We start from the raw sequence: 56,130 nt of genomic DNA, 5'->3' as shown, positions 1-56,130 counted from the left end.
GCCATTACCACTCCTCCTTCCAGCCCGATGCCGGACTCTCGGATGACTCATTGCGGGGTTTGATATCCACTGACAATTCGAGTGCTGCGAGGATCTTGAACAGGGTTTCCAGCTTGGTGGACTCAGGATTGAGCTCGAAGCTGGAGACTGTGTCTTGCCTAATCCCCACTTTCTCGGCCACTTTGCCTTGAGAGAGCTTTTGAGAAAGCCTGGCATCCTTGATACAGGCGCTCAGCTGCTTGGCGCTGGTTACTTTCATGATTCGACAACCTGGTAGCGTGCCTTCTTCCAATTTACACGCTGTGGCAGGTATATCAATGTTTACCTGTTATAGGAGGTATAATATAACTCACACGCTATAGCCGGTATTAAACATTTATCCCCCATAGCGGGTAAGAGAACGGTAAGCGGAGATATGACGTCGAAGTTTCAATCAATGTGGGCAGCCAACCAGTCGAGACCTTGATCTGCAAACGTGAACAGCTGGTCGCTATAGCCTTGAGCAATGACGCTACGGATGATCTCGGGGTCAATATTCAGATAGTCGTGCACCAGCGCATTGCGAAGGCCAATAATCTTGCGCCAGCCGATTAAGGTGTCGGGGGATAGCTCACCACGCTGGGCCAGGATTTCGAATGCCTGATAGGCATCCTGTGGGGTATGACTTGCCAATGCTTTAGCCCAGTGCTTTGCCACGCCAATACACGCTTCGATAGACACTTGTAGAGTTCGCTCAGCTGCGCGGTACTCCAGATTGGAAAGTGCACGCAGCGCCAGAATAGCCCGTATCTCTGACAACTCGGCCTTATAGCGCGACAGGCTGATGCGTAAAGCTCCTATATAGGCGTTATCACTCATCTTTACTCCACTCCTCAGAATGATGTTTGCTGATATAGGCTTGGCGATGGTGATAACCAAGTTCCATCTGCGACATTATCCGCGCCTCCTCTTGCAAACGCCGCCCCTCATCACGGCTATAGAGAGGACGATTTGCATCTACTACCGCAAAAGCCAACGGAATCGGGGCCTGATTGATATCGACGACCGAAAGTTTCCCCTCTGCCAACCCCATGGCACGTTGCCACTCCAGCGCGAGCAGTTCAGGGCGCAAGCGGTTTTCCAGTGCAGTACCCAGTGGTCCATTCTGTTTGATTGGATCAAAGGCCACCGCCAGATCCCAGTCGCTGGCAGGACCTGCAGTCCCCTTGGCACGGGAGCCGTAAAGCCAAAGCACCTGCACCTGGGGGTTGCTGTTGGCTAGGGTAATCAGCTGGTGAATAACATCGCTGTCGGGTTTCATATTGGTACGGCCATTTGGTCGCTTGAGACAGAGTTCTGGTTAGTATGGTGCCACATGGTTGGGCTTTTGTACGTAACTTCCAGTAGCCTGCCGCGCTGCGCTTGGCTGCTGGCTTGTTCGGTGAGTCGAAAAAATGACTCACCTCAAAGCCCAGCTTCTGTAGATTTCCTCCTTTGGCATCCCATTCAGCAGATCAGGAATGGTGAGCAACGTCGCTTAAATACCCAAATACAACTCAAAAGCGACTTTGTGATGACGGATCACACTTAAAGTTTGTGCTGTCAGATCAAAAGGCTATCGAAAGGTTGTGTTTCGATCGTCATGTGGTGGTTCTAAAAAGGTATACCCCATAAAAACCACTCAATACCCTCTCGAAAACCATATTGAAACCACTTATATTGATGTCGTTTTCAGAAGGCGACTGCACGAAATATCAGGAGTCGGCTGCACTGCCAGAACTGGCCGCCTGCAAGGCAGCGTAGAGAGCGGTTTTTCCTACCTTGAGGCGTGCGGCGGCCTCGCGGACATTCAAGCCGTTGGCGACAAGCTCCCGCGCTCGTTGCAACTTGTCGGCAGTGACAACCGGCTTGCGTCCGCCTTTGCGCCCGCGTGCGGCGGCAGCGGTCAACCCGGCCTTGGTGCGCTCGCGGATCAGGTCGCGCTCGAACTGGCCCAGCGCACCGAACACATGGAAGATGAGCCGTCCGCCCGGCGTGGTGGTGTCGATGTTTTCAGTCAACGAGCGGAAGCCGACGCCCCGTGCTTCCAGCTTGCCGACCGTCTCAATCAGGTGCGGCAGGGAGCGGCCAAGCCGATCCAGCCGCCAGACGACCAGCACATCGCCATCGCGCAGATAAGCCAGCGCATCGGCCAAGCCGGGCCGGTCTGCCTTGGCCCCGGATGCCGTGTCCTCGAAAACCCGTTCGCAGCCTGCATTGCGCAGCGCATCCGTCTGCAAGGCGGTGTCCTGTTCCGCCGTCGATACCCGCGCATAGCCGATGAGTGCCATTTCCGCCCATTTGTCCGTTATACCGTCCGCCTATCTTATTGTCCGTCATCCCGTTGCGCAAGATGTTTTCGGACAGGCGTCCGGTTTGGCCGCCTAATGATCGTTTGGCGGACAAGGCGACTGGCATCAGCCGAACAGCTCGCTATGGGAGCCAAGCCGCGCCAGTCGCAGGGTGTCGGCGTCGGACTTGCGGTAGATCAGCAGCAGGTCGGGCTTGATGTGGCATTCGCGGTAGCCCGCCCAATCGCCGGAAAGATCGTGGTCGCGGTATCGCACATCCAGGGGCTGATCGGTCGCCAGCGCGACCAGAACCGGCTTGAGGTCATCATTCGTGCAGCGGACTCCTGATACTGTTCGTTCAATAGACGACTGCACAACAGCCTTCAAACCGCGTTGTCTGGTGCAGTCGTCTTCTGAAAATGACAATTGAACCAATAATTTGGAACCAGTGTAAACAGACTGATAGGGGGTTCAATGTTCATACGGGCGTATTTACGTGCATCGACAGTGGAACAGGATGCTGAGCGGGCAAGAGAGCTGCTGATTGGCTTTGCTGCGGAGCATGGCCATCAGATTGCCAGTTTCTATGTAGAGAATGAGTCGGGGGCGACGCTGGATAGGCCTGAACTTATGCGGCTGATCCGTGACGCTGCAGATCGTGACATTGTGCTGGTAGAACAGATTGATCGTCTGGCTCGTCTCAATCAGACGGATTGGCAAACATTGAAGCAGTTGCTGGCGCAGAAACAGCTCTCCATCGTTTCTCCGGAGCTTCCGACTTCCTGGGTGGCGTTACAGGGGGACAGCCGCTCCGAGTTCACCAGCGCCATCTTGCAGGCTGTAAATGGCATGCTGCTGGATATGCTCGCAGCCGTCGCTCGCAAGGACTATGAAGATCGCCGTCGCAGGCAGCAGCAGGGTATTGCCAAGGCCAGGGATGAGGGGAAATATCGCGGTCGCCAGAAAGATGAAAAGAAGCGTCAGCACATCGCACAGTTGTTGAGCACCGGACACAGCTACTCGGTGATCCAGGAGATGTTGGGTTGCTCCCGCCATCTGATTTCGTGCGTGGCAAAAGAGGTACGTTCAGCAAAATAGCGGGTCATTTATCCGAAGCACCCATACGACGCTTTTCGATATACAGCCATGCAGCAAAGGCGCCAAAGCCTATCAGGAATGCAAACAAGATGCTCAGGATGACGATGCTGTTCATGGTGATGACCTCGCAATCAGGTGATCGTGTGACAAAAATCCATATCACCATGGACTCTGCTCAGGAAAAAATCAACAACGCACTGAAAGTATTGAAGTTTGTTCACTCATGACAAGCATGATTGCGTGGAATCACGCAGGATGTGGGGCCATGAAATGAGCCTTGTCATCCCCAGCCAGTTCCCGTCCAGTTTCTTTCCACATAACTATCTATCTGGAAAAGTGGTGCGAATTTTCCACATAGTGGAATGCCTGTTCAGAGTTATGTGGAATTCTGCTCGAAGACTTCCTATCTATCTGGAAACTTCGTGCCGTTTTTCTCTCTGGAATATTGGTCATCTTGTTTGAAGGGATGATGGACCTTGGTGTGCTGGAATTGATGGGGGCGGATTCCTATCTATCTGGAATCTTGGCCTTTGCGTTCAGCGAGAGCTAAACCTGCTGACTGGCGATGGGGCTAACTCAAGCTATGCCCTTCAAAAAGCATTCAGCGCAACATGGTGATGCCATTGCCAGACGTTTCCTTGACCAGAAGGCTCGCCATCAAGAGCTGCTCTCCTTGTTGCTTTATGAGTCTGAAATCAACAAAACCCGGCTGATTTTATGAGAGAATCTTGAGCAATATTGTCCCCCGACCGGAAGAGTGCTCATGGCCGAGATCAACAAAGCAACCCTCACCGAAGCCGACATCATCTCCAAATATCTTCTGCCTGCCATCAAGGCGGCAGGGTGGGATGACCTGACCCAGGTCCGCCAAGAGGTGAAGCTGCGAGATGGCAAAGTGGTGGTGCGCGGTCAGATGGCAGCACGCAAGAAGGTCAAATCGGCCGATATCGTGCTCTACCACAAGATGGGCTTGCCACTGGCGGTGATCGAGGCCAAAGCCAACAAGCATGAGATTGGCAAGGGGATGCAGCAAGGGCTCGATTATGCCCGTCTGCTGGATGTGCCGTTCGTATTTGCCAGCAACGGCGATGGCTTCGTATTTCATGACAAGACCAATCCGGCCAAGCTGGAATCCGAAATTGCGCTGGAGGACTTTCCCAGCCCGGGCCAGCTTTGGGACAAACTCTGCACCTGGAAGGGTTACACCCAGGCACAGTTGCCTGTCATCAGTCAGGACTATTACTCGGATGGCAGCGGCAAATCTCCCCGCTATTACCAGCTGCAGGCCATCAACAAGACCGTAGCAGCCATATCGAAAGGTGAGGATCGGGTATTGCTGGTGATGGCCACCGGCACCGGCAAGACCTACACCGCGTTCCAGATCATCTGGCGTTTGTGGAAGGCGGGCGCCAAGAAGCGCATCCTGTTTCTGGCCGACCGCAACATTCTGGTGGATCAGACCAAGATCAATGACTTTCAGCCCTTTGGCCCGGCCATGACCAAGGTCACCGGGCGCACTATCGATCCCGCCTACGAGATCCACCTTGCCCTCTATCAGGCGCTCACCGGGCCGGAAGAGTCACAGAAAGCCTTCAAGCAGGTATCTCCTGACTTCTTCGACCTGATCGTGGTGGATGAGTGCCATCGGGGCAGCGCCGCCGAAGACAGCGCCTGGCGCGAGATCCTCGAATACTTTTCATCGGCCACCCAGATTGGCCTCACCGCTACACCCAAAGAGACGGAAACCGTCTCCAACACCGATTACTTCGGTGACCCTGTCTATACCTACTCATTGAAAGAGGGGATCGAAGATGGTTTTCTTGCCCCCTACAAGGTGGTGCGGGTCGATATCGATGTGGATCTACAGGGGTGGCGTCCCACCAAAGGGCAGCTGGACAAACAGGGTAACCTGATTGAAGACCGCATCTATAACCAGAAGGATTTCGACCGTACCCTGGTGATCGACGAGCGCACCCAGCTGGTGGCCGAGACCATCACTAACTACCTCAAGAAAACCGACCCGATGGCCAAGACCATCGTGTTCTGCAACGACATTGATCATGCCGACCGGATGCGACGGGCGCTGGTCAACCTCAACCCGGAACAGATGGCCAAGGATGAGCGCTATGTGATGAAAATCACCGGCGATGATGACCTTGGCAAGGCCCAGCTCGACAACTTCATCAACCCGAAAAAGCCCTATCCGGTCATTGCTACCACCTCAGAGTTGATGACCACCGGCGTCGATGCCAAGACCTGCAAGCTGGTGGTGCTGGACCAAAACATCCAGTCCATGACCAAGTTCAAGCAGATCATCGGCCGTGGCACCCGTATCGACGACAAGTACGGCAAGCTCTGGTTCACCATTCTCGACTTCAAGAAGGCCACTGAGCTGTTTGCCGATCCTCGTTTCGACGGCGAGCCGGAGCGCGTCATGGTGGTCAAACCGGCAGACATCAACAACCCGGATGAAGGCCTGGGCGATATCATCGACGGCGCCGATCCACTGCCAACCGATGAACCCGGCGATAATGACGATCCGTTTGCCCCTGGGGTCGATGAACAACCCGGCACTTACACAACCGGTAGTGATGGTGGTCAGAGTGGCGTTGGGGGCCAAGGCACAGGCCCGCTGGGTGGCCCCGAGCCCGGGGTCAGCAAGTATTATGTCAACGGCGTGGCGGTCAGCGTCATTGCCGAGCGGGTGCAGTACTACGATGCCGATGGCAAGCTGGTGACCGAATCCTTCAAGGACTACACCAAAAAGACCCTGCTCAAGGAGTTTGCCACCCTCGATGCCTTCACCAAGCGCTGGCAAGCCGCCGAACGCAAGCAAGCCATCATGGATGAGCTAGCACAGGCGGGTGTGCTGTGGGAGGTGCTGCAAGAAGAGGTGGGCAAGGATCTCGACCCGTTCGACCTTATCTGCCATGTGGTATACGATCAGCCGCCACTGACCCGCCGCGAGCGGGCGAACAACGTCAAAAAGCGCAACTACTTCACCAAGTACAACGACACCGCCCAGCAGGTGCTCACCAGTCTGCTCGACAAGTATGCCGATCAGGGCGTGACCGAGATTGAGACCAAGGATGCGCTAAAAGTCGCCCCCTTTACCGAGTTGGGTCGTCCGCTGGAGTTGGCCAAGAAGGGTTTTGGTGGCCCCAAACAGTTCGAGCAGGCCATCACCGAACTGGAACAAGAAATTTACCGTGAGCAGCAGAGCGCCTGACGCCAAGCCTGCAACAGCACCACAGTGCGGCCATGGCAATCATGGCCGCTTGTTTTATCGATCTTCCTGACGCATTCGCCCCTGTATTCGTCACCATTTTTGTAAAAAGCAGAGAACCCCATGTCATCCATCAGCTCAGTCATCAAATCCATTCAGGACATCATGCGCAAGGACGCTGGTATCGACGGCGATGCCCAGCGCCTCGGCCAGCTCTCCTGGCTGCTGTTTTTGAAAGTGTTCGACGCACAGGAAGAGGAGCTGGAGTTTGAGCAGGATAACTACCGCTGCCCCATCCCCGAGCGCTTCCTGTGGCGCAACTGGGCGGCCGATAGTGAAGGGCTGACCGGTGATGCCCTGCTCGATTTCGTCAACAACGATCTGTTCGACTCCTTAAAAAACCAGCCTGCCAATATCGATCTCAATCCCCGTGGCTATGTGGTGAAAGAGGCGTTCTCTGATGCCTTCAACTACATGAAAAACGGTACCCTGCTCAAGCAGGTGATCAACAAGCTCAACGAGATCGACTTTACCGACAGTAGCGAGCGCCACCTGTTTGGTGACATCTACGAGCAGATCCTGCGCGACCTGCAAAGCGCCGGTAACGCGGGCGAGTTCTACACCCCGCGCGCCGTCACCCGCTTTATGGTCAACCGCATCGACCCCAAGCTTGGCGAGCGGATCATGGACCCGGCCTGCGGCACTGGCGGCTTTCTCGCCTGCGCCTTCGACCATGTCAAAGAGCACTATGTCGAGACATCAAACGACCATCAGACCTTGCAGCAGCAGATCCTCGGGGTCGAGAAGAAGCAGTTGCCGCACCTCCTTTGCACCACCAATATGCTGCTCCACGGCATCGAGGTGCCGGTGCAGATCCGCCACGGCAACACCCTCGACAAACCGCTGTCGAGCTGGGATAGCGATATCGATGTGATCCTCACCAACCCGCCTTTTGGCGGCACCGAAGAGGATGGCATCGAGCAGAACTTCCCTGCCGACCTGCGCACCCGCGAAACCGCCGACCTGTTCCTGCAGCTCATCATCGAAGTCCTGAAAAGTGGTGGTCGCGCCGCCGTGGTGCTGCCCGATGGCACCCTGTTTGGCGAAGGGGTCAAAACCAAGATCAAGCAACTGCTCACTGCTGAGTGCAACCTGCACACCATAGTGCGGCTGCCCAACGGCGTGTTTGCCCCCTATACCGGCATCAAGACCAATATCCTCTTCTTCACCAAGGGCCAGCCCACCAAGGATGTCTGGTTCTACGAGCACCCCTATCCGGCTGGGGTGAAGAACTACAGCAAGACCAAGCCGATGAAGTTTGAGGAGTTCGAGGCAGAGATTGCCTGGTGGGGTGATGAGGCGGACGGCTTTGCCGCTCGGGTAGAGAACGAGCAAGCGTGGAAGGTCAGCATCGAGACCATTATCGAGCGTAACTTCAACCTCGATATCAAAAACCCCCACGTGGGTGAGCAGATAAGCCATGACCCTGACGAGCTGCTGGCGCGCTATGCCACAGAGCAGGCTGAAATCCAGAGCCTGCGTGACCAGCTAAAAGTCATTCTGGGCGACGCTTTGGGCAAAGGTGCGGCCAAGCAAGGGGGGCAGGCATAATGGCGATCGAGAATCTGATTACCGACCACCTGGATCTATGGACCGCGGCGGTGCGCCCCAAAAGCAGTGCCGGGCGAGGCAGCAATAGCAAGCTGGAACTCACCGGTATCAAAAAGCTGCGCGAGCTGATCCTGGAGTTGGCGGTGCGCGGTAAGCTGGTACCGCAAGACCCAAGCGATGAACCCACTTCTGTGCTGCTGGAGCGGATTGCGGTCGAAAAGGCACGGTTGGTCAAAGAGAAGAAGATCAAACAAGAGAAACCTCTGCCAGGAATAACGGAGGAAGAGAAATTATATGGAGTGCCTGACTCCTGGTGTTTCTGCCGATTAGGTGACATATGTCATGGAATTACGTCGGGCTCTACACCGCCAAAGGATAAATTTTCAGAGTCTGATGGTGTGCCATATCTTAAGGTATATAACATTAGGAATCAGCAGATTGATTTTGATTATCAACCACAGTTTATTGAAAAAGATTACAATGAATCTAAGCTAAAACGGTCCATGCTATATCCAGGTGATGTTGTAATGAACATTGTTGGTCCACCACTTGGCAAGGTAGCAATAATTCCAGATACTTATCCCGTCTGGAACTGTAACCAAGCTATAGTGTTTTTTAGACCTATAGATAGTCGCATTAACACCTATATATATACCTATTTGGTTACAGGACTCTTTCTACGCTCAATAGAACTGATCGGTACAGCAGGGCAAGATAATATTTCGGTCACAAAGAGCCGCCTTGTTGTATTGCCTGTGCCGCCACTAGCAGAACAGTATCGCATTGTTGCCAAAGTTGATGAACTGATGGCCCTCTGCGACCAGTTGGAGCAGCAAAGCGAGGCGCAACTGGCGGCGCACCAGACTCTGGTGGAAGCCCTGCTGGCGACCCTGACCGACAGCACCGACGCCGATGAGCTGGCCCAAAACTGGACGCGGCTAAGCACTCACTTCGATACCCTCTTTACCACCGAGGCCAGCATCGACGCCTTGAAACAGACCATCCTGCAACTGGCAGTGATGGGCAAGCTGGTACCGCAAGACCCCAGTGATGAGCCCGCCTCCGCTCTGCTGGAGCGTATCGCTGCCGAAAAGGCGCTGCTGGTCAAAGAGAAGAAAATCAAAAAAGAGAAACCTCAGCCTGTTATCAATGAAGATGAAAAGCCATTTGAGTTACCGCAGGGGTGGGTGTGGTGCCGACTAAATGACTTAGCATTGTCTTCAGAGGCAGGTTGGAGCCCACAATGCGAACCGACATCCCGAGAATACAACAAATGGGGGGTGTTAAAAGTTAGCGCGGTTACATGGGGGATATTTAAACCGGAAGAGAATAAAGAGCTGCCTGAATCTCTTGAGCCTAGACCTGAGTATGAAGTGAAACCTGGTGACTTTCTCATTTCCCGTGCAAATACAGCGGAGTTAGTTGCGAGAGCTGTTATTGTTCCTAATGATGCGCCGATTCATCTGATGATGAGTGATAAGATTATTAGATTTAAATTTTCTAAATTAGTAGAGCCTCATTTCGTTAACATGGTTAACAACAGTGTGTTTTCTAGAATTTACTATGCAAAGGTCGCTGGTGGAACAAGTAGTTCTATGAAGAATGTCTCTAGGAGCCAGATTCAAAATCTAGTTGTTGCACTTCCACCTAGATCTGAAGAACTAAAAATTATCGATAAAGTGAATGGATTGATGACTATCTGCGATCGACTTCAATCCCGCCTGCAAAGCAGTCAGCAGACTCAGCTAAAATTGACTGAGACTATTATTGAAAATTCAATGCGATAATGACTTGATTAAATTTTAAACTAGCAGGGTGGTTTTCAATTTTTTATGAGTAAACCACTCGCTTTTGTTGAATTGAAGTGAAGTGAAGTGAAGCTATATGAAATTAACTCAACTTTATGTAAGTGATTACAAGAACCTAAATGAATTCACATTAGACTTTTCAACACAGTCCTTCCTAGAAATGCTTGTGGGTAAAAATGGTTCTGGAAAATCAAATTTTATTGAGGCTCTTCTGGAGGTATTTCGTCATATATACCAGTATGACTGGGGAGAAAAGAGATATGAAGTGTATTTCTCATATAGAATTTGTTACGAGATTGATGGTGAAGGACAGGTTATAGAATATGATTTTCTAAATGAACAATTAAAAATCAATGGACGTGAAAGAGCAACGGTGGGAGGAACAAGAGTTCCTGAGCATATTTTAATCTACTATGCTGGGCATAACTCTGTTATTACAGAGCACTTAACCTCATTCGAAAAAAGATTCTCTGAGCGTCTTATTCGTGCAGATCAAGAGGATAGTAGGCCTTTTATTAACATAAACAAATCCTATAATGAATTATTGCTTACAGTCATGGCTATTCAGCCAGATATTTCAGAAGCAAAGCAGTATGTATTTGATAAGCTTTCGATTGAACAAGTTGATGATGCTATTAAATTAGAACTCAGTCGCCCTTATTATGCTAAAACAGCACATTATGATGTGCTGTCAGGTGATGATGAGGATGAAACAAAGTATTGGAGGTTAGCAGGGACAGCAAGAGATTTTCTCAATGAGCTAGATCTTCACTGTAAACATATACTTGTTGCGGGTGCTGGAATTCGAACAGAAGGATATTTGAATGAAAAAGAAACATATCAAAGATATTATTCGTTAAGTAATATCCGCGAACATTTTTCAGCACTTTCATCACATGATTTATTTCGTGCGTTTGACAATTTGAAAATGTTGGGGATGCTCAAGTCAATTTCATTGAAAATTAGACTGCGTGATAGAAGTGAAATGACTTCTAGGGGATTTAGTGATGGTCAATTTCAAGCCGTTTATTTATATTCGATTAGTGAGTTATTTAAAGATACAAATAGTATTACAGTAATGGATGAGCCAGACTCTTTCCTTCATCCTGAATGGCAGGCACAATGTTCATCCCAAATTCAGGATATTTCAACCCAAGCAGCAGCAAAAAATCACGTTCTTATGACCACGCATAGTGCGGTGACATTAATTAATGCCCCACAAGCAAGAATTAGATACTTCGAAGGAGGCGAAGGTCCGGTCAGAACATATACATTGCCAAAAAGGGAGTCAGTCCGGCGTCTTTGTCAAGGTGTGATAACATACACAGAGCAAGAGCAGATTCTGAGCATTTTAAATGCAATAAAAATCGAAAAGAAACCCGTATTATTCACAGAAGGAAACACAGACCAAGTTATAATTAAAACCGCTTGGTACAAGTTATATCCAGATACTGAGATGCCATTTATTCCATTTTATGCATTCAGTTGTTCCTATATCAATCAGTTGATAACTGACCTGCGTGTCCATACTGAGATGGATGGGCGAAAAATATTTGCGCTTTTTGATTTTGATGAAGCATACAATCAGTGGCATGGCTTAAATGGGAACGTTATATGCAATAACATATCTGCAGGGCTCGTAAAAAAATGGGATGGCGGTGAGTCATACGCAATAATGTTGCCTATTCCTAATCATGCTGATATTCAGAAGCAAGTATTTAAAGACGGGTCTTTAACTCAACATTATGAGGGGCTCTCATATTGTATGGTTGAGCATATTTTTTACGGCAGACCTGGTACTGAGGATTATTTTCTCCTTGAGAATGTACCTGGTGGGAAGTTGATTAAATTTCAAGGTAGTAAAACAAAATTTGCCGAAGATGTCATCCCCACCTTACCTGAAGAGAGCTTTGAAACCTTTCGGCCTATGTTCGATTGGATTCGCGCACAGTGCGCATAGTTACGATAGAGAAAAACAATGACCCTCTTTCATATCGCCAATCAACAACTGACCCCATTAACCCAAACCACCTTTGCCGCCGAAGGGCTGCAAGAGCGCCAGGATCTACAAGAGGCGTTAAAGCGCAATATCGCTGCCATCGCCCCCGATTGCCTGGTGATCGCCGACGAGTTCTCCGACTGGGAAGATAGCCGCCGCCGTATCGATCTGCTGGCCATCGACCGTAATGCCAATCTGGTGGTGATCGAGCTAAAGCGTGATGAAGTCGGCGCACATATGGAGCTGCAGGCACTGCGCTATGCCGCCATGATCGCCAACATGACCTTTGATAAAGCCTGTGAATACTTTGCGGCCTATATCGAGCAGGAAGAGTTACAAATTGATGCCCGCCAAACCCTGTTGGAATTCGTCGATCTGGATGAGAGCCAGCTCGATGATTTCGGCAACGAGGTGCGCATCGTGCTGGCGTCGGCTGACTTTGGCAAGGAGCTGACTACCTCGGTGCTGTGGCTTCGTGAAAAGGGCATCGATATCAGTTGCGTGCGGCTGACCCCGTTCAACTATCAGGGGGAGGTGCTGATCAATGCCGCGCAGATCATTCCGTTAGAAGAGGCGGAGGCCTACCAGATCCAGTTTCGTGAAAAGCGCGCCGAGCAACGGGCCAGCCAGCAAGGCACCAAAGACTACAGCAAGTACCGCTTCAACGGCGAAGTTTACAACAAACGCCATTTGGCATTGGCGGTCATCGCCCATTGGATTAAGGATTGCCAGCCTACTAGCCTTGCCAAAATCACCGAATATCTGTCGAAGTCGAAGCTGGCAAGAAAAGTAAAGCTGGTTGACCAGATCCCGGAAAACAACCGTGCCCGTTGGCATCGGGCTCATATTCAGCTTCCATCGGGTGAGCTGATCGCTATCTCTAATCAGTGGGGGAACGGAAATCTACCCAACTTGCTACAAGCCATGGAGCAACTGGGGTATCAGGTTGAAAAGATATAGCGATGCAAGGGGGCGTTGGGAGTTAGCGGGTCGTCCATCTTAAGATGACCAGGCATTCACATCTTCGACGAACAACCAACGCTGGCAGGCAAAAAACCATCAAACAACAACCCCGGCGTAAGTTGTAACCGTCATTCCGCACCTGATTTTGCTATTTTCAGTGCTTGACGGCGATCGGCCGTTCTGATCTATTACTCTCTTTTGCAGGTAGATCATCATGGCCGCACCCGCTATCTCGATCCGTAACCTCGATCACCTTGGTTTGGTCGCCGCACTCTGCCAGGAACTGGGCATTGCCCGCATGATCGATGCCTTGCTCCCCAAAACCCCGCCTTTCAAGGTCTCACATGGTGAAGCCTTGGTCGCCATGATAGTGAACGGCCTCGGCTTTCACAGCAGCACCCTGCACATGTTCCCGCAATTCTTCGCTAACAAGCCGGTTGAGCGCCTGATTGGCCCCGGGATCTGTGCTGATGACCTCAATGATGATGTGCTCGGTCGCTGTCTCGATGCCCTCTTTGAGGCCGATGTCAGCGCCTTGTATCAGGTGATGGCGGCGCAAGTTGTCGAGCGGCTGGGGCTCAAAAGCACCGCAGTGCACCTCGATATTACCAGCTTCCACGTCGATGGCGCCTATGACTGCGCCGATGGGGATCTGGTCGGTAAGCTGCAACTGGTGCGTGGTTATAGTCGTGATCACCGGCCAGAGCTGAATCAAGTGATCCTTGAGCTCATCTGTGAAAATCAGGCCGGCCTACCTGTCTATATGCAGGCCCTGAGCGGCAATAGTAATGACACCAAAGCCTTTGCCCAGACCGTTCGTCGCCATTTGAGCAGTCTCAAGGCCGCGCAGGAGTGCCGTTATCTGGTCGGCGATGCCGCACTGTACTGCGCCGATACCTTGCAATTACTGGCGCAACAGGGGGACGATAGAGAATTCGGAAAAAATCGTACGCTAAGCTTCGCGAGTTCTTGTAACCAATTCATTGTTTTTTCAATGGATGAAAGAAAATGGCGAAAGCTATTTGGGGCGAATAGGGAAAACGGAATCTATGGTCACTCCCGTTTTTGCAACACCGATTTTGACGACAAGTTGGCTTGCTTGAATCTATCCGGCGTCTGAATGGGATTTTATTCCCGCGCCTTGATGAGTTCCGCGCCTGATGAACCTCCAGAAAATATACGGCTTCAATGAGCCTTTCCGTTTTACAGGTTCCTCAACAGGCCGGTGGGCCGTTAGTATCATCAATATCAGTATTCGCAAAACCAGATCAGTAATTCTTTAAACCGGTGTATTTCTGCCGTTATGCTACATAAGTTTGCTGTCGTGCCGTTAGGGCCCAGGCTATTCTGGCCAGCTTGTTTGCCAGAGCACAAGTGACGACAAAGTTGCTTTTCCGGCACAGTAAATCCCTGACCCAATCGGCCAATTTTCCAGACTGGTGTTCCAGTTTTTGTATGAATACCCTGGCACATTGAACCAACAAAGTTCGGATCTTTTTATTACCTCGCTTACTAATTCCCAGCAATGTCGTCCTACCTCCCGTGCTGTACTGCCGAGGTACAAGCCCTGTTGCCGCCGCAAAGTCACGGCTGCTGGCGTACTGCTTCCCGTCGCCAATCTCAGTTGAAATAGTACTCGCTGTCAGTGTTCCGACGCAGGGAATGCTCAGCAAGCGCTGTCCAACCGACATTCCGCACCTGATTTAGGAATAAATTTGCCGATAGCGCTCACCCAATACCTCCAAAATGATCTGCTGGTCTCCTGTTAGCTCCGTTACTTGTGGCGGAGCTTCTCCCAGTCGATATTCATGGATGCCACCAAAGCGCAAAAAGATCCAACGGGCCGTCGGCTGCTGGGTCGGTTTCTTTTTCATATCCGCCACACTGCGATTCTGCTCCACTAATCCCTGCCGGATCCGGTGCTCCAACGCTGCGTAAATCATCAGGCTACAGGTCATCACCATGAGCAACGCTTCAATCCGCTCCGGCTTTTTCAGGTACAGTGAGGAGGTTAAAAACTCCGGGCTCTTGAGAAAACGAAAGCCCCGTTCGACATTCTGCTGCGCTTTATAGGTGGCCAAAAGTTCGGCCATGGTCAGCGTATCGCTGTGGTCATTGGTCGCCAGGATGAACACCCCGGTCTGGTTGCGGGCCTCTTCAACGCAAGCCAGGCTAGTTGCCGCCAACCCAGTGATTTGAAACTGATGGCCAATTGGCTCTTCGCCACGCTTGGGTCTGCCACGTCCTGTATAAACGGGTTCACCTACCACTTCGGCATCCAGTTGCAGCAGCATCAAGCTGGCGGTAAAACAGCTCAACTCAGCTTGGGCATCCGCCTCACAAGCAAAGCGTCGGGCACACAATTTGGCGAAGGCTTTGAGCTCGCGGGTACTGTCTTTGAGCAGGTTTTTGGCCAATGTCTGCTGCTCGCGGTGGCTGGCTTGTTCGCTGCGCACCAGCAACCAACGTTGCGCGACCCCGGCATAATTCGCGTGTTGCCAACGGCCATGATAGCCATTGCCCAGAGCGGTCAGCGGTTGTGCACCTATGGTTGCCACGGCCTGCTTTGCCTCATTGAGAGTGACGGGCACCCGGGTCACAAATAGTTGCTGCTGTTGCGCCAGTAATTGCAAGGTATCGGCGCAGTACAGTGCGGCATCGCCGACCAGATAACGGCACTCCTGCGCGGCCTTGAGACTGCTCAAATGGCGACGAACGGTCTGGGCAAAGGCTTTGGTGTCATTACTATTGCCGCTCAGGGCCTGCATATAGACAGGTAGGCCGGCCTGATTTTCACAGATGAGCTCAAGGATCACTTGATTCAGCTCTGGCCGGTGATCACGACTATAACCACGCACCAGTTGCAGCTTACCGACCAGATCCCCATCGGCACAGTCATAGGCGCCATCGACGTGGAAGCTGGTAATATCGAGGTGCACTGCGGTGCTTTTGAGCCCCAGCCGCTCGACAACTTGCGCCGCCATCACCTGATACAAGGCGCTGACATCGGCCTCAAAGAGGGCATCGAGACAGCGACCGAGCACATCATCATTGAGGTCATCAGCACAGATCCCGGGGCCAATCAGGCGCTCAACCGGCTTGTTAGCGAAGAATTGCGGGAACATGTGCAGGGTGCTGCTGTGAAAGCCGAGGCCGTTCACTATCATGGCGACCAAGGCTTCACCATGTGAGACCTTGAAAGGCGGGGTTTTGGGGAGCAAGGCATCGATCATGCGGGCAATGCCCAGTTCCTGGCAGAGTGCGGCGACCAAACCAAGGTGATCGAGGTTACGGATCGAGATAGCGGGTGCGGCCATGATGATCTACCTGCAAAAGAGAGTAATAGATCAGAACGGCCGATCGCCGTCAAGCACTGAAAATAGCAAAATCAGGTGCGGAATGACGGGTCCAACCTCATCTTCGTCCAACTTTCGTTTCAACTGGGATTCCAAATCTTTAATCTGCTCAACAAGATAGTGATAATGCTGTTGTAATTTCAGCAATAACTGGCTGAGGTAAAGAGGCAAACTATTGTCCTCAAGAATGGTACTCAGTCGGCTAATAACGGCAGCTCCTCGGGGAACGCTAATGCCAAATTCCAGCAGAAAAGCATGCATTTGATTGGTTGTTTTTACCTTATCCTGAACCAGGGATTCACGGACACGATGCAGAGCCCGCATTGCCTGCTGAGATTCCGTTCTGGGCTGCACAAAACGCATAGACGGACGCGATGCAGCTTCACAAATAGCTTCGGCGTCGACAAAGTCGTTTTTATTGCTTTTAACGAACGGGCGGACAAATTGTGGTGATATCAGCTTTGGGGAATGCCCCAACTCTTCCAACTTGCGTGCCATAAAGTGAGAACCGCCACAGGCTTCCATTGCGATGGTTGTAGCGGGGCATGTCGCCAAAAATTCGATCAACTTTGGCCGGGTAAATTTTTTACGGTAAACAGCCTTCCCGCGACGATCCTGGCAATGAATATGGAAAGAGTTTTTACCCAGATCGATACCAATGAGCGCAATGTTTTCCATGATAGTTCTCCGAATGAAAGCCTGTCCTCAGCATAGTACCGGGAAGGAGGGAGTGACCATCTCATTAAAAATCGGGCGCTAAGGCGATTTGGCCGACCATATCGCCCGCAAACCATTCCGCGCGGCCGACTTGCAAACGCCCTGAGTCCATGCTGTATAGTCGTCATTTATGACCGGGGGCGGTCTTTGCTTGGAAAGATAAAAGATGTCGAACGCGCAGCTGATGGCAGTAGTCGAGGTAGACAAAGAAGATCGGATAATTTGTCAGCGCGACGGCTGTGGCCACAGCGTGTACAAACGCATCCACATCGTGCGGGAGAACGGGCGCTTCACCGTTCTCGGCTCCGAGTGCTTCAAGCTCCTATACGGCTCCGATGACACCGGGGCGGTGCCCCTTTATGGATCAAGCGCTGGCCAGCTTCTTACCGACGCCGAGCGTCAGGTGCTAATCGATAATACTGACCGCTTCATTGCAATGCTTGAAGCGCAGCGGCTTCAACTGGAACATGCCCGAGCCCTGGATTTACGCGCTAGACAAGAAGAACAGCGCGAGCGCGAGGAAGCTGCCCGAATTATCAGAGGCGCGTCGGATGCGCTGCGTGACGAAGAACGCAATGCTCAGTCGCTTGCCCTGGAAAACTGCCGCCGGCAATACCCAGGGCTCAATCTGGCCACACCAGGCTGGCAGGGCTTGGTTTATTTAGAGAAGCTAAGAATCTTGCGTGAGGGTCGTGGGAATCGATTCACGCAGCCGCGAACTGAATCCTCCCTCTTCTAGATTATTTCCTACTCTTGGGGCTTACGCAGCTCCCTGAACCCGCCTTCGGCTATACGCTGCTGGCGCCACACATAGTCCCCGGTCAGGTTGATGTGCTCCCAGCCCAGCGGCGACAAAAATTGCAGCATGCCGTCGTCGGGCAACTTGCCTTTCTCACGCAAGGCCTGCGTCGCCCGCTCCAGGTAGACCGTATTCCACAGTACGATTGCGGCCGTCACCAAATTGAGGCCGCTGGCGCGGTACCGCTGCAGCTCGAACGACCTGTCGCGGATCTCGCCCAGCCGGTGGATGAATACCGCCCTGGCCAGCGCATTGCGCGCCTCCCCCTTGTTCAATCCGGCGTGCACGCGCCGGCGCAGCTCGACGTTCTGAAGCCAGTCCAGGATAAACAGCGTGCGCTCGATCCGCCCCAGCTCGCGCAGCGCGATCGCCAGGCCGTTCTGGCGCGGGTAGCTGCCTAGCTTGCGCAGCATGAGCGACGCGGTGACGGTGCCGTGCTTGATCGAGGCGGCCAATCGCAGCACGTCGTCCCAGTGTGCGCGCAGGTGCTTGATGTTCAAGCTGCCGCCGATCATCGAGCGCAAGGCCGGGTGATCGCCCACCTTGCCCGGCACGTACAGCTTGGTGTCGCCCAGATCGCGGATGCGCGGCGCGAAGCGGAAACCCAGCAGGTGCATCAGCGCGAACACGTGGTCGGTGAAGCCGGCGGTGTCGGTGTAGTGCTCCTCGATGCGAAGGTCCGATTCGTGGTACAGCAGGCCGTCGAGCACATAGGTCGAGTCGCGCACGCCGACGTTGACCACCTTGGTGCTGAACGGCGCGTACTGGTCGGAAATATGGGTGTAGAACAGCTTGCCGGGCTCGGCGCCGTACTTGGGGTTGATGTGGCCCGTGCTCTCGGCCCGGCCGCCCGCGCGGAAGCGCTGGCCGTCCGACGACGACGTTGTGCCGTCGCCCCAGTGCGCAGCGAAGGTGTGCTTGAACTGGGCGTTGATCAGTTCAGCCAGGCCGGCCGAATAGGTTTCGTCCCGGATGTGCCAGGCCTGCAACCAGGACAGTTTCGCGTAAGTGGCGCCGGGACTCGATTCCGCCATCTTGGTCAGGCCGAGGTTGATGGCGTCGGCCAGGATCGCGGACATGAGGAACGTCCGGTCCTTGGCCTGCTCCCCGCTCTTGAGATGGACAAAGTGGCGCGTGAAACCGGTCCAGTCGTCCACGTCCATCAGCAGTTCGGTGATCTTGATCCGAGGAAGCATGCCGCTGGCGAAGTCAATCAGCGCCTGGGCCTCGTCCGGCACCACCGCGTCCTGTGGGCTGATCCTCAGTCCTGTCTCAGTAATGATCGCATCGGGCAGTTCGTTCGTCAGCGCGAGCCGGTTGACGGTGACCAGCTGCTGTTCGAGCAAGAGCAAGCGGTCGTGCAGGTACTGGTCGCAGTCCTGGTTGACCGCGATCGGCAGCTCGCGCGCTGATTTCATCGCCCCGAACTTTTCCGTGGGTAGCAGGTATTCCTCGAAGTCGCGGAACTGGCGCGAACCCTGCACCCAGATGTCCCCCGACCGCAGCGAATTCTTCAGCTCCGACAAGACGCAAATCTCGTAGAAACGGCGGTCAAGACCTTCGTCGGTGATGACCAGCGGCTTCCACCGCGCCTTCACGAATGCGATCGGCGCGTCGTCCGGCACCTTGCGCGTCCCGGTCATGTTCATCTCGCGCAGGACGTCGATCGCGTCCAGAACCGCTTGCGCCGCCGGCGCAGCTTTAAGCCGAAGCACGTCCAGAAACTCGGGCGAATAGCGCCGCAGGGTGCTGTACTGCTCGCCCACCAGGTGCAGGTGGTCGAACGTTTCGGGCTGGGCCAGTTCTGCCGCCTCGGTCACGCTTTGAGTGAAGTCTGTCCACGGCAGCACGGCCTCGATCGCGGCATACGGGTCCCTGCCGGATTCCTTGGCCTCGACCAGCGCGCGCCCGATTCGGCTGTACAGGCGCACCTTGTCGTTTATGGCCTTGCCCTGCTTCTGGAAGTCCTGCTGATGCTTGTTCTTGGCTGCGCTGAACAGCTTGATCATAATGCGGTCATGTAGATCGACCAGTTCGTCCGTCACGGTGGCCATGCCCTCGATGGCCAGCGCCGCCAGCGTGGCATAGCGCCGCTCGTCCTCGAACTTGGTCAGGTCGCGCGGCGTCATCTGCGCGCCCTCGCGGGCCATCTTCAGCAGCCGGTTCTGGTGGATCTGGTGGCCAAGCCCTTCCGGCAGGGCCAGCGACTGGAACACCTTGAGCCGTTCGATGTGTTCGCGCATGTAGCGGGAATTGGGTTTGAGCGGCGACTGGCGCAGCCATACCAGCCAGGTAATGCTCATGTCGGGCGCCACATTGAGCAGGTTGTCCAGGGAGCGCCTGTGGTGACGTTCCAACGGCTCAATCAGCGTGCGATAAATTCGCCGGTTCGCCCTCGTCACAGCCTCGGCGCAGGCCCGTTCGATGACGGTCAGCGTCGGCAGGATGATGCGCTTCTGGCGCAGTGTTTCGAGGGAATGCGCGGCGAGGATCATTGCCTTGTCGGTCTGCATGGCGAGGTCGGCCAGGCAGTGCACCAGCTTGCGGAAATCCGGCAAGCCGAACACGGACAGCCCCAGGTAGGCGCGTAACTCATGCAGGTGCTCGTTGCGCGTTTTTTCGCGCTCGCCATATTCCGGCCAGGCGCCGGCGTCGCTGCGCACCTGCTTGGCAATCCAATGGATCACCGGATCTGGCAGCCTAGTGTCGCTGGCCAGCGCCTGGCCAGGGTAGCGCAGCAAGCACATCTGAACCGCGAAGCCGAGGCGATTGGCGGCGCCCCGGCGCTGCCGGATCAACGCCAGGTCGGCATCCGTGAAACTGTATTGCTGGATTAGGTCATCCTGACTTTCTGGCAACACCAGCAGGCTGTCGCGTTCGGTATCAGAGAGGAGTGAGCGGCGCGGCATTCGATCGGACCCTTCGAGGATAAGCCGGGATAAAGCCAGTAATGGGACGAAGCGAAAAAGTAATTAAGGAACGTACTTTTCTTACTTTCTAACTAAGAAGCTTCTTTGTGCTATGCCAAGACAAAACCAGAACGGCACGACGAAGGTCAGCTCCAGCAGACTCAGGCATTCCCCCTAGAACACCAGCCACCCGACCAGTCCAGCCGCGAGGATCACGACGACTACGTTGAGTTTGTTCTTCCAAGCATAAAGGAATGCCAAGGCCGCGGCGAAGATCGATATACCCGCCGTCAACGACGGCACACGCTCGGCGGTGACATGCGCCAGGTCGACGGTGGTGGCGCCAATCAGGCCGACGACCCCGGCCGCGACACCATCCAAAAAGGCGTGCAGCTGCTTGTTCTCCACAACCGCCTCCAGCCGGTCATAGAAGATCAGCGAGAACGCAAAGGCCGGCAGAAAGACACCGACCGTCATGGCCATCGCTCCAACCGGACCGCCCGCCACATAGCCGACGAACGTTGCGAAGATGATGAGCGGCGCCGGTAATACACCGGAAAGCGCCAGCCCATCCAGGAACTGCCCATCCGTCATCCACCCGCGCCCGACAGCGTCGTTGCGAACGAACGGAATCGCGGTATAGGCGCCGCCGAATGTGAGTAAGCCGGCTTTTAGTCCAGCCACGAAAATGAGGAGCACGGAGGCTTGGCCTTGAATGACCGTTTCCACAAGCTTCGCGGTGGGCGCGGCCGACATAGCAACGGCCGTAGCCAACGCCATCGCCCCAAGTGTCACCAGAAGCGCAAACGCCCGACGATTCAACACGAGCAAAGCGTACACAAGGCCACTCGCCGGCAGGGTGATCCAAAAGTCGACCCCGCCACTGGCTGCCAGCGCGCAAACGATGGCAATGACCCACAGCCAGCGACTAAGTAGGATGTGCTCTCCGATGCGGTGCACGGCGCGCACGATCAGCGCGATTACGGCCGCTTGTACACCAAGGAATGCGGCACCCAGCGAAGTGCCGACAATGTCGATCTCGAAGTACAGCCAGGACAGCGCAAACATCAGCAAGAATCCCGGGAGCATGAACCCAAGTCCCGCCAGCAAGCCGCCCAGCCGCCCCTTTGCTCGGATACCCAGATGAACGCAGATCTCGTGCGCTTCAGGACCGGGCAGCACCTGCATCACCGCAAGCAGTTTGTTGAAGCGTTTGCTCGAGATCCAGCGTTCCTCATCCACGAGTTCGCGGCGCAGCATAGCGATCTGAGCCACAGGACCGCCCCAAGCGAGCAGGCCGAACTTGAGGAATCGCACGAAAAGCTGGAAGTAGCTCATGGCTGGAGGAACGGCTTCAATCGCGGCATCTGGCGCCTCGTTCGGGCGGTACGATGCATCATTCGGGACGTTCAAAGGTGTTCTCCTTGCAGTTCAGTATAAGTAGGTCGAATACGCTGGATGTCCTCCTCGGCAGTCAGGCGCACAATATTTGAGCTCCGACGTCTTGGCGATCAGTACATTCAGGTCGTGGCGGTTCCGTTGCCAAAGCTGGCCATCAAACCGTCGAACACGGTCGAGGCCGCGTCCAGCAGTGCGTCGTCCTGGACAAGGCTTTCGCGCATCCCGGCCAGCACGCTTTCGATGCCGGCGGCCTCTGGCGGCTGCACACCCCCGACATCGAGGTAATGCACCAACTGGCCGATCCGCCGGATGGCAGGTTGATCCAGTCCAAAGCTTTCGGCCAGCACCTCGAAGGTGACGCGGTTGCCGATATGGCTGAATGCCGCCCCATCGAAATCGAAGCCGATGGCGTCCGATGGGCAGTCTCCAGGGCTGGCCAGCCATTGGAAGTAGGCGCGGCGGTCGATGAAGCGCCGGATCAGCCAGGCGCTAGCTAGGCGATCCACCCACGGCCGCTGCCGCGTCGCCCAGATGCGCCCTTGGTAGTCCTCACACCGCAGTCGGCCGATCTCTCCTTCAGCCGACTGCGGTTCATCCGGCGACAGGGTTCGGGCACAGGCGAGTTCAAGCTCGCGTAGTGCGCAATCGACCTGTCGCTGTGGCTCGTCGGGAAAGAAATCGATCGCGACCAGAGCTGCAAAGGACTTGCGCAGCTTGCGCGTCTGCTTGAGCGTCTCCTGCACGTTAGCGGAGTCCAGCTCGCTTCGCCTCTGTGTGATCTCGGGTAACAAGGCGGCGTAATCCTGGCTACGGTCAAACAGCCGAGCGTAGTCCGTGTCATCGGCGGCTTCGGCATTCAATACATATGCCGAACCTCCACCGGAGACCACCTCGGCAGCCACTGCCGCCAGCGTCGAATGGCAGGCTTGGCAGTGCGGCATCAAGTACACGCCGTCACGTAGCACGGTGGCGCCGGCCGCTTTGAGTGCCCGCCAGGCACGCTGGCGGACAGTGGCATTCTCGGTGGGTAGGGAGAGAATTAAGGCAATTAGTTGCATGACGTAGAGTATAAATCAATAAAGACTTATACTCTACAAACTTTATGACGATGGCTGATACGAGGGTTGCCAGGATTACGATTTTTCGCAAAAACATGCCCAACCCATTGTTCCAAAATGGGAAAGTTTTCAATCTCGGGAGTGCCGCTTTGCACAGCGCACCCGGCTCAGGTCAAAATGTCCGGTTGCTGGCGAAGGTGATACCGCCCTGCGCTCGATCGGCCGGTCCTGACGCCCGCCATTTTCGACACCAAATTATTCCCAAAAATATTCAAGCCGGCCCGGCGCTACGGCTTCTTGCGCCTGCCGCCGGCGTTCTTGCCCGCAGAGCCTTCGATTTGCTTCCGTAGCTGGGCGTTTTCGTCTTCCAGCTCGGTGACACGCGTGTCGAGGCGCACGTTCTCGTGCTCGGCCTTGTCCAGCAGATCGGCCCCCATCGCGGCGTCCATGTGCTCGCGGCTGGCCATCTCACGCGCGGCGCCCAGCTGCTCGCGCAAGGTGTAGACCTCGCCCAGGTGCTCCTTCGCCTCGCCATTGGTGCGCTCGACCTGAATCTGCAATCCCTGCTTCTCCGCGCGTAGGACGGCCACCGCCTGCTGGTGCTCCTGCAGGTAGGTGCGCAGCTGCTGGGCGTCGTGCTCCAGCGTGCCGATGCGCGCTTCGAAGCCCTGCCGGTCACTCTGCCGCTGCGCGGCCGCCTTCTCCTGGAAGTGATCGAACTGGTGCCGGGCCTGCGCCAGCTGGTCGGTCAGCAGCCGGACCTCGGCCGCCCGGTCCGCCAGGCGCTGGGTGAGGCCGTCGTTCTCTGCCCGCAGGGCCGCGATCGCTACAGCGCCGTGCTGCCGCTCGTCGCGCTCGTGCGCGAGCGCCGCCTTCACCTCGGCCACTTCGGCAAGGAGCGTGTCCCGCTCGGCGCGCAGCTGGCGGCCGCCGGCGCGTTCCATCTCCAGCTGCTGACCGTCTTCTTGACGGGCCTTGTCGTGCGCGGCGCGCAACTGCTCAACCTGCGCCTGCGCGCCGGCCTCCAGACGCTGATACACACCCTTGACGGCTTCCAGCAGGTCGGCGGGCAGGCCGGCGCCGGCGGCGGCCGTCTCGCCTTGGTGCTGCGCTTTCCACTGCTTGAGCATGGGCGCGATGGTGCCCTTGCTGCCGGTGTCGCCAAGCGCGGCGCGGACGGTGTCCACGGTGGGGTTGGTGCCGGCGGCCGCCAGCTGGGTGGCGGCCTTGACCACCTGGGAGAAAAGAATGCCTGCGCGCGCCATGGTGGGCCTTTCGCGAAATTAAGTAACGTATTCCATAATACGTAATATCACGATATATTACGCTGTGTGTTTTTCGCCGTCACGCGCCAATTTACGCTTCGATAATGTTCGTTACAGCAGGCTCATGTACAGAACCTTAAGCGGCAAGCGAATTAATAATACCGTCTAACGTGTTGTTTTGCTTGGATTTTCTCTGCCTACTCTTTTTGCCGTTTTTGGATAAATACACCATTGCCCACTCCAACTTCTCTGTTATTTCCTGCCACGCACCATGGATGATGCTCGCCAATATCGGCATTAACCAAAGCGCGCTGTTTTTGGCAATCTTCAGCATCGATAACTCCGCGCTGCCAATCAGCGTCAGCGCCAGCCGACGTTTGACCAGCAAGGCCAGCAAACTAGCCCAGATCAAGCCTTCCGCTATCGCTTTTTGTCGTGTCGCGAACGCCTTCAACCGGTTATGTGATTTCAGCTCTTTGAACAACAGTTCGATCTGCCAACGGCAACGATACAATGCCATCACCTTCTCGGCTGGCCATCGCTCACGCGGAAGATTGGTCATCCATATACAGAACCGTTTTTCCTCTGCAAACCAACGTCTTATGAGTCGATATTTATACTTTCCCGAACTCACATCCAGATCCAGAACCTCGGCTCTGCAGCTTCTCCGATCGATATCCTTGAGCTTTTTTCCGAGTAACTTGGGCATTTCCCTGCCGTCCTGTCGGTAAGCTGCCTGTACTTTGGGATTGAGATTTTGACTCCCTCTGACCAGATAGCTTCCTTTGGCTTTGGTCACATCAGCAAAGTACTCGCGGCTGATGTAACCGGCATCCGCCAATAACAGTTTGTTATTTAACGAATTTGCGGCCGGAAGATGCTTGCGCTCCGATTCGGTATCCGCCGTGATACTCATCGATATCGGCGACTGGTCCAGCAAGGACATGGTCATATGACACTCTACCGCAGCGGGGCTGTGCTTATTGAATCGGCCCGGGAAATGTTCTGCCAATTGCGGATGTAACGCGAATGACGACCCGTCCTGCAGCAGTACCTGCTCAAAGCCTGCCAGTCCGTGGGCGTCCGGTAGACACTCCTTGAGGCGTAAGGCGATGGCTCGTTCAACCAGTGCGCGCATGAACAAGGGAAAACCCTGCTTGCGTAACTGGTTGTGAAAGGGTTTATACGCTATTTGGTCAGTATCATGGAGCTGCAACGCATTGAAATGGCGATGCAAACCAGCAATACCATCCACCTTGTCGCAACCAAGCCCTGAGAGCAGAGCCGGGAGTAGTCTCGCAGGCTGGATATCCCGGAGTCGCTGACAAAAACCGGTAAATTTACCGATCCGGTTGAGTTCAGAAGAGCTAAGAAGTTGCTTGAGGTACTGGGTTGCATTGATAATAGTCATGGCTTCGGGCGTGTCGGTTTTTTTTGCGATTAAATCAGATCACAAACGAAGCCTTTTTTCTATCTATTTCAATTGGTTGTAGCTAAAGATCCTGTACATGACAGGTCACTGCAGCGGCCAAACTGTTGCCACATCTCAGTTCAGGAGGAAACGCAATGACTCAGGAAAGGATCCAGACCCGCTACCCACTCGGCGGCCCCTTCGCCACCCAGGCTGAGCTGGAGCAGGCCATCACCCAGGCCATAACGACCCACAGACAAGATTTCTTCCCTCTGCTGGAACGGCTGGTGGACGTGGGGGACACCCGGGTCAACCTCAGTCAGGAGAACCCGCTGCGGGTGCTCAGCATCGAACTCGCTGACGGCCGTGAAGGAGTGGCCCATATCAACTACGAGTCCAACTTCGCCGAGAGCTGCCTGATTATCAACGAATACGACCAGCACCAGACCAGCCTGGCCTTTCGCCTCGACGGGGATGCACTTATCTTCGACGTCGAACTGCCGATCGCGTGGAATTTCAATAACTGAAGATTCAGCGGTGTAATGCCGCCTGGTTGCTACACCCGGTCAGCCAGCTCCCCTCACCCTAACCCTCTCCCAAAGGGAGAGGGGATCAGCCCGTGCCAACCTCCAGCCGTGGTAGTCACTCCATACTCTGCTGTTATTTCAGGCGCCTGTAATCTTCCCCATATGGCTGTCATCTGAATAGCAATATCCAGCATATAGCCACCATAACCCTCACTCATGTACAGGATCTTTAGCGGCAACCAATTGAAATAGATATAAAAAAGGCTTCGTTTGTGATCTGATTTTATCGCCAAACAAAATCAACACGCGCGAAGCCTATGACTATTATCAACGCTAATTACTATCTGGAGCAACTCTTGGCTCCCGCCGCACTCGAGCGCATTGCTCGGCTCTGCAAGTTTTGTCTGCGTCAGCGTGCCATTACCCCAGCCATGCTCGTACCTGCACTGCTGCGGGCCATGGGAGGCGACCAGGTCAATGACATTGCCGGTTTACACCGCCATTTCAATGCCTTGCAACTGGTAAACACCCATCAGGTTTCTTACAAACCGTTTCACAATCAGCTGCGCAAAGAGAGCTTTGCCCTGTTTATGAAAGCCCTGGTCGAGCGGGCCATCGCCTTGCGTATCGACCATCAACTCAAAGCAGCCTCCCTCGGCGCGTTCAAGCAGGTGTTACTGCACGATGGCACCTCCTTTGCGGTGCATCGGCGCCTTGCTGCTGATTTTCCCGGCCGGTTCAAGACCATCAGTCCGGCAGCTATCGAGTGCCATATGACCATGTCACTGTCGGAGCAGAGCCCGTTGTGCATGAGTGTGTCTGCCGATACCGCAGGGGAACGGCAATTTCTGCCTGAAGCCCACACGCTGACCAACTGCCTGCTGCTGGCTGACGCAGGTTACATTGACAGGGCTTGGTTTGAGCAGGTGAACGACGCTGGCGGATTTTATCTGGTGCGCGGCACGAAAAGCCTGAACCCCAAGATAATCCAAGCCTGGCGCGGTGATGGACGGGAAGTACCCAAGCTGGCGGGACTATCTCTGAGAGAGGCCGGACGGCGACGCTGTCGGGCCGAGGTACTGGATATGGTGGTGAAGTCCGGCCAGGTCGAGTACCGGTTGATCCGGCGCTGGTTTGCTGAGGAAAAGCGGTTCTGTCTGTGGATGACGAACCTACCGCGAGCAGCATGGTCAGCAGAGCAGGTGATGAGCCTGTATCGCTGCCGTTGGCAGGTGGAGTTGTTATTTAAAGAGTGGAAATCGCACAACCGGCTCAAGGGGTTTGTGACGGGCGAGAAAGCGATTGCCGAGGGGTTGGTGTGGACGAGCCTGCTGTCGCTGGTGATGAAGAGACGGGTCGCGCAGAGTGTGATGAGTGGGGCGCTATCGATGCTGAAAGCGTCGAAGAACAGTGCGACGTGGTGGCTACCGCTATTGGAAGCAGTGGCCCATAGGGCGCTGACAGAAATAAGGGAAAGATTGGAATGGGCTGCCGATTATTTGGCCAAGAACGCCTGCCGAACCAAGCAGAGAAAGTCGATACAGAACAGGACCTTGGAAGGCGTTTTAAATGGACTCGCCGCTTAAGGTCCTGTACATGACAGCAGGCTATACCACCGGCGGCGTGCTATGCTGGCCGTAATCCCGTTATGAGCGCGCAATTGCGCGACGCCCGCCATGGCCACCACGCCCGCCGTCACCGATATGCCCGATACCGGGTCGGCACCGGCTATCCGTACCGCTGTTACGCCGCAGGACGACCACAACCACGCCGCGCGGCACCGCGTCTTTCTGGCTGCCGCCACGTCCGACAACACGCGCCAGGCGTACCGCTCCGCAGTTAAGCACTACCTGGACTGGGGCGGCGTGCTGCCGGCAAACGAGCCAGCCGTTATCCGCTATCTGGTGCGCTACGCCGACACGCTCAACCCACGCACCCTGGCGCTGCGCCTGACGGCGCTCTCGCAATGGCACGTCCACCAGGGCTTCGCCGATCCGGCCGCCACGCCGACTGTGCGCAAGACCTTGGCCGGGATCGCGCGCACCAATGGCCGCCCGAAGAAGAAGGCCAAGGCGCTGCCGATCGAAGATCTGGAGCTGATCGTGGCGAACCTGGCCAGCCTGGGCACGCTGAAGGCGGCGCGCGATAACGCGCTGCTGCAGGTGGGCTTCTTCGGGGGATTCCGGCGCAGCGAGCTGGTGGGCATCAAGGTCGACCACATCACCTGGGAAGCGCAGGGGATCACGCTCACGCTGCCACGCTCGAAGACGGATCAGACCGGCGAGGGCGTGGCCAAGGCGATCCCCTACAGCGCTGGGCCGTGCTGCCCAGCGACGGCGTTGCGGACATGGCTGGACGCTGCCGGCGTGGCCAGCGGCCCGGTCTTCCGGTCGATCAGCAAGTGGGGCGTGGTGGGCGCCGATCGCCTGAATCCGGCCAGCGTCAACACCATCTTGGCCGGCGCCGCCCAGCTGGCCAAGCTCGGCTACGTGCCGGAACTGTCCAGCCACAGCCTGCGGCGCGGCATGGCCACCAGCGCGCATCGCGCCGGCGCCGAGTTTCGCGACATAAAGAAGCAAGGTGGTTGGCGCCACGACGGCACGGTTCAGGGCTATATTGAAGAAGCGGGGTTGTTCGAGGAGAATGCGGCGGGTAGTTTGTTGCGTTCGCGCACCAGGACCAGCGGCTGAACTGGCTGCGCGCCGGCGGCTGATCTCCGCTGGGATGCGTAAACTTACTATACAGGTATCGTAACTTTACCCATGCCGGCCTCTGGCCACCGGCTGACAGCGTCACACCCCAAGGGGAATGGCCGCATTTGAAATCAACGGCTTACGCGGTTCGACGGTAGCCAGAAGGGCTTAGCGCCCGATTTCGTTTTCCCTATTCGCCCCTAAATGAGCTGGGCTTTAACAGCGACTGGATCGAAAAGTGCCTGGCGCACGAGGACGGGCGTTCGTCGCGCGGCGTCTATAACAAGGCCGAGTATGAGGTGCAGCGTCGGCATATGATGCAGCAGTGGGCGGATACCGTTGACGCCTGGATCGATGGCCGGAAGTATGCCCCCGCGCTTTTGCCGCAAGCTATGCCCTTGATGGAACTGGATCCCGCCCTTTGACCGGGCGGGATTTACGCTTGGAAACATCAGGATGTTGGGCACGCCGGATCGGCGCAGCCCGCCGTGCCGTGAGCCAAGCCTCGACCTCGGCCAGGTCCCATACGATACAACGTGGCGAGAGCGCGAACCGGCGGGGAAACTCGCCACGCTGCTCCATTTCATAAATTGTGCTGTCGGCCATCGGTACCATCTCTCGCAACTGTTGCCGCCGGATTGTTCTCCGAATTTGTGTAGTTTCGATCTTTGCCATTCTCAATCTCCTTCATTGCTGAGGCGATTGAGAATGATAGATGGTGATAGTGAAAGCCCCTTCGAAACGCATTGCGGTGTTTTCGGGCTATAGCGTACACATCGGCGGGTTCTTCCTGACTGCTAGGAGCAGCATAGGGGCGAACAGGCGCTGATGGACAAGCTCGAAACGTGTGGGGCCTGCAACAACGCCGACGCCTGCGGTAGACACGACTCCCTTCAAAAAGTGGTTTGTCTACCAATCCACAGAAAAACACGACGAGTTGAAAGCGGCGTGTTTTCAGGGGGTTGAGAAGGAAGGAAAAGAGGCTGGCGATATTCGGTTTTTCGCTCTAGGTGCAGTATAGGTGCAGAGAGCGTCGGCTAGAATCGGCGGCAAATGTGCGGGTGTGGTGGAACTGGTAGACGCGCCGGATTCAAAATCCGGTTCCGAGAGGAGTGTCGGTTCGATTCCGACCACCCGCACCACCTTTAATCTCAAGGTAAACCGACGGCCAAAAAGTTCGAATCTCACCCGGCTCGCCAGGCACTCCCTCGTGAACTCATCGATCACATTCAGCATGCGGAACCTCCGCCCGTTATGGGTGCGGTCCTCGACGAAGTCGTAGGACCAGACGTGGTTGGGATATTCCGGCCGCAGCCGAATGCAGGACCCATCGTTCAGCCACAAGCGGCCCTTCTTCGGCTGCCTGTACGGCACCTTGAGCCCCTCCCGCCGCCAGATCCGCTCGACGCGCTTCATATTCACCACCCAGCCCGCCCGGTGCAGCAAGGCCGTGATCCGACGATAACCATAGCGCCCATAGCGGGTGGCGAGTTCGACGATGTCGGCGGTCAGGGCCGCCTCCTCGGCTCGCGCCATCGGCATCTTGCGCTGTGTGGATCGATGTTGCCCCAGAACCCGGCACACCAGCCGCTCCGATACGCCGAGCTTGGCTCTGACGTGCTCGACACAGCGCCGGCGCCGGGCGGGGCTCAGAAGTTTCCCGACGCAGCTTCCTTCAGGATCAGCTTCTCCAGTGTCAGGTCAGACACCGCCTTGCGCAGCCGCTCGTTCTCCTTCTCGAGATCCTTCAGCCGCTTAACCTGGTCGCTCTTCAGGCCGCCAAATTCCTTGCGCCAGCGATAATAGGTGAATGCCGTCACCCCGATCGCCCGGATCGCCTCGGCTACCGGCCGTCCCTGCGACACCAAAACGTCGACCTGCCGAAGCTTCGAGACAATCTCTTCAGGCTTGTGCTTCTTCTGCGCCATCGCTCAATCCTCCAAAGGCTCGAAAGCCTAATTCAGGGAGGACCACTTTTCAGGGGGCAGACCAGTCGATGTCGCGCAGGTGAGCTTCATCGCGCCTATCATCGTGGATACGGCGCTCGGCGCGATCGACCGTCACATCGGCGAGTTCAAAGTGCTGGTTCACTGCAACCAGGGCCTCTCGCGGTCGCCCTCGATTGCGTTGCTTTATCTACTGAAACACACGGACGCGCTGGGGTCGCAAGATCCCGCTGCCGCACTGTTGGCGTTTCGGAGGCTCTACCCGCCGTACGCACCTGCTCAGGGCATGGCGGACTATGTGCGGCTGAATTGGGCGAAGTATTTGCAGGATGGCTAGCTCACTTTCGGAGCTGTTCCAAAGATGACCTTTCGGGAGCGGGAGCCGCGAGCCTACTTGTGACCGACTCGCGTGGAGTGTCCGCTTCCGGCACTGAACCCAAGTTCCGCTAGTGACTCGTTTCGGACCTTCAGCATGTCAGCTTCGCGTCCGCACGATAAGCTGACATGCCCGGGAGCTTCAGTCTTTTCTGGCGGAGTGCGCATTGCCCATCGGCCATATCCAGGTGTCCAACTCCGATGGCACGCAAACGCTGAAGCGGCAGCGCGACGCGGTGTTCGCGACCAACCTTTCCGGTCGATAACGTCCTGGTCATTTTGCCGAGCTTGCGGATTAGCCGCGAACCACCTGCTCAAGACCAGCCCCGGCGAGCCGGGCGGCGGCGAGCAGGCGATCGAGATCGTGCCCGTTGCGAGCGCTGGCGGACAGGCCGGCCATGACGGTGCTCATATAGTCGGTCACGCGCTCGGCCTGTTCGGGATGGCGCGCGGCGACGAAGCGATGGATCGCCTCCTCCGCCGCCGCAAGGAACGTTCCGGCCGCCTCGCGTGCCTCGCGGTCGGTGCAGCGCACACCCTCGATAACGAGGCACCCCGCCGCGTCCGGATCGGCGGCATAGCGCCGCGCCGCCGCTTCCAGCACCGCGACGAGGCATTCCGCGACCGGGCGATCGGCGTTCAGCAGATCGAACAGCGGGATCGCGCCGGTACCGGCATAGCGATCGAGAATGCGGCTGTAGAGCTCGGCCTTGCTGCCGAAGGCGGCATAGAAGCTGGGCGGGTTTATCCCGATCGCCTGAGTCAGGTGCGCGATGCTGACGGCATCATAGCCACGCGAATGGAACAGCCGCTGGGCGGTCGCGACCGCTTCGTCCGGGTCGAACAGGCGCGGTCTGCCGCGTGCGCGGGATAATTTTGTATGAACCACTACAAATACCTTGACGGGTGTTTCAAGTCGTTTATGTAGCGAGTCGTAAGTTATTGATCAAGGAAAGTCCGATGGGTGTGTTTGAGGCGAAATCCGTTCTCGTGCTGGGTGGCAGTCGGGGGATCGGCGCGGCGATCGTTCGGCGTTTTGTGGCAGATGGTGCGAAGGTGACCTTTACCTATTCCGGTTCGCCTGACGCGGCCCACGCGCTGGCGGCCGAAACGGGCAGCACCGCTGTCGAGACGGACAGCGCGGATCGCGACGCGGTGATCGCGCGCGTGAAGGACAGTGGCGCGCTCGACGTGCTGGTCGTCAATGCCGGAATCGGTGTTTTCGGCGATTCTCTGGAGCAGGATCCGGACGCAATCGACCGGCTGTTCCGGATCAATATCCACGCGCCCTATCATGCCTCGGTCGAGGCCGCGCGCCAGATGCCCCAGGGTGGCCGGATCATCGTCATCGGATCGGTGAACGGCGACCGGATGCCCGTTCCAGGCATGTCCTCCTACGCGCTCAGCAAGTCTGCGCTGCAAGGGATGGCGCGCGGGCTGGCACGCGACTTCGGGTCCCGCGGGATCACGATTAATGTGGTGCAGCCCGGCCCGATCGACACCGACGCCAATCCGGCGGACGGACCGATGAAGGAGCTGCTGCACAGCTTCATGGCGATCAAGCGCCACGGCCGGCCAGAGGAAGTCGCGGGCATGGTGGCGTACCTCGCCGGCCCGGAGGCGGGGTTCGTTACGGGCGCCATGCACACCATCGACGGCGCGTTCGGTGCCTGATCCGACCTCGCCCGCGCCGATGACCACCATCGGCATCATCGGCGCGGGCGAGGTCGGCAGCCAGATTGCCCGCGCCGCCATCGCCAACGGCTATCGGGTTGTCATCGCCAACTCGCGGGGGCCCGAAACCCTGGCCGGGCTGGTCGCGGAGCTCGGGCCGCCTGCCCGCGCCGCGACCGCTGCCGGTGCGGCGGAGGCGGGAGAATTCGTCGTGATCGCGGTCCCGCTCAAGCTGGTCAACGACATGCCCGTGGCGCAACTGGCGAACAAGATCGTGCTCGACACCAACAACTATATGCCGTGGCGCGACGGGCGCTATGCCCTCGTCGATACCGGCGCGAAGACCGAGCACGAACTGCGGCAGGACCAGCTGCCAACGTCCAAGGTCGCGAGGGCGTTCACGCATATCCAGGCACCGCGCCTGTTGCTGTCGGCGCGGCCCGCTGGCACGCCGGGGCGGCACGCGCTGTCGGTGTCGAGCGACTATCCCGAAGCGGTGGCGCTGGTCACGCGACTGTACGACCAGTTCGGCTTCGACACGGCGGACAACAGCCCGCTTAGCGAGTCCTGGCGGAGCGCTCCGGGTCAGCCCGCATGGCACGCGCACGACCATCAAACGCGTCCCGCGCTGATTGCGAACCTTGCCAAGGCGACACCGCTCCCACCGAGATAGGGCAGACTGCCTCTGCCCGACCACACCGCCCATGCCTACGAGGTCTTCGCCGTTCTCTCGCCCGCGCCGGCATCACGTTCATGTCGGCCTGCGCCTGCCGCGGTCGGTATCGCTGAGAGGGCAGCAGCGATCCGCGATCCCGCCGACAAGGTCTACGGTGTTCGACTGAAAGCGGGAGTCTGTGTGAAGAGCGGAATGTCGCCTTTCAGCCAAGTCGGTAATGACCGCTGCTGGCGCGAAGCCGAAATGCGCCGCCGATCGCCTGTCTTTCCACGCCATGGCCACCGATTATGCGACGGGCGCGCTGAAGGGGTGGGCGAGCTCGGTACGTAACGCTATTCTACGCCTGCCTTCGATCGCTCTTGCGGCCCTGCGCTGGCCAAGCCAACAGGATCGCACCGGATCGTAGCGTAGGGAAACATCGCACGCCAGCGCACAGTATCGCGCCATGGCGTAGGAAAAAGCGTGGCTCGCCGGAGTCGGTGAAAATGCGAACTTCGATCTGCCGATTCCCCTCAATCATATCCAAAGGCCCGCCGTCAAGATGCGCAAGCGTGATCGACTGAGAGCAGAAAGGATTGTCGCTGCCGGCGGGCCGATGCCGAATCTCCGAGAGCGCGCAGTGATGTTGGCGGAGAAGCTAGGCGAAGTCCGCACCCGTGATTTGACGGAGGTCGGCATTCCTCGGTGCTACTTAACAAGGATGTGCGAGGAAGGACTGTTGATCAAGGTTGGCTACGGGCGTTACCGCGCTGTTCCGCGGCGAGCCGCTTAACCGGAACGCTGCCGACCGTCAGTCCGAAGATGGGCCGAATAGGCGCACCGCGCTGTCGATGATCAGTTGGGGTCGCGGTTGGTGTAGTTGAGAGCAACCCAGGCGTATCCGACAGGGTTGCGGCGGACATGGCCGATTCCGGGGAACGCCGTATGGAGCATGGCAATCAAGGTCTCATTGCGCGCGAACTCGTCGAATGCTTCAGCGCGGAGCCGCATTAGAACTACGAACCATCACCGCTATCGATGACTTGCCGGACAGTCGGGTTCGCTTCAGGGAGCGCCAGTTCCGAAAAGTGCCGTCGGATATGATCCAGCTTGGGATCGATGTAGCGGCGGCAGAAGGGCCTGCTCGGGTCGGTTCGATAGTAGTTTTGGTAACGCTCGTCCGACGCTCTGAAACCTTTAAACGGGAGGACCAGGGTGTGCACCGCCTTGGCAGACGCGCCGGCGAAGCGGACGATCGCCTGTTCGGCCTCCGGCCGCTGGCTCTCTTCAAAGATGTAGATCGCGCTGCGGTACTTGCTGCGAGGCGAGCGGGCCCTGGCAGCGGAATGCGTTCTGAGATGCACCTCGGACAGCGTCGCCAACGGAATAACCGATGGATCGAAGGTGACGATCACCCCTTCTGACCAGGTATCTGCCGGCGCGTCCGACCGGACAAAGCCCTGGTCGACCTGGGCGACGCCGCGCAACGCCTGGAACACTCCCTCTGTGCACCAATGGCATCCCCCTCCAAAGCCGGCCTTCGCCATCATCACCTCCCACGCCGAGGCGTGAATCCTGACGTAGGTTTGCCCGGCAAAGCGCTAGCGGCTGATTTCGAAGAGGAACCACGCACGGCGCTCAGCCTCGTCCGTCCAGGCATCGATCAGGCCGGACGTCGCATTATCCTTCGCCTTGTCCGCGACGTCCTTTGCGCGGCGAAACGACTCGACCATGTGGAGATTGTCGGCGCGGAGCTCGCCCAGCATGTCCTGCGGTGTCACGAACTCAGCATCATTGTCCTTGATCGTCTGGTGGCGCGCGATATCGCCGATCGATCGAATGGTGGTGTTGCCCGTCTTTCGGGCGCGCTCGGCGATCGCATCGGTGACGGCGAGGATCTCTGCGGCCTGCTCATCAAGAAGCAGGTGATAGTCCCTGAAGTAGGGTCCGGAGACGTGCCAGTGGAAATTTTTTGTCTTCAGGTAAATCGCGTAGCTGTTCGCCAGAATGATCTTCAGAGCGTCGGCGACAGTCATCGCCGCGCATTCGTCAAGATCAGAAGGTGTCGGAAGGGCGGAGGCATTGTTGTTCGTCATCGCTTAGACTTTCTCAATCTGGCTACACGGGATCCAGCACCGATTCCCCCACGGATGGCGATGTATAGAAGATGAATTCATTGCCAGACGAAGTCCAATGGCCGGTGGCTATAGTTTCGATACCTTTGAGCGACATGCGCAGTCTTGGGGGGCCGGGCGTCGCAGGCGGACCGGTCGGCCGGGACCTCCACCTGCCCGTCAGGGGGCCGGTCGGAAATCCAGCACGAACGCGACGACCTTTTCGGCGGACATCTCGCACGGCTTCAGCAATGTTCTATCTGATGTAACGCGATAGAGGTTGAAGCTGACAATGTCGGTCCCGGCCAACTCCCTGGCGAACAGGCTGTTGCGACGTCCGTCACCGGATCGCCGGACAGTCACGCCGAAACGCCGGCCTTCGTAGGCGCCTTCGCTGTATCCCTCGGGAAGCTCCGCGAAGGCGGCATCGAACTCGGCATGCTCCATCTCAATCCAGTCGTCTTGATTCGACAGAAGCCCAAGGGTCCGAGGCCCTCGGCGCCAGTCCGCGGAGAAGGTCCGGGGCGGAGCCCTGTAGCCGACGCGGCCTGGGATGGGCGGAAAAGCCGTCCCGCGGGCGCTTGCACATGGCGCTGAGGCCGCCACCTGTCCGCCTGCTACGCAACCTCCACGCCTTTCCAGAAGGCGATATGATCCCGGATGCCCTCGGCGCCTGGCGTCGGATCTGGATAGGTCCAGGCTGCGTTCACGTTGAGCGCGTCTCCCACACGCACATGGAAGTAGCGCGCGGTGCCCTTGATCGGGCAGACGGACGTGTGCGGGCTCATCTCAAGCAGGCCAAAATCGACTGCCGACGGTGGGAAGTAGTGGTTTCCCTCGACGACGACCGTCTCGTTGCTTGTGGCGATGGTGGCGTCATTCCAGATAGCTGAGACCAACGGACTCTCCTTTCGTATTCATCAACCGGCACGGGGCTTGCGGGCTGTCTGCCCCAAGGCCGCACCCCCTCAGATGGCGGGCGGCGTGCGCCCCAGGAGTTTGTCGAGTTCGCCTCTGACATCGAGCTCGAAAAGCTCGTCGGAGCCACCGACATGCGTGCCGTTGATGAAGATCTGCGGCACGGTGTTTCGACCCGACGCTTCCGTCATGGCCTGCCGGTGAACCGGATCCGCCTCGATATCGAGTTCCTTCCATTGCACGCCCTTCTCCTCGAGGAGCATCTTCGCCCGGCGGCAGAACGGGCATCAGTTCGTGATGTACAGCAGCACATCAGTTGTCATATCGCGTCTCCGACAGTTGGAAGCGGATCGCTGTCATGGCGTTGATCTACCGTCAGCCGCGTTCGAGGAGGGCGACTGTGCCTTGACCGCCGTCGGCGCAGATGCTGACGATTGCGCGCGATCCGGGCGGCATGGCCCAAAGTTCCTTTACCGCCTGGCTGAGGTCGCGCGCGCCTGTAGCGCCGAACGGATGACCCAGGGCGACCGAGCCTCCATTGGGATTGACGCGGTCCCAGTCAAAATCGCCCATAGCCGCCTGGACACCGGCTGTCGCGCGCACCCACTCCCGATCGGTGATGGCCGCGACGTTCGCCAGGACCTGGGCTGCAAAGGCTTCGTGGATTTCCCAGAGTGCGATGTCGGAGAAGCTGAGTTGATGCCGCGCGAGCAGGCGCGGAATGCCATAGGAGGGCGCCATCAGCAGGCCCTCGGTGTGGAGATCGACGGCAGAGATCTCGTAGTCGACGAGCCGCGCGTAGGGGGTGCCCGCCGGGAGTCTCGCCACACCGGCTTCGGTAGCGACCCAACACCCGGCGGCTCCATCCGTAATCGGTGAGCTGTTGCCGGCGGTCAGGGTTCCCCTCCCGCTGTCGCGATCGAAGGCGGGCTTGAGTGCGGCCAGCCGTTCGGGCGACGTATCGGCGCGCGGGTTCGCATCGCGCGCCAGCTCAGGCAGCGAAATCACGAGATCGTCGAAGAAGCCACGTTCCCAACCAGCGACTGCCCGCTGGTGGCTCTTGAGCGCCCAATCATCCTGCGCGACGCGCGAGACCCGCCAAGCCTTGGCGGTCTCCTCCATATGATCACCCATCGTCCTTCCGGTGATCCGGTTTGCCCAGCCCTTTGTGGGGAGCACGTAGTCTCGTGGAGTCAGAGACTGGAGGGCGGCAAGCGCGGCGGTCGCATCCTGCGCAAAGAGGTCGGTGAGCCGCTTCGATGCATCGGCCGTCAGGGCGATTGACGGCCGGCTCATGACTTCGGACCCGCCGACCATGGTGAGGTCGGTTCCTCCGCCCAGCATCCCTGCCGCAGCGAAGGTCGCCGTCATGCTGGTCGAGCATGCCAGGACGACGGAGAACGCCGGAACAGTCGGATTGAGCTTGGCATCAAGCCAGGTTTCGCGAGCAATATTGCTCCAGCCCAAATTCGGGATCACGGTTCCCCAGACGAGGAGATCAGGCTCCGCCTGCGCCGCCATCGCCTGCACGACAGGCACGGACAGAGAGATGGCATCGTAGGCAGCCAACGCGCCTCCGCCGCGGCCGAAAGGCGTCCGAAGGCCAGCGGCAATGAAGACGGGTTCGGCAAAGCGGCTCATGATGATCTCCAAAATTAATCCGTGGGCTGCACGTCCACGATCGGCGGGACGCGAAGTAGCTTGCGCCGCTAGCCGCCGTATGTCAATGGCCATTAACACCGTAGCGCTCGGTTTTGACAATGGAGGGGTCCAGGCCGGCCAGCAGCGCGCCCTCGGTCGCGATGTTGACGAAACCGTTGGACCCGCAAACGAATACTTGTGTGGGCTTTCGGTGAAGCCGGGCCAGAACTTCTTGGACCATCACGCCGTCGATCCGTCGCGCAAAGTCCGATGCGCGGATCGGGTTCTCGCGCGTAATTGCCAGCGCCAAGGCGAATGCCGGATCGCTGCATTCGATGGAATGAAGCTCTTTTGAGAAGAGAACGTCTTCAGCGGTTCGTGCGGACAGGAGCAGCGCTGTCGGCACGACCTGGGCTAGTGCGCGGCGCTGCCGGATCATCGCCATCAACGGCACGAGGCCGGAGCCTGCCCCGATCAACAGCACTGGGTCTATGGCAGGTTCAGGCCATAGGAAATGGCCGCCGAGCGGACCACGAAGCTCGATTTCGTCTCCGATCGCCGCGACATCGTGGAAGAACGGCGAAACTTCGCCATCCGGCAGGCGCTCGATAGCGAGCTCGACCGTCGGGAACGAGATTGCCGAAGACGCAATCGAGTAACTCCGCATCGCACTGTAGCCACCGGGCGCGGTCAGCCGGACATCGACGTGCTGCCCTGCGATGTGCGCGAACGGTTTGCTCAACCGAAGGAAGAAGCTCTTGATACTCGGGGTTTGCTGGACGATTTCGTCGATCACGCATGACTGCCACGCGATTTGCGCGCCGTTTTCAGTCATTGGTGTAGCGCTGCTCGCGCCACGGATCGCCATAGATGTGATAGCCGCGCAGCTCCCAGAAGCCCGCCTCGTCACGCGTTGTGAATTGCAGCGCGTTCACCCATTTGGCGGACTTCCAGAAGTAAAGGTGCGGAACCAGAAGACGCGCCGGCCCTCCATGATCGCGGGGAAGCGGCTTGCCCGCATAGTTGAGGGCGACCATCGCTTTCCCGGAGAGCAGATCCGCCAGCGGGACGTTTGTCGAGTAATTATCGTAGCAGTGCGCCAAGACGAAATCGGTGGGCCGATCGAGCCCTGCATCTGCAAGGATGTCTTCGATGAGTACGCCCTCCCAGGCGGTATCCAGCTTGGACCAGGACGTGACGCAGTGAATGTCTCGGGTCATCTTGGTCTTCGGTAGGGCGTTGAACTCGCTCCAGTTCCACACTTTGACGGGCTTCGGACCGATCTTGACGGTGAATTTCCAATCGGAGGGCTCCACGCTCGGCGTTGGCCCGGCCGTCAGAACAGGGAAATTCTCCACGAGATGCTGACCCGGCGGTATCCGATCGGACTGGTCGCCGCCTGGACCGCGGCCTGTGAAACCTCTGGTGACCATAGCGAAACCCCCTTGCTTGTCACGACAGACCAGAACCTGATTCAGTTCAGAATTCTGTAAAAGATCTTTGCGCGCACAACCGCCGAACGAGCCAATTCACTGAAAATCAGAATACCGGATTCTCTATTAGCGTAGAGAAAAGTGTTGGACCATTTTGAGTCGTGGTTATGCGTGAAGACTATAGCGTCAGTCCAGTATGATTTCCCAATACCCTGTAGCTATAGTTTCGATAGCTTCGAATCGGCATTGCAGGCGTATCCCCGTCAGCGGATTTCGAGCGGACGCCGTCGCTTGCCAACGTTGGTGTGAGACCGGCGGGCGAGATCGCCCCTGCCAACGCGACCGCTGAGAGGTCGACTCCTCAACCGCTTGGGCGCTTATCGCCTCCATCCGGATGCTCACCCGCCGAACAGCAATAAACCGCTATTTTCGATAAACTTCTGAATCCGGCTCCGAGGTATGGAAACTATGTCGTACCGCTATTGGATATGTTGCGCGCATACCTTCATAGTCTGACACGCGAAATCTTTAAATCCTGAGTATATTTCGGAAGAAATTTCGATCTGATCGATAAGACTTCAGGATACAGCAAGCTGGAGACACCGATGAAAGCCGTTGGTTACAAGGTTCCGGGACCCATCGCCGAGGACGCCTCTCTGGTCGACATTGATCTGCCTCGGCCTGTCGCTGAAGGAGGCGATATCCTGGTTGAGGTGAAGGCTGTCTCGGTCAACCCGGTCGACTACAAAATCCGCAGCAGCACGCCGCCCGCTGATGGCGATTGGAAAGTGCTGGGATGGGATGCGGCCGGGATCGTGCAAGAGGTCGGCCCCGACGTGACGCAGTTCGCGGTAGGCGACGAGGTCTATTATGCCGGATCGCTCATAAGGCCTGGCACCAATGCGGAGTTCCATCTCGTCGACGCCCGGATCGTCGGTCGTAAACCCGCGTCGCTCGACTGGGCGGAAGCGGCGGCGCTGCCACTCACGACGTTGACGGCCTGGGAAGCCATGTTCGATCGCCTGGACGTGACGAAGCCCGTTCCCGGGGCGGCGGCGATCCTCATCATCGGTGGTGCGGGTGGGGTCGGGTCGATCGCCATCCAGATCGCTCGACAGCGCACGGATCTCATCGTCATCTCCACCGCCTCTCGGCCGGAAACCCAGGAGTGGGTTAAAGGGCTTGGGGCTCATCATGTCATCGACCACTCTCGGCCGCTCGCGCCACAGATTGCCGAGCTCAACATCGGCGCTCCCGCTTTCGTGTTCTCGACCACGCATACCGAGCAGCATGCATCCGACATCGCCGAACTGATCGCCCCGCAAGGACGGTTCGGATTCATCGACGATCCCAAGGCGCTCGACGTCATGCTGTTCAAGCGCAAGGCAGTGTCGATCCACCACGAGCTGATGTTCACACGGTCGCTCTACGGCACGCCCGACATGGATGAGCAGGGCAAGATCCTCAATTCGCTGGCGGTGCTGGTGGACGACGGCAAAATTCGCACGACGCTAACCGAAAAATTGTCGCCAATTAATGCCGCCAATCTGAAGACGGTGCACGCACTGATCGAAAGTGGCGCGGCAAGAGGCAAGATTGTCCTCGAAGGCTTCTGATGACTGCCACCGCCGAACGTCTTTTCTAACCTCAAGAACGCCGGACGGATTACGCCACGGCGAAGGAAATTTCATGACGAAATCCATTGCCACCGCCTCGATCAACCGCGAAACCGCCGTCGCCCTCATCGACGCGGCGATCGCCGCGGCACGTACAATCGGCATCCCGGCTGCGGTCGCCGTCGTCGACGCCACCGGTAACCTGCGCGCGTTCGAGCGCACTGATGACGCGCCGTTTCTCACCGTCGATGTTGCCATCGACAAGGCTTGGAGTTCCGCCTCGTTTGGGTACCCCACCCATGTCTGGAACGACTATGTTTCGAACGATCCAAAAGTGGCGCCGCTGGCCTATCGCCCCCGGATGGTCGCTGTCGGCGGAGGCTATCCGATCCTGGAAGACGGGAAGTTGATCGGCGGGATCGGCATCTCCGGAGGCAACTATCAGCAGGATCAGGATGCGTGCGTCGAGGCACTCACGAAAATCGGGTTCGAGCTGCCAGCCTGACGACTTTAAGGCCATCGCCAGCGGCGGTGGCCTGCAGATGCGACCTTATGAAAGACTTTAAGATGGAAGCGTTCGTCGTCTTCACCCGCGAAGAAACCACCGATCCGGAAGAACTCGCAACCTATTCTGCAGGCGTCGGCCCATCGTTCGATGGCCACGACGTAACCTTTCTCGCCGCTTATGGCGCGATGGAGCATTTGGAGGGGCCGCCCGTCGAAGGGGCCGTAATTTTGCGGTTCCCGACGATGCAGGCCGCCCGTGATTGGTATCATAGCCCCGCCTACCAAACCATCGCTGCGCACCGTTTTGCCGGTTCCCGCTATCGCGCCTTTGTCATTGAGGGGCGGCGGTGACACACCGACGGAAGAACGGCGGGGCTGGCCACGAGGTATCGGTCGGCGAACTCGCATCCTACAACCTGTAGGGGATCAAGGCGGTGAGGTTCGCGTGCCATCGCCACACGCGACCACTCATCGGACTTCTGCATCGGAATTGGAGGATCAGATGAGCGTCGACGAACGACAAGCCCCCGAGCTGCGGGTGCAGAGATGGATTGGCGCGGATGGAGAAAGCATCGCGCCGCTCAAGCTGTCGGATCTCGGCACCGGCCCGAAAGTCCTCTTCGCCTTCCAGCACTGGTGCCGTGGCTGCCATTTGCATGGATTTCCGACGCTACAAAGGTTGCATGGTGCATTGAGCGCCAAGGGCGTGGGCTTCGCGGTGATCCAGACCGTCTTCGAAGGAGCGGATGAGAACACCTTCGAGAAGCTGCGCGTGAACCAGCTCAAGTATGCGCTTCCTGTCGCGTTCGGTCAGGACGAGCCACCTGCCGGCGCGACGCTTCCCACCTTCATGGAGGACTACCGCACGCGGGGAACGCCCTGGTTCTCCGTGATGGACGCTGGCGGCCGCATCGTATTCTCGGACTTCCATCTCGACGCCGATCAGCTCGTGAAGGGACTGGAGCTGGTGTAACCGATGCGGCGCTGGGTCATCCTGATTGCCACCCATCTCGCGATGCTCGCCATGGGCTTCGCGGGCGGTGTCTACACGCTGCCGATCCTGACCGCCCCCCAGGCCCCGGACGCGGCGGCCTTGCGGACCATCTCAGCCGAGACGCTCTACGCAGGGCGTCTGGCCCGCGATCTCAAAGGCAGCGACCTGCTTCACTGGGGGGAAGGCGAGATCCGGGTCTCGCGCGACCGTATCGCCCATATCGGGCGCCTCGCCCCTGGTCCCGACTACAAGCTCTACCTCGCACCACGTTTCGTCGACACGAAGGAGGCCTTTCTCCTAATCAAGGACAGATCAGTCCGCGTGGGCGATGTGAAGACGTTCAACGGCTTCATCGTCGAGGTGCCTGCCGGCATCGATGTCCGTGACTACAACACGGTCGTCATCTGGTGCGAAGCATTCGACCAGTTCATCAGTGCGGCAGAGTATCAACCCTCAAGTCAGGCCCGAGAACGAGCCCGGCGATGGATACCATGAGGTCGGCGGGCAAGCGCGGCCTCGTTCTCGCGCCGGTGGCGGCGCTGCTGCTGAGCGTCGCCGCTCTGCTGCTGGGCAATGGCCTGCTGAGCACGCTCCTGATCGTGAGAGCCGGCCATAAGGGGTTCTCGACCGGCGCGATCAGCGCGATGATGTCCTTCTATTTCGCGGGTTTCACGATCGGCGCGCTCGTGTTGCCACCGATCATCGTCTCCGTGGGACATGTCAGAACCTTCGCCGGCTTCGCGGCCATTGCCTCGATGACCGCCCTTCTCCATGTGGCGTTCGTGGAGCCGATCGCCTGGATGCCGCTTCGCCTGATTACCGGCTTCGCCTACGCGGGCATGATCCTCGCAACGGAGAGTTGGCTCAACGCCCACGCATTGCCATCCACACGCGGGCAGCTCCTGTCGATATTCGGAGTTGTCTCTATGGGCTCATGGGCAATCGGGCAGGCGTTACTCAACATCGCACCGCCCGCCGACGTGACATTGTTCCTCATCGTGTCGCTGCTGATATCAGCGGCGGTGGTTCCGATCACCTTGCTGCCCAGTCATCCGCCGGCCCAGGTGGAACAGGAATGGGTCGCGTTCAGGGACCTCGTCCTCGTATCACCTCTCGCTGCGGCTGGCGCTTTCCTGGCCGGCCTGGCTATCGGTGGTTTCTGGGGCATGGGCGCGAACTTCGCCCAGAGCATCGGCCTCGATGTGGGCGGTATCTCCGCCTTCATGGCTGCGGTTCTTGGTGGAACGCTCGCCTTCCATTGGCCACTCGGTTGGCTTTCGGATCGAGTGCCCCGGAATCTTGTCATCGCCGGTGCGGCGCTGGCGTCCGCAGCGTCTGCCATCGGCGTAGCGTTGGCGGTGGAAGCGCCTCTGCCGCTGCTCCTTGCGGCAGGTGCGCTGTTCGGCGGCTTTGGCATCCCGATTTATTCGTTGTGTCTCGCCGTCGCAAACGACGATCTTCCGGCCGGTCGGCTACTCGGCACCGCGCGCGGGCTTCTGTTGCTCAACGGGATCGGGACAGCCGCTGGCCCCCTAATAGGAGCAGCTGCAATGAATATCGTCGGCCCTGGCGGCCTGTTCCTTTATGCGGCGGCGTTGCTCACGCTCCTGGCAGTGCTGGCCATCGCCCGCAGGCAGCCGAGGCGCGCCAACCAGGCCAAGGCGGCCCCCCGTTCTCCGAGCACGCCGATGATAACCGGATCTCTCGATACGATGATATGCATGGAGAAGCGGGCGCAGGGCGTGCGGGATTAGCGCGGCACGGCGCCTGCACGAACCGCGGGGTCAGGCGATGATAGCTGTTACGCGAATTTCGATACGCATGGTTGGAAGCCCCAGCGCTTCGATTCCCAACTGCGTCCAGATTGGAGCGCGGTCGGGCATGTAGTGGCGATACAGCTTGGCCATTGTTTCGTTGATCACGGGAGGGAATCCACCGACGTGATAGGAATTGACGTGGACCACATGCGGCCAGCGTGCTCCGGCGGTCGCGAGCGTCCGTTCCACGTTCTTGAACGCCTGCTCGATCTCTTCCTCAATCGACTCCGGAATGACGAGATCGTCGTTCCATCCGCCCTGTCCGGAGATCTCCACGCGGTCACCAATGCGCATTGCCTGAGAATAATGAAGCGCGTCATGCAGGCGCGTCCCGTATCCGGGGGTGATGAAGAATGAAGGTGTTGTCATGAGTTTGCCTTTGATGAGCCAGGTCAACGCGGCTGCAAGTGACCGTATGCATGCAGAAAGAGATGCAGGGCGTTCGGCACTAGCGCGCCGGCTGCGGTGGAGGGCTTTATTCCACGTCTTCTACGGTGAGGTCCCGGCCGTTGAACTGCACGGTCTCCCCGGCTCGGGCACCCTCGATCGCTTCGAAGATCGGCGCCATCGTGGAAATGCCCATGAGCTCACGCCCCTGACAGGTAAACTTGCTCGTTGACACCGCGATCACAAAGTGGCGGCCGGACAGCTTGACGACAGCGCCTTCGTTGACGGCCAACTTGGGGCCGAAATCGATCGTCCTGAGCTTTTCGAGTTTATTGGCGTAGTCATGGAGCGTGTCATCGAGCGCTTCAGCGAAGTCGCTCGCGACCTCGGCCTGAGCTAGTTCGTCGTTTTCGATCGGTTCGCTCCGATCGAGCCGAGCGGTAGAGACATAGTCCAGGTAGTTTTCGCGAGCGCTGTGCAACGCTGCTGTCTCCAGCAAGAGCATAGTTTCTCGTATGTGGTCCTTGTTCCAGTCCATAATCACCTCCTAATTTTCGATGTTCTTAAAGTTCAGCCTGCAGATGTGTGGGCCAGGAAGGCCAGCCTTTCCGGCTAAGCGACACCGCTATTCGTCGCTGATGACGTCTTCGCCCTGGTATGGAACCCTGATCAGCCGAGGATCTCGAATGATGCTCGTGACGAGCCAGACATATTCCTGCTCGGCGGTATCGAAGCCGAGGATGCTGAAGGATTGGCCGAAAGGGCATGGCGGGAAGTCTGGAAAGCCCTCGCGCAGAACGTAACGCTCGGGATCGCTGTGAAACTCGCTCTTGTAGACTTTCCGTAGTCCGTGCTTGCTCGGCGCGTCCTGGTCACCTGCCGGTGCTGTTTCCCGATGCGCCACAAGGCGCTCGGACAAGTCGCGGGGGCAGATTTCGTGGAACACGTCGAAGGCGTCGATCAACAGGCCTTTATGCTCTGTCGCCGGATCGGTGATCGCGTAGATGTTGGAGGCATCTTCGCCGTCGTCCCCGCTCTCGAGGCGCAACGCCGCATCGACGCGAATGCTGCATGCATCGAGGGTTGACCCTAGTTCGAGATCGACGAGATTGCCGTCCTTGACGCGGTATTCGCGGTCATAGCCTTTGGCGATGAATGACTGGACTGCTTCTAGAACGTCGGTCACCTGGGAGGTCATGGAAGCACCTTCATCTTGAACTGGATTGGACACGCTCGCGCACAAAGCGCGCTGTGACTCGGCGGACGGAGAAGCTCGCGAAGTGCGTTACTCATAGCCACTTGGCCTTCTTGAAGCGCATGAATAGGAGAAGGCAGAACACCGCTATCACTCCGAGCACGACGAAGTAGCCATATGGCGTGTCCAGTTCCGGCATGTGCTTGAAGTTCATGCCATATATTCCGGCGATCGCCGTCGGGACCGCCAAGATCGCCGCCCAGGCCGCGAGCTGGCGAGTGACCACACCGATCCTTTGCGCTTCCAGAAGGCTGCTGGCCTCGAAGACCGTGGACAGGACAAGCAGGAGGCCGTCGACCATGGACTGCACGCGGTGGACATGGTCCGCGACGTCGTGGAAATATGGTGTCATTTCGGCGCTGAGGCAGGGAAAGTGGCCGCGAACGAGCTTTCGCACCAGCTCGGCCATAGCCCCGAGCGTGCGCTTGAACCGCGTGAGTTCGGACCTTAGTTCGAAGATTCGCGCCACCTCTTCTGGCCCGAGGAAATCGTGCAGCGACCGTCGCTCCATCGCCAGGACGTCGTCCTCGATCATTTCGAAGATGGGCAGATACTGGTCGACCACTCGGTGCAAGATCGCGTGCAGCACATAGTCGACACCCTTGCCGAACTGCGTCGGCGATGCCTCGAGTTGCTCCCGAAGTTTGCCCAGCGCTCCGGCATTGCCGTGCCGCACGGTGATAAGGTGATTGTGACCGGTGAAGATCGCCATCTTGCCGTAGCTGATCCGGTCGCCGACCAGCTCGGCGGTCTGGGCGACGACGTACAACTCATCGTTGTAGACCTCGAGCTTGGGCGGGCACAGCGGGTGCATGGCGTTGTCGATCGCCAAAGGATGGAGGTTATACGTCGTCTGGATCGCGCTGAGTTCGTCTGCGGTGGGCTCGCTAAGCGCGATCCAGCAGAAGCCCGAGCGATTCTCGTTTAGTTCGACGTGCTCATCGAGCCTGATTTCACGGACTCGCTTACCTTCGTTGTAATAATATGCGGCGATAATGGTCATGCAGGCCTCGCAGGAATTCGCAGGCCACGCTGTACAGCCGGTCGCGCCAGCCCGCGTTCGAGCCATGCCTGCACGTTCGAATAGCTGCTTAGGCCGAGGATGTCGCCCGCTGCGTAGAATTCGACCAGCGCATTCACCCAGCCAAACGTCGCAATGTCCGCGATCGAGTAATCATCGACAATCCATTCGCGGCCCTCCAGCCGGTGATCCAGGACCCCGAGAAGACGCCTGGATTCATCAACAAAGCGCTGCCGAGGTCGCTTGTCCTCATAGTCCTTGCCGGCAAATCGCAGGAAAAAGCCTAGCTGTCCGAACATCGGCCCGATGGCCGACATCTGAAAGAACACCCACGCTAGGGTCTCGTAACGCTGGCCTGGTTCGGTGGAGATGAACTGACCCGTCTTGTCGGCCAGATAGAGGAGGATCGCACCGGATTCCCATAAGGCGATGGGTCTACCGTCAGGGCCAGCCGGATCGATGATCGCCGGTATGCGTCCGTTCGGGTTCAGCGACACGAACGCCGGATCCTTCGACTCGTTGTTCGAGATGTCGATCAGGTGGGGCTCGTACGCCAGGCCAGTCTCCTCAAGCATGATCGAGACCTTGACGCCATTGGGCGTAGGGGCTGCGTAGAGTTGCAGGCGATCGGGATGAGATGCCGGCCAGCGCTGCGTGATCGGAAAGGACGAGAGGTCTGGCATAAATCTGCGATCCTGGTGTTGCGATGGCGACTGACTGGAACGAGCCGTCACTCTGAAGTAGGGTTCGATGACCGCGTCGCTGAACGACGCGGTCACGAAGATTGCGGACCGGACCGGCGCAGTGGCAACGGCAGTGAAGCCTATTCCGCCGCGGTCCCGGCCGCTGGCTGTACGTCGTCAACCTTTTGGCGCTTCGGAAGCACCCAGCCGGGACGGACGAAGTGGCAGGTGTAGCCGCCCGGGTGCTTCTCCAGATAATCCTGGTGATCGGGCTCGGCCTCCCAGAACTCGCCGACCGGCTGGACCTCGGTCACCACTTTGCCATCCCACAGCCCCGAGGCATCCACATCGGCGATCGTATCCTCGGCGACGCGCTTCTGCTCCTCGTCGACATAATAGATGCCCGACCGGTAGGAGAGCCCACGATCATTGCCCTGGCGGTTCAGCGTCGTCGGATCGTGGATCTGGAAGAAGAATTCCAGGATGTTCCGGTAGCTCGTCACTGTCGGGTCGAAGACAATCTCGATCCCCTCGGCATGCGTGCCGTGATTACGATACGTGGCGTTCGGAATATCGCCGCCCGTGTAACCCACACGGGTCGAGATGATGCCGGGCCGCTTGCGGATCAGATCCTGCATGCCCCAGAAACATCCTCCTGCGAGAACAGCGCGCTGATGCATGTTAAGCCTCCTCTACTTGATCGAGATATTCACCGTATCCCTCGGACTCCATCTCGTCGCGCGGGATGAAGCGAAGGGACGCTGAGTTGATGCAGTACCGCAGACCGCCGCGGTCGGAAGGACCATCGGGGAACACATGGCCGAGATGACTGTCTGCGTGTACTGACCTGACCTCCGTCCGGACCATGCCGTGTGCGCTGTCCCGCACCTCCTTCACGTTTGCCGAAACGATCGGCTTGGTGAAGCTGGGCCAGCCAGTACCCGAATCGAACTTGTCCGTCGAAGCGAACAGTGGCTCTCCCGACACTATGTCGACGTAGATGCCAGGCTCCTTGTTGTCGTTGTACTCGCCCGTGAAGGGCCTTTCGGTCCCCGAATCCTGGGTAATCCGGCGTTGCTCGGGGGTCAGGCGGTCAACTGCTGCCTGTGACTTCTCAAACTTCATGATAGTCTCCAATAATTAATCTAGAGAGCTCGACACACTGTCATTTATCTTTGCAGTCATTGCGCCGACTATAGCAGTGCGCCCCAGATTTATCCAATACGCTGCGCGTATAGTTTCCATAGCGCCGAAGCTCTTCACGTCGTGATTCAGTTCCACTCATACCGGGCTGCCAGCTGCGCGATGTTCCGTATCTCGACCGTTGCCGTGGAGCCGGATACTGTCGCGATCACGACTTCGCGCTCCAAGACAAATCCGTCGATCGGCCGAGTGACGAGGCCTTGCACGGTCGGCGATCGTTCCGGAAGAATGCATATGGCGTGGCCGTCAGCGACGACCCGTTGCACCCAGTCCTCGCGATCTGATCGAAAGCGAGGTCGCATGAGCAAGTCCCGTCGCGCGAAGTGATCGAGGATCCGATCGCGAAACTCGCATTTCAGGCGATCGACGAAAGGAAACTCGAGCAGGTCTTCGCCGCGCACGATCTCGTTGGCAGCCAAGGGATGGTTTGCAGAACAGCCGAGCACGAAGCGCTCCCGAAATAGAGGATGCACATCCAGCTTGCGTTCCGGTCTTGTTTCACGCGGCATGATGCACGCGTGGTATTTTCCTGAAAGCACCTCCGATGTGTCCTCGTTCGACTGGAGCGAGTGCAGCTTGATTTCGATGGATGGCATCTCCGCCAATGCGCTCTCGAAGAATGCCGTAAATTCCTTTGGTCCGACGGTGGGCGCGACGGCGACATCCAGCACGCGGTGCCCCCCCATCGCCCAGTGCTCCGAGTGATTGCGAACGCTCTTCATCGCGACCACCATGCGCCGGAATTCTGCCTCGACGTCATGGCCAAGGCCAGTCAGGCGGCTGTTCTTCCCGTCGCGATAGATCAGCGGCCCGCCAAGCTCATCTTCCAAGCGGCGGATCGCGCGGGTCAGACTTGGCTGTGACACACCGCTCAAGCGAGCGGCCGCTGTGAAATTCAGCGTCTCGGCCAAGTTGATGAAATAGCTGACTTGATTGAGTTCCATAGTCCTTTGGCCCACGCGCCTGACTGATACCTCTTCCGTGAGACCGCCTTTGGAAAGCAGGTCGCAGAAGTATGCTTGGCGCATATAATCATGGTATAGGGGCTTGTCTATATGATGCGCCAGACATATAAATGATAGCCTGAGATGACGATTACCGGTTGGCGGTGCGCTCCGCTCAGCTCCGTCGAAGGTTCTGAGAGCGCAACCGCCAAGCCGCGAGCTGGAGGTTTGATGGACATGGCAGAAACAACATTCACGTTTGCGAGTGGAGCTGGCTCTCAGCTTTCCGGGCACCTCGAACCGCCAGAGGGAACGCCGCGGGGCTGGGCGATCTTCGCCCACTGCTTCACCTGCGGGAAAGACAGTCGCGCCGCCGTTTACATCTCGCGCGCGCTGTCGCGTGCGGGCATCGGGGTCTTGAGGTTCGATTTCGCCGGAACCGGGATCAGCGGTGGGTCGGGGGAACCTGTGAGTTTCGCGTCGGACGTCGAGGACCTTAGGGCTGCCGCAAAGGCGATGGCGGCGGCGGGTATGTCACCCTCCCTCCTTGTCGGGCACAGCCTGGGTGGCACCGCTGCGATCGTAGCCGCGGCCGAGTTGCCTGATATTGCGGCGGTGGCGACGATTGGTGCGCCGGCCGACCTTCAGCATATCTTGCGGCTCTTCGGACCGAATGATCTGGACACCATCGCGAGCGAGGGCGAGGCCTCGGTGGAGATCGCCGGTAGGCCCTTCCTCATTCGCCGAGGGTTCCTTGAGGCGGTTGAGGGGATCGACGTCGAGAAGGCCATTGCCTCCCTGCGACGGCCGGTGCTGGTCATGCACTCTCCGCTGGATCAGGTGGTCGGCATCGACCACGCGTCGCGCATCTTCGTCGCGTCCAGGCACCCTAAAAGCTTCATCTCGCTCGACAACGCGGATCACCTTCTCACCGACGTCGCGGACGCGAACTACGCTGCGGCCATGGTGGCGGTTTGGGCGAGCCGCTTTCTCCCACCACTCACGGCGGATCTTCCGCAGGTCGAGGTTGCGGAGGGCGTCGTCGCCACCGAAACTCTTGCAGGGACGTTCCAGCTCAAGGTCCGCAGCGGCGAGCACACTCTGTTCGCCGACGAGCCAGCATCGGTCGGTGGCCTCGGGACCGGACTATCTCCCTACGAGCTCGTATCTGCCGGCCTCGCAGCCTGCACGGTGATGACGATGCGTCTCTATGCGAACCGCAAGGGCTTTCCGCTCGAACGGGCGAGCACGACCGTGCAGCACGAGAAGGTGCCGGACATGATGCCACCCGACCGGTTCACCCGCACCATTGTCCTCGATGGGCCGCTGAGTGATGATCAGCGCGCTCGGATCCTCGCGATCGCTGATCGGTGTCCCGTCGATCTGAGTCTCATCCGGGGTTCGGACGTGCAGACCGAGCTCTTGAGCGCCAGTCAGGCTGCGGATCCCGCGAGGCTGGCTTGACCGTGGCGCACACGGAGGAGGGCGAACGGACTGTGAGCCAATCGCCTACCGGCAATAGGGCGGCCGCGACAGAGCGAGCAATTCTCGCAGGCGGCTGCTTCTGGGGCATGGAGGATTTGCTGCGCCGAGCCAGGGGAGTCATTTCGACGCGTGTCGGTTACACAGGCGGAGAAATGCCTGATCCGACCTACGCGAGACATTACGGCCATGCGGAAGCAGTGGAAGTGACCTTCGACCCTTCCGTTCTCGCCTATCGCTCGCTCTTGGAACTCTTCTTCCAGATACATGACCCCACGACCTACGAGCAACAAGGCAGCGATGTCGGTCCGAGCTATCGATCGGCGATTTTCTACACCACCGAAGTGCAGAAGGAAGTCGCCCTCACAACCATCGCGGAAATCGAGGCATCAGGAAGCTGGCCAGGCCCGGTCGTGTCGGAGATCAACCCAGAAGAACCCTTTTGGGAGGCGGAGCCAGAGCACCAAGAATACCTGGTGCGCTATCCTGGGGGCTATAGCTGCCACTTCGTGCGCCCGACCTGGCGGTTGGACCGCTCAGACGAACGCCCAGCTGTAATACTTGACAGAAAGAGTTGATGATGACCGAAACCGTGACTAATCAGGCCGCCTGGCAGAAAGCGCCGGGGCAGCCACTGAGGATCGGTGTCACCGCTCTGCCGCATCTGGCGGCGAACGAGATATTGATCCGCAACGCGGCCATCGCGATCAACCCACTCGACTGGATTCTGCAGGACGTCGCGCTTTTGCCATGGCTCGACTATCCCGCGATTCTCGGCAGCGACGTCTCCGGTGAGGTCGCGGCGGTCGGTGGCGCGGTCGAGCGGTTCAAGGTCGGCGATCGAGTCATCGGACAGGCGGTCGGGACAACCGTAAATCAACCTGCGCAGGGTGCGTTCCAGCACCACACGATCGTGCTGGACCACATGGCGGCGCCGATCCCCAACAACATTGCCTTCGCTGATGCGGCAGTCCTCCCGCTTGGCCTTGGCACCGCCGCAAGCGGGCTCTACGGACGGACACAGTTGGCTCTCGCGCCACCGTTACACTCGCCGACCGCGCGTCCAGAGGTCGTTCTGGTCTGGGGTGGATCGTCGAGCGTTGGCTGCAACGCCATCCAGCTCGCGGTGGCGTCGGGCTACAGGTGCGTCGCCACCGCTTCGGCGCGCAACGTCGGCCTGTTGAAGGAGCTGGGTGCAAGCGAGGTTCTTGACCACTCGAGTCCAGCCATTGTGGAAGACGTGATTGAGGCAATGCGCGGGCGCAGTCTCGCTGGAACGCTTCACGCGACCGGTCACATGAAAGACTGTTTTGCCGTAGTTGCGAGATGCGAGGGCTCGCGCCGGGTGGCAGCGACGCTGGCCCCGCCCGACGAGCGTTCATTTGGAGTCGAGGCGACGCACATCTCCGGGACGAGCCTCAAGGATGACGAGGTTGGTCCAATGATCTACCGCGAATTCCTGCCGCAGGCTCTCGCGGCGCGCACGTTCGTCCCCGCCCCTCCGGCGAAGATCGTGGGCCAGGGCCTTGAAATGCTCCAGGCTGCCTTGGAAGCCCTGAAGGCGGGTGTATCCGCAGCGAAAATCGTCGTTACCCTGCCTTGAGTGACCAGCCAGGCGGTTTTTCGCGTTCGCAGTCTGAGGTGGCCCGCACTTTGCCGATTGGGAAGCTCTACCGGGAAAACGCGTTTGGGACGCGCGCTGCGCTCCTGCCGGAGCATGCGTTCCCGAAACCTGTTCCCGACTGCTTTTCCCCGAAACTACCTATCGGACATAGAGAAATGGGAATGCAGCGAGTGGTTTGAACGGCCGCTTCCGAAACCGCGTTCCGATCAATTGAGCGGCTAAAAGTGGGGCGATCACCGACATATTAGAATGAGACCGCCATGCCCGATCGGCCGGCTTGACGCGTAGCCAAAAGAATGCGGCTGATGGTAGGCTCGCTGACATTATGAAGCCCCGCCATCTGAGCAGCGTTGAGCTGCCGCAATTGCGAGTCTCCTACGCGTCGTCGTTCTTCTCGCGGTCCACACCTCGCTCATGCAATTCGGCATCGACGGGGCAGTTCGTGCAGCCCTCGTAGCAGCACAAGCGGCAGATGCGGTATGACTGCTCGAGGTTTTCCAAGCGATTTCGGAGAACGCGTTCAGCGATGTCCGATAAGGTTTTCAGTTCGTCTGGATTAAGGATCGATAGCCCTTCGGCAATCACTTGATCGCGCGAGGCCAGGACCTCGTCGCTCGCGACCTTGCCAGTTGGAGTAAGATAGAGGGATCGCGCGCGCCCGTCTGTCGAATGCTCCCTACGCTCGATCAATCCCTCGCTTACCAATCTATCCACCAGGCGAACAGTTCCAGCATGTGAAAGGCCCACCCCGATCGCAAGCATACGGATCGAGAGCCCGGGCTTGTGCGCGAGCAACGCCAGCGCTGAGGCGGCGGGTCCAGCTTCCGGCGCCCGCGATGAACTAGCGCGAACGATGTCGTCGCTGATCATGAGTGCGAACGCCCCGAAAATGTTTCGATCTCGAGGTCCATCCATTGCCACATCTATATGTGCGCGGAGCATAGACAGCAAGCCATACCGTGGTCCTCTTCCTCCGCGCGGCTTGTGGAAAATGTCCTGTTTTAGAAGGGTTTCGGAGGATTTCGACTGATCGAGCGCGCCGAAAAAAACGGGTCCGGCTCGTTAAGGCCGCGGAACCGTTGATACCTGGCGGCTATAGGGCAAGCCTTTTCGCTCGGAATCGCCGTAGGTCGCGCCCGAGAATCACTCCGCGTCAGCGCTGTCATCCAGGCCGCGCAGGTGCAGATCAGCGAGACCTAGCTTGCCCCCGGCGTCGCACTTCCATCGTGTCACCGCGCGCGATCACGATTGTATCAATCCCATTGAGGAACAGTCCGTGCTCCACGACGTCGGGGATTGCGGCGATCGCTGCTACGATTTCGGTGGGCATGGTTATCTCGTCCAGGGCCGCGTCCATCCGTACAGGCTGGACGTTTGCCAACGGGCTATAGGCCCACCCGGAGCGCCAGCCCCATCAAGTCAAAATCCCGCAAAGGTCGCGCGTTTGCTGGGTAAAGGCATCGCCGATGAGGATGGCTTCGTGAGGCAGCGAAGCGCGAACCAGCCGCTCGACATATCTCGCTTATTAGTATATGCGTCGCGCATATACTGCAACGCCTGCCCGAAGCACGTAGACGACGTTCGTGACGTTCCCACGGGACCACTGTTGAGGAATTTTAGGTGAGCATTTTCGACCGTTATGAATTTCTTGTCCCCGAGCACGGTCGGAGGGATCTTGGCCTGCTTAGATGGGCTCTCGTGATCGTATTTCTGTGGTTCGGCGCGATGAAGTTCACAGCGTACGAGGCCTATGGTATCGCCCCGTTTATCGAACACAGCCCGATCATGAATTGGCTCGGCATGTTCGGGACGCAGGGGCAAAGCTATTTCATCGGCGTTATCGAGTTATCGACCGGTCTCGTTCTGATCCTTGGTGCATTTCGTCCACTCTTCTCTGCGCTAGGCGCACTAATGTCAGCAGCGACCTATCTGATCACGCTGACCTTTTTCATCACCACTCCAGGTGTCGCGGAGCAGACTGCCGGCGGCTTTCCTGCGATTTCGGCTGCACCAGGGCAGTTTCTACTGAAGGACGCAGTTCTGCTAGCGGCGTCCCTCGTGCTGCTGCGTGCTTCGGTCCGCCACAGAGGGGCGCTTGTGCCCTCGTGACTGTGGTCCTCTCGTGACGGCGGCGTGCAAATCCTGCAGAACCTCCGCGGGGCATGGATGCTCCGTCGCGATATCGAGCCCGGAGGCGCTCAGCTGCATGGCGACGCGGTCTTCGCCCGTTTCGGCGAAGGCGCGCTCGCTTATCGAGAGAGCGGCATTCTCACACTGGCAGATGGCAGAGTATTCTCCGCGTGCCGGCAGTATCGCTATCGCTTGAGCGAGGACAGTGTTGTCGTCGAGTTCGCAGACGGACCTCATATCGGGACGCAGTTCCTCAGCTTGAGTTTCTCGCGGACGGATACCGGGTTGGAAGCGAGTGGCGTCTATGCCTGCGGAGACGACACCTACCATGCAACCTACAGGATTCTGGGGCCGGCGGCCTTTGAAGTGGTCATCATGGTCCAAGGGCCTGCAAAGGCATACGAGCTAGTCAGCCGATATTCCCGGTCGGGATAAATGCTCATGTCAGGAGGGCAAGTCCTCTGTTGCCCTTATCATGGCCGTGAAAGGCAGCGCCGGAATAACTTACCACGCGCTGCAAATCCGAAGACGATTGTCGTCGTCATCAGAAGGTAGGCGACT

Annotated in this window: 56 protein-coding genes, 1 tRNA gene and 4 pseudogenes (2 of these 61 only partly in view); 26 read left to right on the top strand and 35 right to left on the bottom strand. The window is 57.9% G+C overall.

All coding sequences use genetic code 11. The features are described 5' to 3' along the window. The 6 genes from C2U30_RS14470 to C2U30_RS14445 all read right to left on the bottom strand — a co-directional run. On the bottom strand, positions 1–5 hold the 5' end (the start) of the coding sequence (locus C2U30_RS14470; RefSeq protein WP_017410477.1) for a type II toxin-antitoxin system HipA family toxin. The gene continues 1,315 nt to the left of window position 1, outside the view; only the first 5 of its 1,320 coding nucleotides appear in the window; the start codon lies at positions 3–5; its stop codon lies off the left edge, out of view. Continuing rightward, positions 5–259: a helix-turn-helix domain-containing protein gene (locus C2U30_RS14465; protein ID WP_017410478.1), complete on the bottom strand. Its 255-nt coding sequence runs from the start codon at positions 257–259 to the stop codon at positions 5–7. Before C2U30_RS14465 ends, C2U30_RS14470 begins: the two co-directional genes overlap by 1 nt. Before the next feature lie 170 nt (positions 260–429). Then, positions 430–858, bottom strand: coding sequence for a type VII toxin-antitoxin system HepT family RNase toxin (hepT, locus tag C2U30_RS14460; protein ID WP_075112289.1), 429 nt, complete (start codon positions 856–858; stop codon positions 430–432). After that, a complete protein-coding gene (gene mntA / locus C2U30_RS14455; RefSeq protein WP_103243990.1) occupies positions 851–1,300 on the bottom strand; it encodes a type VII toxin-antitoxin system MntA family adenylyltransferase antitoxin in 450 nt (149 codons plus the stop codon). Before mntA ends, hepT begins: the two co-directional genes overlap by 8 nt. A gap of 433 nt (positions 1,301–1,733) precedes the next feature. Continuing rightward, positions 1,734–2,309 (bottom strand): recombinase family protein, encoded by a 576-nt coding sequence (locus C2U30_RS14450; RefSeq protein WP_001173919.1) that lies wholly within the window; start codon positions 2,307–2,309, stop codon positions 1,734–1,736. A 126-nt stretch (positions 2,310–2,435) separates the two neighbouring features. Then, entirely contained in the window at positions 2,436–2,684 is a 249-nt protein-coding gene (locus tag C2U30_RS14445) for a type II toxin-antitoxin system YafQ family toxin (RefSeq protein WP_012585400.1), read from the bottom strand. A gap of 132 nt (positions 2,685–2,816) precedes the next feature. Here C2U30_RS14445 and C2U30_RS14440 point away from each other — a divergent pair, with 132 nt between their 5' ends. From C2U30_RS14440 to C2U30_RS14410, 7 genes and pseudogenes are all read left to right on the top strand, one after another. Next, positions 2,817–3,407, top strand: coding sequence for a recombinase family protein (locus C2U30_RS14440; protein WP_442752125.1), 591 nt, complete (start codon positions 2,817–2,819; stop codon positions 3,405–3,407). Positions 3,408–4,170: 763 nt separating this feature from the next. Continuing rightward, positions 4,171–6,636 carry an EcoAI/FtnUII family type I restriction enzme subunit R gene (hsdR, locus tag C2U30_RS14435; protein WP_103243989.1) on the top strand — a complete coding sequence of 822 codons (2,466 nt, stop codon included), beginning with the start codon at positions 4,171–4,173 and terminating at the stop codon, positions 6,634–6,636. A gap of 120 nt (positions 6,637–6,756) precedes the next feature. After that, positions 6,757–8,244 (top strand): N-6 DNA methylase, encoded by a 1,488-nt coding sequence (locus C2U30_RS14430; protein ID WP_103243988.1) that lies wholly within the window; start codon positions 6,757–6,759, stop codon positions 8,242–8,244. Beyond that, positions 8,244–10,031 carry a restriction endonuclease subunit S gene (locus C2U30_RS14425; protein ID WP_103243987.1) on the top strand — a complete coding sequence of 596 codons (1,788 nt, stop codon included), beginning with the start codon at positions 8,244–8,246 and terminating at the stop codon, positions 10,029–10,031. Before C2U30_RS14430 ends, C2U30_RS14425 begins: the two co-directional genes overlap by 1 nt. 97 nt (positions 10,032–10,128) lie before the next feature. After that, entirely contained in the window at positions 10,129–12,012 is a 1,884-nt protein-coding gene (locus C2U30_RS14420) for an ATP-dependent nuclease (protein WP_103243986.1), read from the top strand. 18 nt (positions 12,013–12,030) lie between these two features. Further along, complete coding sequence (locus C2U30_RS14415) at positions 12,031–13,011, top strand: hypothetical protein (protein WP_103243985.1); 981 nt, start codon at positions 12,031–12,033, stop codon at positions 13,009–13,011. A gap of 217 nt (positions 13,012–13,228) precedes the next feature. Further along, positions 13,229–13,933 (top strand): annotated as a pseudogene (locus C2U30_RS14410) (IS1634-like element ISAs25 family transposase); the annotation flags it as partial. Between the two features lie 382 nt (positions 13,934–14,315). Here C2U30_RS14410 and C2U30_RS14405 read toward each other — a convergent pair. From C2U30_RS14405 to C2U30_RS14395, 3 genes and pseudogenes are all read right to left on the bottom strand, one after another. Continuing rightward, positions 14,316–14,699, bottom strand: a pseudogene (locus tag C2U30_RS14405) (transposase); the annotation flags it as partial. A gap of 18 nt (positions 14,700–14,717) precedes the next feature. Next, entirely contained in the window at positions 14,718–16,331 is a 1,614-nt protein-coding gene (locus C2U30_RS14400; RefSeq protein WP_010674210.1) for an IS1634-like element ISAs25 family transposase, read from the bottom strand. Between the two features lie 90 nt (positions 16,332–16,421). Beyond that, positions 16,422–17,048: pseudogene (locus tag C2U30_RS14395) on the bottom strand (IS110-like element IS4321 family transposase); the annotation flags it as partial. A gap of 205 nt (positions 17,049–17,253) precedes the next feature. Here C2U30_RS14395 and C2U30_RS14390 point away from each other — a divergent pair. Further along, on the top strand, positions 17,254–17,826 hold the full coding sequence (locus C2U30_RS14390) for a hypothetical protein (protein ID WP_103243984.1): 573 nt from the start codon (positions 17,254–17,256) through the stop codon (positions 17,824–17,826). Positions 17,827–17,834: 8 nt separating this feature from the next. Here C2U30_RS14390 and C2U30_RS14385 read toward each other — a convergent pair whose 3' ends face one another. The 5 genes from C2U30_RS14385 to C2U30_RS14365 all read right to left on the bottom strand — a co-directional run bounded on the left by C2U30_RS14385 (position 17,835) and on the right by C2U30_RS14365 (position 25,930). Next, positions 17,835–20,795, bottom strand: coding sequence for a Tn3 family transposase (locus C2U30_RS14385; RefSeq protein WP_103243983.1), 2,961 nt, complete (start codon positions 20,793–20,795; stop codon positions 17,835–17,837). Positions 20,796–20,969: 174 nt separating this feature from the next. Beyond that, the gene (locus C2U30_RS14380; protein ID WP_146054366.1) at positions 20,970–22,208 is read right to left on the bottom strand and encodes a chromate transporter; all 1,239 of its coding nucleotides are present in this window, start codon (positions 22,206–22,208) and stop codon (positions 20,970–20,972) included. A 107-nt stretch (positions 22,209–22,315) separates the two neighbouring features. Further along, positions 22,316–23,254 carry a chromate resistance protein ChrB domain-containing protein gene (locus C2U30_RS14375; RefSeq protein WP_103243982.1) on the bottom strand — a complete coding sequence of 313 codons (939 nt, stop codon included), beginning with the start codon at positions 23,252–23,254 and terminating at the stop codon, positions 22,316–22,318. A gap of 287 nt (positions 23,255–23,541) precedes the next feature. Beyond that, on the bottom strand, positions 23,542–24,519 hold the full coding sequence (locus C2U30_RS14370) for a DNA-binding protein (protein ID WP_103243981.1): 978 nt from the start codon (positions 24,517–24,519) through the stop codon (positions 23,542–23,544). 136 nt (positions 24,520–24,655) lie between these two features. After that, on the bottom strand, positions 24,656–25,930 hold the full coding sequence (locus tag C2U30_RS14365) for an IS4-like element ISApu2 family transposase (RefSeq protein WP_011191341.1): 1,275 nt from the start codon (positions 25,928–25,930) through the stop codon (positions 24,656–24,658). A 155-nt stretch (positions 25,931–26,085) separates the two neighbouring features. On the opposite strand from C2U30_RS14365, the gene C2U30_RS14360 reads away from it, so the two are divergent. The 3 genes from C2U30_RS14360 to C2U30_RS14350 all read left to right on the top strand — a co-directional run bounded on the left by C2U30_RS14360 (position 26,086) and on the right by C2U30_RS14350 (position 29,147). Continuing rightward, complete coding sequence (locus C2U30_RS14360) at positions 26,086–26,457, top strand: hypothetical protein (protein ID WP_004099020.1); 372 nt, start codon at positions 26,086–26,088, stop codon at positions 26,455–26,457. Positions 26,458–26,774: 317 nt separating this feature from the next. Further along, the gene (locus C2U30_RS14355) at positions 26,775–28,043 is read left to right on the top strand and encodes an IS4-like element ISApu1 family transposase (protein WP_011191342.1); all 1,269 of its coding nucleotides are present in this window, start codon (positions 26,775–26,777) and stop codon (positions 28,041–28,043) included. A gap of 90 nt (positions 28,044–28,133) precedes the next feature. Next, a complete protein-coding gene (locus C2U30_RS14350; protein WP_103243980.1) occupies positions 28,134–29,147 on the top strand; it encodes a tyrosine-type recombinase/integrase in 1,014 nt (337 codons plus the stop codon). A 393-nt stretch (positions 29,148–29,540) separates the two neighbouring features. Here the strand turns inward: C2U30_RS14350 and C2U30_RS14340 are convergent, their stop codons facing one another. After that, a complete protein-coding gene (locus C2U30_RS14340; protein ID WP_103243979.1) occupies positions 29,541–29,825 on the bottom strand; it encodes a helix-turn-helix transcriptional regulator in 285 nt (94 codons plus the stop codon). A 382-nt stretch (positions 29,826–30,207) separates the two neighbouring features. Here C2U30_RS14340 and C2U30_RS14335 point away from each other — a divergent pair. Continuing rightward, a tRNA-Leu gene (locus C2U30_RS14335) sits at positions 30,208–30,292 on the top strand. A 31-nt stretch (positions 30,293–30,323) separates the two neighbouring features. On the opposite strand, the pseudogene C2U30_RS14330 reads toward C2U30_RS14335, so the two are convergent. Continuing rightward, a pseudogene (locus tag C2U30_RS14330) lies at positions 30,324–31,078 on the bottom strand (IS3 family transposase); the annotation flags it as partial. A 79-nt stretch (positions 31,079–31,157) separates the two neighbouring features. Here C2U30_RS14330 and C2U30_RS14325 point away from each other — a divergent pair. Beyond that, positions 31,158–31,433 carry a dual specificity protein phosphatase family protein gene (locus C2U30_RS14325; protein WP_103243978.1) on the top strand — a complete coding sequence of 92 codons (276 nt, stop codon included), beginning with the start codon at positions 31,158–31,160 and terminating at the stop codon, positions 31,431–31,433. 333 nt (positions 31,434–31,766) lie between these two features. Here the strand turns inward: C2U30_RS14325 and C2U30_RS14320 are convergent, their stop codons facing one another. Then, positions 31,767–32,360: a TetR/AcrR family transcriptional regulator gene (locus C2U30_RS14320; RefSeq protein WP_018429645.1), complete on the bottom strand. Its 594-nt coding sequence runs from the start codon at positions 32,358–32,360 to the stop codon at positions 31,767–31,769. 71 nt (positions 32,361–32,431) lie between these two features. Here C2U30_RS14320 and bdcA point away from each other — a divergent pair, with 71 nt between their 5' ends. Continuing rightward, the gene (gene bdcA, locus C2U30_RS14315) at positions 32,432–33,145 is read left to right on the top strand and encodes an SDR family oxidoreductase (RefSeq protein WP_026227545.1); all 714 of its coding nucleotides are present in this window, start codon (positions 32,432–32,434) and stop codon (positions 33,143–33,145) included. Beyond that, entirely contained in the window at positions 33,138–33,818 is a 681-nt protein-coding gene (locus C2U30_RS14310) for an NADPH-dependent F420 reductase (RefSeq protein ID WP_199416583.1), read from the top strand. Before bdcA ends, C2U30_RS14310 begins: the two co-directional genes overlap by 8 nt. A 998-nt stretch (positions 33,819–34,816) precedes the next feature. Here C2U30_RS14310 and C2U30_RS14300 read toward each other — a convergent pair. The 8 genes from C2U30_RS14300 to C2U30_RS14265 all read right to left on the bottom strand — a co-directional run bounded on the left by C2U30_RS14300 (position 34,817) and on the right by C2U30_RS14265 (position 39,906). Beyond that, positions 34,817–35,350, bottom strand: a complete 534-nt coding sequence (locus tag C2U30_RS14300; protein ID WP_103243975.1) for a peptide-methionine (S)-S-oxide reductase — start codon at positions 35,348–35,350, stop codon at positions 34,817–34,819. Between the two features lie 51 nt (positions 35,351–35,401). Beyond that, positions 35,402–35,896 carry a Dps family protein gene (locus C2U30_RS14295; RefSeq protein WP_018429639.1) on the bottom strand — a complete coding sequence of 165 codons (495 nt, stop codon included), beginning with the start codon at positions 35,894–35,896 and terminating at the stop codon, positions 35,402–35,404. A gap of 198 nt (positions 35,897–36,094) precedes the next feature. Continuing rightward, a complete protein-coding gene (locus C2U30_RS14290) occupies positions 36,095–36,361 on the bottom strand; it encodes a hypothetical protein (protein WP_103243974.1) in 267 nt (88 codons plus the stop codon). A 170-nt stretch (positions 36,362–36,531) separates the two neighbouring features. After that, complete coding sequence (locus C2U30_RS14285) at positions 36,532–36,813, bottom strand: DUF427 domain-containing protein (protein ID WP_046092728.1); 282 nt, start codon at positions 36,811–36,813, stop codon at positions 36,532–36,534. A gap of 69 nt (positions 36,814–36,882) precedes the next feature. Beyond that, positions 36,883–37,074, bottom strand: a complete 192-nt coding sequence (locus C2U30_RS14280; protein ID WP_409050291.1) for a glutaredoxin domain-containing protein — start codon at positions 37,072–37,074, stop codon at positions 36,883–36,885. 133 nt (positions 37,075–37,207) lie between these two features. Next, complete coding sequence (locus tag C2U30_RS14275) at positions 37,208–38,473, bottom strand: thiolase family protein (RefSeq protein WP_033982398.1); 1,266 nt, start codon at positions 38,471–38,473, stop codon at positions 37,208–37,210. 82 nt (positions 38,474–38,555) lie between these two features. Further along, on the bottom strand, positions 38,556–39,308 hold the full coding sequence (locus C2U30_RS14270; protein WP_033982390.1) for a ferredoxin reductase: 753 nt from the start codon (positions 39,306–39,308) through the stop codon (positions 38,556–38,558). Next, complete coding sequence (locus tag C2U30_RS14265) at positions 39,301–39,906, bottom strand: sulfite oxidase-like oxidoreductase (RefSeq protein WP_033982388.1); 606 nt, start codon at positions 39,904–39,906, stop codon at positions 39,301–39,303. The genes C2U30_RS14270 and C2U30_RS14265 overlap by 8 nt, the downstream gene beginning before the upstream one ends. A gap of 605 nt (positions 39,907–40,511) precedes the next feature. On the opposite strand from C2U30_RS14265, the gene C2U30_RS14260 reads away from it, so the two are divergent. The 6 genes from C2U30_RS14260 (at position 40,512) to C2U30_RS14235 (ending at position 44,777) form a co-directional block, all read left to right on the top strand. Further along, on the top strand, positions 40,512–41,522 hold the full coding sequence (locus tag C2U30_RS14260; RefSeq protein ID WP_011191343.1) for a zinc-binding alcohol dehydrogenase family protein: 1,011 nt from the start codon (positions 40,512–40,514) through the stop codon (positions 41,520–41,522). A gap of 73 nt (positions 41,523–41,595) precedes the next feature. After that, on the top strand, positions 41,596–42,027 hold the full coding sequence (locus tag C2U30_RS14255) for a GlcG/HbpS family heme-binding protein (protein WP_004357630.1): 432 nt from the start codon (positions 41,596–41,598) through the stop codon (positions 42,025–42,027). A gap of 62 nt (positions 42,028–42,089) precedes the next feature. Continuing rightward, on the top strand, positions 42,090–42,380 hold the full coding sequence (locus C2U30_RS14250; protein WP_011191344.1) for a DUF1330 domain-containing protein: 291 nt from the start codon (positions 42,090–42,092) through the stop codon (positions 42,378–42,380). Positions 42,381–42,531: 151 nt separating this feature from the next. Then, positions 42,532–43,002, top strand: coding sequence for a TlpA family protein disulfide reductase (locus C2U30_RS14245; RefSeq protein ID WP_011191345.1), 471 nt, complete (start codon positions 42,532–42,534; stop codon positions 43,000–43,002). A 3-nt stretch (positions 43,003–43,005) separates the two neighbouring features. Next, the gene (locus C2U30_RS14240) at positions 43,006–43,518 is read left to right on the top strand and encodes a DM13 domain-containing protein (protein ID WP_004357637.1); all 513 of its coding nucleotides are present in this window, start codon (positions 43,006–43,008) and stop codon (positions 43,516–43,518) included. Beyond that, on the top strand, positions 43,506–44,777 hold the full coding sequence (locus C2U30_RS14235; RefSeq protein WP_004357638.1) for an MFS transporter: 1,272 nt from the start codon (positions 43,506–43,508) through the stop codon (positions 44,775–44,777). Before C2U30_RS14240 ends, C2U30_RS14235 begins: the two co-directional genes overlap by 13 nt. A 30-nt stretch (positions 44,778–44,807) precedes the next feature. Here C2U30_RS14235 and C2U30_RS14230 read toward each other — a convergent pair whose 3' ends face one another. From C2U30_RS14230 to C2U30_RS14195, 8 genes are all read right to left on the bottom strand, one after another. After that, the gene (locus tag C2U30_RS14230; protein ID WP_018429625.1) at positions 44,808–45,236 is read right to left on the bottom strand and encodes a RidA family protein; all 429 of its coding nucleotides are present in this window, start codon (positions 45,234–45,236) and stop codon (positions 44,808–44,810) included. 79 nt (positions 45,237–45,315) lie between these two features. Continuing rightward, positions 45,316–45,765, bottom strand: a complete 450-nt coding sequence (locus tag C2U30_RS14225) for a hypothetical protein (protein WP_004099042.1) — start codon at positions 45,763–45,765, stop codon at positions 45,316–45,318. An 87-nt stretch (positions 45,766–45,852) separates the two neighbouring features. Then, the gene (locus C2U30_RS14220) at positions 45,853–46,425 is read right to left on the bottom strand and encodes a hypothetical protein (RefSeq protein WP_004099040.1); all 573 of its coding nucleotides are present in this window, start codon (positions 46,423–46,425) and stop codon (positions 45,853–45,855) included. A 91-nt stretch (positions 46,426–46,516) separates the two neighbouring features. Then, on the bottom strand, positions 46,517–47,485 hold the full coding sequence (locus C2U30_RS14215) for a magnesium and cobalt transport protein CorA (protein WP_018716208.1): 969 nt from the start codon (positions 47,483–47,485) through the stop codon (positions 46,517–46,519). Continuing rightward, complete coding sequence (locus tag C2U30_RS14210; RefSeq protein WP_005006007.1) at positions 47,482–48,186, bottom strand: glutathione S-transferase N-terminal domain-containing protein; 705 nt, start codon at positions 48,184–48,186, stop codon at positions 47,482–47,484. The genes C2U30_RS14215 and C2U30_RS14210 overlap by 4 nt, the downstream gene beginning before the upstream one ends. Positions 48,187–48,326: 140 nt before the next feature. Continuing rightward, entirely contained in the window at positions 48,327–48,866 is a 540-nt protein-coding gene (gene msrA, locus C2U30_RS14205; protein WP_023294902.1) for a peptide-methionine (S)-S-oxide reductase MsrA, read from the bottom strand. A gap of 1 nt (position 48,867) precedes the next feature. Beyond that, positions 48,868–49,311: a peptide-methionine (R)-S-oxide reductase MsrB gene (msrB, locus tag C2U30_RS14200; protein WP_047685449.1), complete on the bottom strand. Its 444-nt coding sequence runs from the start codon at positions 49,309–49,311 to the stop codon at positions 48,868–48,870. Between the two features lie 146 nt (positions 49,312–49,457). After that, entirely contained in the window at positions 49,458–50,333 is an 876-nt protein-coding gene (locus C2U30_RS14195; RefSeq protein ID WP_011191349.1) for a LysR family transcriptional regulator, read from the bottom strand. A 231-nt stretch (positions 50,334–50,564) separates the two neighbouring features. Here C2U30_RS14195 and C2U30_RS14190 point away from each other — a divergent pair, with 231 nt between their 5' ends. The 3 genes from C2U30_RS14190 (at position 50,565) to C2U30_RS14180 (ending at position 53,418) form a co-directional block, all read left to right on the top strand. Continuing rightward, complete coding sequence (locus tag C2U30_RS14190) at positions 50,565–51,797, top strand: bifunctional alpha/beta hydrolase/OsmC family protein (RefSeq protein ID WP_103243973.1); 1,233 nt, start codon at positions 50,565–50,567, stop codon at positions 51,795–51,797. A 107-nt stretch (positions 51,798–51,904) separates the two neighbouring features. Then, positions 51,905–52,393: a peptide-methionine (S)-S-oxide reductase MsrA gene (gene msrA, locus C2U30_RS14185; RefSeq protein WP_045269765.1), complete on the top strand. Its 489-nt coding sequence runs from the start codon at positions 51,905–51,907 to the stop codon at positions 52,391–52,393. Beyond that, on the top strand, positions 52,393–53,418 hold the full coding sequence (locus C2U30_RS14180; protein ID WP_004357654.1) for a zinc-binding alcohol dehydrogenase family protein: 1,026 nt from the start codon (positions 52,393–52,395) through the stop codon (positions 53,416–53,418). The genes msrA (C2U30_RS14185) and C2U30_RS14180 overlap by 1 nt, the downstream gene beginning before the upstream one ends. Before the next feature lie 396 nt (positions 53,419–53,814). Here the strand turns inward: C2U30_RS14180 and C2U30_RS14175 are convergent, their stop codons facing one another. Next, positions 53,815–54,309, bottom strand: coding sequence for a MarR family winged helix-turn-helix transcriptional regulator (locus tag C2U30_RS14175; RefSeq protein WP_004099028.1), 495 nt, complete (start codon positions 54,307–54,309; stop codon positions 53,815–53,817). Positions 54,310–55,059: 750 nt separating this feature from the next. Here C2U30_RS14175 and C2U30_RS14165 point away from each other — a divergent pair. Both C2U30_RS14165 and C2U30_RS14160 read left to right on the top strand, forming a co-directional pair. Continuing rightward, the gene (locus C2U30_RS14165; RefSeq protein WP_018429614.1) at positions 55,060–55,548 is read left to right on the top strand and encodes a YkgB family protein; all 489 of its coding nucleotides are present in this window, start codon (positions 55,060–55,062) and stop codon (positions 55,546–55,548) included. Positions 55,549–55,605: 57 nt separating this feature from the next. Then, positions 55,606–56,004 carry a DUF6314 family protein gene (locus C2U30_RS14160; RefSeq protein WP_181014770.1) on the top strand — a complete coding sequence of 133 codons (399 nt, stop codon included), beginning with the start codon at positions 55,606–55,608 and terminating at the stop codon, positions 56,002–56,004. Between the two features lie 38 nt (positions 56,005–56,042). Here C2U30_RS14160 and C2U30_RS14155 read toward each other — a convergent pair whose 3' ends face one another. Continuing rightward, a protein-coding gene (locus tag C2U30_RS14155) for a YeeE/YedE thiosulfate transporter family protein (RefSeq protein ID WP_103243971.1) crosses the window boundary here: on the bottom strand, positions 56,043–56,130 show its 3' portion. The gene runs 872 nt beyond the window's last position; the window shows 88 of its 960 coding nt (coding positions 873–960); its start codon lies beyond the right edge, outside the window; the stop codon is at positions 56,043–56,045.

Origin of the sequence: Aeromonas sp. ASNIH5, from assembly GCF_002902865.1 — a bacterium.
Lineage (GTDB): Bacteria > Pseudomonadota > Gammaproteobacteria > Enterobacterales > Aeromonadaceae > Aeromonas > Aeromonas caviae.
This window is presented reverse-complemented; position numbering and strand designations above follow the sequence as displayed.

Coding starts and splice junctions, on each gene's coding strand:
- C2U30_RS14465 (WP_017410478.1), bottom strand. CDS start 259: ATGAAAGTAACCAGCGCCAAGCAGCTGAGCGCCTGTATCAAGGATGCC.
- hepT (WP_075112289.1), bottom strand. CDS start 858: ATGAGTGATAACGCCTATATAGGAGCTTTACGCATCAGCCTGTCGCGC.
- mntA (WP_103243990.1), bottom strand. CDS start 1,300: ATGAAACCCGACAGCGATGTTATTCACCAGCTGATTACCCTAGCCAAC.
- C2U30_RS14450 (WP_001173919.1), bottom strand. CDS start 2,309: ATGGCACTCATCGGCTATGCGCGGGTATCGACGGCGGAACAGGACACC.
- hsdR (WP_103243989.1), top strand. CDS start 4,171: ATGGCCGAGATCAACAAAGCAACCCTCACCGAAGCCGACATCATCTCC.
- C2U30_RS14430 (WP_103243988.1), top strand. CDS start 6,757: ATGTCATCCATCAGCTCAGTCATCAAATCCATTCAGGACATCATGCGC.
- C2U30_RS14425 (WP_103243987.1), top strand. CDS start 8,244: ATGGCGATCGAGAATCTGATTACCGACCACCTGGATCTATGGACCGCG.
- C2U30_RS14420 (WP_103243986.1), top strand. CDS start 10,129: ATGAAATTAACTCAACTTTATGTAAGTGATTACAAGAACCTAAATGAA.
- C2U30_RS14415 (WP_103243985.1), top strand. CDS start 12,031: ATGACCCTCTTTCATATCGCCAATCAACAACTGACCCCATTAACCCAA.
- C2U30_RS14400 (WP_010674210.1), bottom strand. CDS start 16,331: ATGGCCGCACCCGCTATCTCGATCCGTAACCTCGATCACCTTGGTTTG.
- C2U30_RS14390 (WP_103243984.1), top strand. CDS start 17,254: ATGTCGAACGCGCAGCTGATGGCAGTAGTCGAGGTAGACAAAGAAGAT.
- C2U30_RS14385 (WP_103243983.1), bottom strand. CDS start 20,795: ATGCCGCGCCGCTCACTCCTCTCTGATACCGAACGCGACAGCCTGCTG.
- C2U30_RS14375 (WP_103243982.1), bottom strand. CDS start 23,254: ATGCAACTAATTGCCTTAATTCTCTCCCTACCCACCGAGAATGCCACT.
- C2U30_RS14370 (WP_103243981.1), bottom strand. CDS start 24,519: ATGGCGCGCGCAGGCATTCTTTTCTCCCAGGTGGTCAAGGCCGCCACC.
- C2U30_RS14365 (WP_011191341.1), bottom strand. CDS start 25,930: ATGACTATTATCAATGCAACCCAGTACCTCAAGCAACTTCTTAGCTCT.
- C2U30_RS14360 (WP_004099020.1), top strand. CDS start 26,086: ATGACTCAGGAAAGGATCCAGACCCGCTACCCACTCGGCGGCCCCTTC.
- C2U30_RS14355 (WP_011191342.1), top strand. CDS start 26,775: ATGACTATTATCAACGCTAATTACTATCTGGAGCAACTCTTGGCTCCC.
- C2U30_RS14350 (WP_103243980.1), top strand. CDS start 28,134: ATGGCCACCACGCCCGCCGTCACCGATATGCCCGATACCGGGTCGGCA.
- C2U30_RS14340 (WP_103243979.1), bottom strand. CDS start 29,825: ATGGCAAAGATCGAAACTACACAAATTCGGAGAACAATCCGGCGGCAA.
- bdcA (WP_026227545.1), top strand. CDS start 32,432: ATGGGTGTGTTTGAGGCGAAATCCGTTCTCGTGCTGGGTGGCAGTCGG.
- C2U30_RS14300 (WP_103243975.1), bottom strand. CDS start 35,350: ATGATGGCGAAGGCCGGCTTTGGAGGGGGATGCCATTGGTGCACAGAG.
- C2U30_RS14295 (WP_018429639.1), bottom strand. CDS start 35,896: ATGACGAACAACAATGCCTCCGCCCTTCCGACACCTTCTGATCTTGAC.
- C2U30_RS14290 (WP_103243974.1), bottom strand. CDS start 36,361: ATGGAGCATGCCGAGTTCGATGCCGCCTTCGCGGAGCTTCCCGAGGGA.
- C2U30_RS14275 (WP_033982398.1), bottom strand. CDS start 38,473: ATGAGCCGCTTTGCCGAACCCGTCTTCATTGCCGCTGGCCTTCGGACG.
- C2U30_RS14270 (WP_033982390.1), bottom strand. CDS start 39,308: ATGACTGAAAACGGCGCGCAAATCGCGTGGCAGTCATGCGTGATCGAC.
- C2U30_RS14265 (WP_033982388.1), bottom strand. CDS start 39,906: ATGGTCACCAGAGGTTTCACAGGCCGCGGTCCAGGCGGCGACCAGTCC.
- C2U30_RS14260 (WP_011191343.1), top strand. CDS start 40,512: ATGAAAGCCGTTGGTTACAAGGTTCCGGGACCCATCGCCGAGGACGCC.
- C2U30_RS14255 (WP_004357630.1), top strand. CDS start 41,596: ATGACGAAATCCATTGCCACCGCCTCGATCAACCGCGAAACCGCCGTC.
- C2U30_RS14250 (WP_011191344.1), top strand. CDS start 42,090: ATGGAAGCGTTCGTCGTCTTCACCCGCGAAGAAACCACCGATCCGGAA.
- C2U30_RS14245 (WP_011191345.1), top strand. CDS start 42,532: ATGAGCGTCGACGAACGACAAGCCCCCGAGCTGCGGGTGCAGAGATGG.
- C2U30_RS14240 (WP_004357637.1), top strand. CDS start 43,006: ATGCGGCGCTGGGTCATCCTGATTGCCACCCATCTCGCGATGCTCGCC.
- C2U30_RS14235 (WP_004357638.1), top strand. CDS start 43,506: ATGGATACCATGAGGTCGGCGGGCAAGCGCGGCCTCGTTCTCGCGCCG.
- C2U30_RS14225 (WP_004099042.1), bottom strand. CDS start 45,765: ATGGACTGGAACAAGGACCACATACGAGAAACTATGCTCTTGCTGGAG.
- C2U30_RS14220 (WP_004099040.1), bottom strand. CDS start 46,425: ATGACCTCCCAGGTGACCGACGTTCTAGAAGCAGTCCAGTCATTCATC.
- C2U30_RS14215 (WP_018716208.1), bottom strand. CDS start 47,485: ATGACCATTATCGCCGCATATTATTACAACGAAGGTAAGCGAGTCCGT.
- C2U30_RS14210 (WP_005006007.1), bottom strand. CDS start 48,186: ATGCCAGACCTCTCGTCCTTTCCGATCACGCAGCGCTGGCCGGCATCT.
- msrA (WP_023294902.1), bottom strand. CDS start 48,866: ATGCATCAGCGCGCTGTTCTCGCAGGAGGATGTTTCTGGGGCATGCAG.
- msrB (WP_047685449.1), bottom strand. CDS start 49,311: ATGAAGTTTGAGAAGTCACAGGCAGCAGTTGACCGCCTGACCCCCGAG.
- C2U30_RS14195 (WP_011191349.1), bottom strand. CDS start 50,333: ATGGAACTCAATCAAGTCAGCTATTTCATCAACTTGGCCGAGACGCTG.
- C2U30_RS14190 (WP_103243973.1), top strand. CDS start 50,565: ATGGACATGGCAGAAACAACATTCACGTTTGCGAGTGGAGCTGGCTCT.
- msrA (WP_045269765.1), top strand. CDS start 51,905: ATGGAGGATTTGCTGCGCCGAGCCAGGGGAGTCATTTCGACGCGTGTC.
- C2U30_RS14180 (WP_004357654.1), top strand. CDS start 52,393: ATGATGACCGAAACCGTGACTAATCAGGCCGCCTGGCAGAAAGCGCCG.
- C2U30_RS14175 (WP_004099028.1), bottom strand. CDS start 54,309: ATGATCAGCGACGACATCGTTCGCGCTAGTTCATCGCGGGCGCCGGAA.
- C2U30_RS14160 (WP_181014770.1), top strand. CDS start 55,606: ATGCTCCGTCGCGATATCGAGCCCGGAGGCGCTCAGCTGCATGGCGAC.